Source organism: Pseudothermotoga sp., from assembly GCA_025060105.1.
Lineage (GTDB): Bacteria > Thermotogota > Thermotogae > Thermotogales > DSM-5069 > Pseudothermotoga_A.
In genome coordinates this window covers 57,672-115,342 of record JANXCS010000004.1, presented here as the reverse complement: position 1 = coordinate 115,342, position 57,671 = coordinate 57,672, and the positions used below count along the sequence as shown (strand labels likewise).

General features: G+C 47.0%; 56 protein-coding genes, 1 tRNA gene and 1 riboswitch (2 of these 58 cut by a window edge). Of the genes, 29 read left to right on the top strand and 28 right to left on the bottom strand.

From position 1 onward, the window contains the following. On the bottom strand, positions 1 to 1,197 hold the 5' portion of the coding sequence (gene dnaX, locus NZ875_05305; protein MCS7175154.1) for a DNA polymerase III subunit gamma/tau. The gene continues 243 nt to the left of window position 1, outside the view; 1,197 of the gene's 1,440 nt are visible here — the first part of the coding sequence; the start codon lies at positions 1,195 to 1,197; its stop codon lies off the left edge, out of view. Between the two features lie 30 nt (positions 1,198 to 1,227). On the opposite strand from dnaX, the gene NZ875_05300 reads away from it, so the two are divergent. The 4 genes from NZ875_05300 to NZ875_05285 are packed head-to-tail and all read left to right on the top strand — an operon-like array spanning position 1,228 to position 4,571. After that, positions 1,228 to 1,773, top strand: a complete 546-nt coding sequence (locus NZ875_05300) for a transglycosylase SLT domain-containing protein (protein MCS7175153.1) — start codon at positions 1,228 to 1,230, stop codon at positions 1,771 to 1,773. Beyond that, positions 1,763 to 2,407, top strand: a complete 645-nt coding sequence (locus NZ875_05295; GenBank protein ID MCS7175152.1) for a response regulator transcription factor — start codon at positions 1,763 to 1,765, stop codon at positions 2,405 to 2,407. The genes NZ875_05300 and NZ875_05295 overlap by 11 nt, the downstream gene beginning before the upstream one ends. Then, entirely contained in the window at positions 2,391 to 3,686 is a 1,296-nt protein-coding gene (locus tag NZ875_05290) for a HAMP domain-containing histidine kinase (protein MCS7175151.1), read from the top strand. Before NZ875_05295 ends, NZ875_05290 begins: the two co-directional genes overlap by 17 nt. A gap of 12 nt (positions 3,687 to 3,698) precedes the next feature. Next, positions 3,699 to 4,571 carry a DUF1385 domain-containing protein gene (locus NZ875_05285; protein MCS7175150.1) on the top strand — a complete coding sequence of 291 codons (873 nt, stop codon included), beginning with the start codon at positions 3,699 to 3,701 and terminating at the stop codon, positions 4,569 to 4,571. Here NZ875_05285 and NZ875_05280 read toward each other — a convergent pair whose 3' ends face one another. Beyond that, a complete protein-coding gene (locus tag NZ875_05280; protein MCS7175149.1) occupies positions 4,572 to 6,068 on the bottom strand; it encodes an HD domain-containing protein in 1,497 nt (498 codons plus the stop codon). A 34-nt stretch (positions 6,069 to 6,102) separates the two neighbouring features. Between NZ875_05280 and NZ875_05275 the strand changes: the two genes are divergently transcribed. The 9 genes from NZ875_05275 to NZ875_05235 are packed head-to-tail and all read left to right on the top strand — an operon-like array spanning position 6,103 to position 14,669. Continuing rightward, a complete protein-coding gene (locus NZ875_05275) occupies positions 6,103 to 6,771 on the top strand; it encodes a TIGR03936 family radical SAM-associated protein (GenBank protein MCS7175148.1) in 669 nt (222 codons plus the stop codon). Further along, positions 6,753 to 7,127, top strand: coding sequence for a response regulator (locus tag NZ875_05270; GenBank protein MCS7175147.1), 375 nt, complete (start codon positions 6,753 to 6,755; stop codon positions 7,125 to 7,127). Before NZ875_05275 ends, NZ875_05270 begins: the two co-directional genes overlap by 19 nt. Then, entirely contained in the window at positions 7,117 to 8,475 is a 1,359-nt protein-coding gene (locus NZ875_05265) for a SpoIIE family protein phosphatase (GenBank protein MCS7175146.1), read from the top strand. Before NZ875_05270 ends, NZ875_05265 begins: the two co-directional genes overlap by 11 nt. A 17-nt stretch (positions 8,476 to 8,492) precedes the next feature. Further along, positions 8,493 to 9,254: a YebC/PmpR family DNA-binding transcriptional regulator gene (locus NZ875_05260; protein MCS7175145.1), complete on the top strand. Its 762-nt coding sequence runs from the start codon at positions 8,493 to 8,495 to the stop codon at positions 9,252 to 9,254. Then, on the top strand, positions 9,251 to 10,018 hold the full coding sequence (locus NZ875_05255) for a hypothetical protein (GenBank protein ID MCS7175144.1): 768 nt from the start codon (positions 9,251 to 9,253) through the stop codon (positions 10,016 to 10,018). Before NZ875_05260 ends, NZ875_05255 begins: the two co-directional genes overlap by 4 nt. Next, complete coding sequence (locus tag NZ875_05250) at positions 9,987 to 10,802, top strand: protein-glutamate O-methyltransferase CheR (GenBank protein ID MCS7175143.1); 816 nt, start codon at positions 9,987 to 9,989, stop codon at positions 10,800 to 10,802. The genes NZ875_05255 and NZ875_05250 overlap by 32 nt, the downstream gene beginning before the upstream one ends. Then, positions 10,803 to 11,246: a signal peptidase II gene (gene lspA, locus NZ875_05245; GenBank protein ID MCS7175142.1), complete on the top strand. Its 444-nt coding sequence runs from the start codon at positions 10,803 to 10,805 to the stop codon at positions 11,244 to 11,246. Further along, the gene (locus NZ875_05240; GenBank protein ID MCS7175141.1) at positions 11,221 to 12,138 is read left to right on the top strand and encodes an RluA family pseudouridine synthase; all 918 of its coding nucleotides are present in this window, start codon (positions 11,221 to 11,223) and stop codon (positions 12,136 to 12,138) included. The genes lspA and NZ875_05240 overlap by 26 nt, the downstream gene beginning before the upstream one ends. After that, positions 12,135 to 14,669: a DNA polymerase III subunit alpha gene (locus tag NZ875_05235; protein MCS7175140.1), complete on the top strand. Its 2,535-nt coding sequence runs from the start codon at positions 12,135 to 12,137 to the stop codon at positions 14,667 to 14,669. The genes NZ875_05240 and NZ875_05235 overlap by 4 nt, the downstream gene beginning before the upstream one ends. On the opposite strand, the gene NZ875_05230 is transcribed toward NZ875_05235, so the two are convergent. Then, entirely contained in the window at positions 14,666 to 15,553 is an 888-nt protein-coding gene (locus NZ875_05230; GenBank protein MCS7175139.1) for an HD domain-containing protein, read from the bottom strand. The genes NZ875_05235 and NZ875_05230 overlap by 4 nt on opposite strands. Positions 15,554 to 15,865: 312 nt before the next feature. Here NZ875_05230 and NZ875_05225 point away from each other — a divergent pair. Next, a tRNA-Thr gene (locus NZ875_05225) sits at positions 15,866 to 15,942 on the top strand. A 1-nt stretch (position 15,943) separates the two neighbouring features. On the opposite strand, the gene NZ875_05220 is transcribed toward NZ875_05225, so the two are convergent. From NZ875_05220 to NZ875_05190, 7 genes are read right to left on the bottom strand one after another with little or no spacing between them, the layout of a single operon-like run. Next, on the bottom strand, positions 15,944 to 17,290 hold the full coding sequence (locus NZ875_05220) for an amidohydrolase family protein (GenBank protein ID MCS7175138.1): 1,347 nt from the start codon (positions 17,288 to 17,290) through the stop codon (positions 15,944 to 15,946). Between the two features lies 1 nt (position 17,291). Further along, a complete protein-coding gene (locus tag NZ875_05215) occupies positions 17,292 to 19,157 on the bottom strand; it encodes an ATP-binding protein (GenBank protein MCS7175137.1) in 1,866 nt (621 codons plus the stop codon). Continuing rightward, complete coding sequence (locus tag NZ875_05210; GenBank protein ID MCS7175136.1) at positions 19,154 to 19,891, bottom strand: FAD synthetase family protein; 738 nt, start codon at positions 19,889 to 19,891, stop codon at positions 19,154 to 19,156. Before NZ875_05210 ends, NZ875_05215 begins: the two co-directional genes overlap by 4 nt. Before the next feature lie 3 nt (positions 19,892 to 19,894). Continuing rightward, positions 19,895 to 20,821: a tRNA pseudouridine(55) synthase TruB gene (gene truB / locus NZ875_05205; GenBank protein MCS7175135.1), complete on the bottom strand. Its 927-nt coding sequence runs from the start codon at positions 20,819 to 20,821 to the stop codon at positions 19,895 to 19,897. Continuing rightward, positions 20,818 to 21,177, bottom strand: a complete 360-nt coding sequence (gene rbfA, locus NZ875_05200) for a 30S ribosome-binding factor RbfA (protein ID MCS7175134.1) — start codon at positions 21,175 to 21,177, stop codon at positions 20,818 to 20,820. Before rbfA ends, truB begins: the two co-directional genes overlap by 4 nt. Further along, complete coding sequence (locus tag NZ875_05195) at positions 21,174 to 22,037, bottom strand: HDOD domain-containing protein (protein ID MCS7175133.1); 864 nt, start codon at positions 22,035 to 22,037, stop codon at positions 21,174 to 21,176. Before NZ875_05195 ends, rbfA begins: the two co-directional genes overlap by 4 nt. Next, positions 22,034 to 23,506, bottom strand: a complete 1,473-nt coding sequence (locus NZ875_05190; protein ID MCS7175132.1) for an ATP-binding protein — start codon at positions 23,504 to 23,506, stop codon at positions 22,034 to 22,036. Before NZ875_05190 ends, NZ875_05195 begins: the two co-directional genes overlap by 4 nt. Positions 23,507 to 23,639: 133 nt before the next feature. Between NZ875_05190 and NZ875_05185 the strand changes: the two genes are divergently transcribed. The 9 genes from NZ875_05185 to NZ875_05145 all read left to right on the top strand — a co-directional run bounded on the left by NZ875_05185 (position 23,640) and on the right by NZ875_05145 (position 31,565). Continuing rightward, positions 23,640 to 23,903, top strand: a complete 264-nt coding sequence (locus NZ875_05185; GenBank protein MCS7175131.1) for a type II toxin-antitoxin system Phd/YefM family antitoxin — start codon at positions 23,640 to 23,642, stop codon at positions 23,901 to 23,903. A 4-nt stretch (positions 23,904 to 23,907) separates the two neighbouring features. Beyond that, positions 23,908 to 25,011, top strand: a complete 1,104-nt coding sequence (gene ugpC / locus NZ875_05180) for a sn-glycerol-3-phosphate ABC transporter ATP-binding protein UgpC (protein MCS7175130.1) — start codon at positions 23,908 to 23,910, stop codon at positions 25,009 to 25,011. Positions 25,012 to 25,124: 113 nt separating this feature from the next. Continuing rightward, on the top strand, positions 25,125 to 25,982 hold the full coding sequence (locus NZ875_05175; protein MCS7175129.1) for a decaprenyl-phosphate phosphoribosyltransferase: 858 nt from the start codon (positions 25,125 to 25,127) through the stop codon (positions 25,980 to 25,982). 4 nt (positions 25,983 to 25,986) lie between these two features. After that, positions 25,987 to 26,340, top strand: a complete 354-nt coding sequence (locus NZ875_05170) for an SMR family transporter (protein MCS7175128.1) — start codon at positions 25,987 to 25,989, stop codon at positions 26,338 to 26,340. Between the two features lie 12 nt (positions 26,341 to 26,352). After that, a complete protein-coding gene (locus NZ875_05165) occupies positions 26,353 to 27,435 on the top strand; it encodes a DUF362 domain-containing protein (protein MCS7175127.1) in 1,083 nt (360 codons plus the stop codon). Positions 27,436 to 27,454: 19 nt separating this feature from the next. Further along, a complete protein-coding gene (locus tag NZ875_05160) occupies positions 27,455 to 28,696 on the top strand; it encodes a hypothetical protein (protein ID MCS7175126.1) in 1,242 nt (413 codons plus the stop codon). Further along, a riboswitch (cobalamin riboswitch) is annotated at positions 28,694 to 28,873 on the top strand. It overlaps the preceding gene by 3 nt. Before the next feature lie 52 nt (positions 28,874 to 28,925). Beyond that, positions 28,926 to 29,819 (top strand): ABC transporter substrate-binding protein, encoded by an 894-nt coding sequence (locus tag NZ875_05155; protein ID MCS7175125.1) that lies wholly within the window; start codon positions 28,926 to 28,928, stop codon positions 29,817 to 29,819. After that, complete coding sequence (locus NZ875_05150) at positions 29,816 to 30,817, top strand: iron ABC transporter permease (protein ID MCS7175124.1); 1,002 nt, start codon at positions 29,816 to 29,818, stop codon at positions 30,815 to 30,817. The genes NZ875_05155 and NZ875_05150 overlap by 4 nt, the downstream gene beginning before the upstream one ends. Then, positions 30,795 to 31,565, top strand: coding sequence for an ABC transporter ATP-binding protein (locus tag NZ875_05145; protein ID MCS7175123.1), 771 nt, complete (start codon positions 30,795 to 30,797; stop codon positions 31,563 to 31,565). Before NZ875_05150 ends, NZ875_05145 begins: the two co-directional genes overlap by 23 nt. On the opposite strand, the gene NZ875_05140 is transcribed toward NZ875_05145, so the two are convergent. Continuing rightward, positions 31,545 to 31,877 carry a hypothetical protein gene (locus NZ875_05140; GenBank protein MCS7175122.1) on the bottom strand — a complete coding sequence of 111 codons (333 nt, stop codon included), beginning with the start codon at positions 31,875 to 31,877 and terminating at the stop codon, positions 31,545 to 31,547. The two genes, NZ875_05145 and NZ875_05140, sit on opposite strands and share 21 nt — an antisense overlap. 94 nt (positions 31,878 to 31,971) lie before the next feature. Further along, the gene (locus tag NZ875_05135) at positions 31,972 to 32,937 is read right to left on the bottom strand and encodes a hypothetical protein (protein ID MCS7175121.1); all 966 of its coding nucleotides are present in this window, start codon (positions 32,935 to 32,937) and stop codon (positions 31,972 to 31,974) included. A gap of 88 nt (positions 32,938 to 33,025) precedes the next feature. Between NZ875_05135 and NZ875_05130 the strand changes: the two genes are divergently transcribed. Genes NZ875_05130 through NZ875_05105 form a run of 6 tightly spaced genes read left to right on the top strand, consistent with a single transcriptional unit; the run spans position 33,026 to position 40,170 of the window. Continuing rightward, a complete protein-coding gene (locus NZ875_05130) occupies positions 33,026 to 34,957 on the top strand; it encodes a hypothetical protein (protein MCS7175120.1) in 1,932 nt (643 codons plus the stop codon). Continuing rightward, complete coding sequence (locus tag NZ875_05125; GenBank protein MCS7175119.1) at positions 34,954 to 36,036, top strand: BMP family ABC transporter substrate-binding protein; 1,083 nt, start codon at positions 34,954 to 34,956, stop codon at positions 36,034 to 36,036. The genes NZ875_05130 and NZ875_05125 overlap by 4 nt, the downstream gene beginning before the upstream one ends. 49 nt (positions 36,037 to 36,085) lie before the next feature. Beyond that, positions 36,086 to 37,618, top strand: coding sequence for an ABC transporter ATP-binding protein (locus NZ875_05120; protein MCS7175118.1), 1,533 nt, complete (start codon positions 36,086 to 36,088; stop codon positions 37,616 to 37,618). Next, positions 37,615 to 38,649, top strand: coding sequence for an ABC transporter permease (locus tag NZ875_05115; protein ID MCS7175117.1), 1,035 nt, complete (start codon positions 37,615 to 37,617; stop codon positions 38,647 to 38,649). Before NZ875_05120 ends, NZ875_05115 begins: the two co-directional genes overlap by 4 nt. Continuing rightward, positions 38,646 to 39,599: an ABC transporter permease gene (locus NZ875_05110; protein ID MCS7175116.1), complete on the top strand. Its 954-nt coding sequence runs from the start codon at positions 38,646 to 38,648 to the stop codon at positions 39,597 to 39,599. The genes NZ875_05115 and NZ875_05110 overlap by 4 nt, the downstream gene beginning before the upstream one ends. 13 nt (positions 39,600 to 39,612) lie before the next feature. Further along, positions 39,613 to 40,170 carry a hypothetical protein gene (locus NZ875_05105; GenBank protein MCS7175115.1) on the top strand — a complete coding sequence of 186 codons (558 nt, stop codon included), beginning with the start codon at positions 39,613 to 39,615 and terminating at the stop codon, positions 40,168 to 40,170. On the opposite strand, the gene NZ875_05100 is transcribed toward NZ875_05105, so the two are convergent. The 16 genes from NZ875_05100 to NZ875_05025 all read right to left on the bottom strand — a co-directional run. Further along, positions 40,120 to 42,213: a rod shape-determining protein gene (locus tag NZ875_05100; protein MCS7175114.1), complete on the bottom strand. Its 2,094-nt coding sequence runs from the start codon at positions 42,211 to 42,213 to the stop codon at positions 40,120 to 40,122. The genes NZ875_05105 and NZ875_05100 overlap by 51 nt on opposite strands. Continuing rightward, entirely contained in the window at positions 42,210 to 44,513 is a 2,304-nt protein-coding gene (locus tag NZ875_05095) for an endonuclease MutS2 (GenBank protein MCS7175113.1), read from the bottom strand. The genes NZ875_05100 and NZ875_05095 overlap by 4 nt, the downstream gene beginning before the upstream one ends. Before the next feature lie 25 nt (positions 44,514 to 44,538). Beyond that, positions 44,539 to 45,741, bottom strand: a complete 1,203-nt coding sequence (locus NZ875_05090) for a hypothetical protein (GenBank protein MCS7175112.1) — start codon at positions 45,739 to 45,741, stop codon at positions 44,539 to 44,541. After that, a complete protein-coding gene (locus NZ875_05085) occupies positions 45,738 to 47,435 on the bottom strand; it encodes an ATPase, T2SS/T4P/T4SS family (GenBank protein MCS7175111.1) in 1,698 nt (565 codons plus the stop codon). Before NZ875_05085 ends, NZ875_05090 begins: the two co-directional genes overlap by 4 nt. Then, entirely contained in the window at positions 47,428 to 48,492 is a 1,065-nt protein-coding gene (gene ftsZ, locus NZ875_05080) for a cell division protein FtsZ (GenBank protein ID MCS7175110.1), read from the bottom strand. Before ftsZ ends, NZ875_05085 begins: the two co-directional genes overlap by 8 nt. Positions 48,493 to 48,510: 18 nt before the next feature. Further along, positions 48,511 to 49,767: a cell division protein FtsA gene (ftsA, locus tag NZ875_05075; GenBank protein ID MCS7175109.1), complete on the bottom strand. Its 1,257-nt coding sequence runs from the start codon at positions 49,765 to 49,767 to the stop codon at positions 48,511 to 48,513. Then, positions 49,754 to 50,158 (bottom strand): DUF4894 domain-containing protein, encoded by a 405-nt coding sequence (locus NZ875_05070; protein MCS7175108.1) that lies wholly within the window; start codon positions 50,156 to 50,158, stop codon positions 49,754 to 49,756. Before NZ875_05070 ends, ftsA begins: the two co-directional genes overlap by 14 nt. Positions 50,159 to 50,249: 91 nt before the next feature. Beyond that, on the bottom strand, positions 50,250 to 52,151 hold the full coding sequence (gene gyrB / locus NZ875_05065) for a DNA topoisomerase (ATP-hydrolyzing) subunit B (GenBank protein MCS7175107.1): 1,902 nt from the start codon (positions 52,149 to 52,151) through the stop codon (positions 50,250 to 50,252). Beyond that, the gene (locus NZ875_05060; protein MCS7175106.1) at positions 52,141 to 52,434 is read right to left on the bottom strand and encodes a DUF721 domain-containing protein; all 294 of its coding nucleotides are present in this window, start codon (positions 52,432 to 52,434) and stop codon (positions 52,141 to 52,143) included. The genes gyrB and NZ875_05060 overlap by 11 nt, the downstream gene beginning before the upstream one ends. Next, positions 52,431 to 53,264 (bottom strand): aminotransferase class IV, encoded by an 834-nt coding sequence (locus NZ875_05055; GenBank protein ID MCS7175105.1) that lies wholly within the window; start codon positions 53,262 to 53,264, stop codon positions 52,431 to 52,433. Before NZ875_05055 ends, NZ875_05060 begins: the two co-directional genes overlap by 4 nt. Then, positions 53,233 to 54,534, bottom strand: a complete 1,302-nt coding sequence (gene mtaB, locus NZ875_05050; protein ID MCS7175104.1) for a tRNA (N(6)-L-threonylcarbamoyladenosine(37)-C(2))-methylthiotransferase MtaB — start codon at positions 54,532 to 54,534, stop codon at positions 53,233 to 53,235. The genes NZ875_05055 and mtaB overlap by 32 nt, the downstream gene beginning before the upstream one ends. Then, on the bottom strand, positions 54,531 to 54,977 hold the full coding sequence (locus NZ875_05045) for a CBS domain-containing protein (GenBank protein MCS7175103.1): 447 nt from the start codon (positions 54,975 to 54,977) through the stop codon (positions 54,531 to 54,533). The genes mtaB and NZ875_05045 overlap by 4 nt, the downstream gene beginning before the upstream one ends. 15 nt (positions 54,978 to 54,992) lie before the next feature. Continuing rightward, positions 54,993 to 55,955 carry a 1-phosphofructokinase family hexose kinase gene (locus NZ875_05040; protein MCS7175102.1) on the bottom strand — a complete coding sequence of 321 codons (963 nt, stop codon included), beginning with the start codon at positions 55,953 to 55,955 and terminating at the stop codon, positions 54,993 to 54,995. 3 nt (positions 55,956 to 55,958) lie between these two features. Then, entirely contained in the window at positions 55,959 to 56,642 is a 684-nt protein-coding gene (locus tag NZ875_05035) for an ABC transporter ATP-binding protein (GenBank protein MCS7175101.1), read from the bottom strand. A gap of 10 nt (positions 56,643 to 56,652) precedes the next feature. Then, positions 56,653 to 56,814: a hypothetical protein gene (locus NZ875_05030; protein MCS7175100.1), complete on the bottom strand. Its 162-nt coding sequence runs from the start codon at positions 56,812 to 56,814 to the stop codon at positions 56,653 to 56,655. 73 nt (positions 56,815 to 56,887) lie between these two features. Continuing rightward, positions 56,888 to 57,671: the 3' portion of a sigma-54-dependent Fis family transcriptional regulator gene (locus NZ875_05025; GenBank protein ID MCS7175099.1), read on the bottom strand. The gene runs 941 nt beyond the window's last position; only the last 784 of its 1,725 coding nucleotides appear in the window; its start codon lies beyond the right edge, outside the window — the gene reads right to left on this strand; it ends in the stop codon at positions 56,888 to 56,890.

Below are 57,671 nucleotides of genomic sequence, written 5' to 3'. Positions count from 1 at the left end.
CATGGCCATGTCTCCATGCTCTCTCAAGTATTCGAGTACTTTGCCTATGTCCAGCATCTCATGTTGTTTCGGTTGCTCTTCCAAAGTTGAATCTTTCTGGATTTCCTGAATACTCGTCTGTACCTTCTCTGTAGAGGATTCATCCCGTTGTGGTTTCACTGAAGTTCGGTAGGGTCTTTTAGCGGCAACTTCGATGGAAAGTAGCTTACATGCAACACGTTTATTCTCAAACAGTCTCATCTCACCAGCTATGGATATCAAGTCCTTGGCGAGTGCGATCGTTTCGTTGGCAGGATCGACGGTTATTTTTTCTTCCAGCCTCTCTAGGCTCGCTTGAATGAATTGATCTATATCGAAACCTTCTTGATAAACCTTGTCCACCAACTCGCTCACAGCTTTTGTATCCCCGTTCAACAGGGCCTCAAGGTATTGATCCACAACCTTCGCTGGTGCCAATCCCAAAGCTCGTTCAACGGTTTCCAACGTTATTCTTCCGCCTAGCGTGTAATTCGAAACTTGCTCGAGCAATGTCAAAGCATCCCTCATACCACCCGATGCACGTTTGGCGATGAGCTTCAAGGCTTCCTCATCTGCGTCGATGTTCTCGTTCAAAGTGACATGTTTGAGCTGTTGCAGAATGTCTGATTCTTTGAAGCTCTTGAATTCTATCAGTTGACATCTCGAGATTATCGTTGCAGGTACTTTCTCCAAATTTGTGGTGGCAAGTACGAACACGACGCGTTCGGGTGGTTCTTCGAGGGTTTTCAGTAGGGCGTTGAAAGCCTCTCTGGTCAACATGTGGAACTCATCGATTATGTAAATTTTGTACTGTCCCATCATCGGCTTGAAAACGACGGCGTCCCTGATCCTTCTGATCTCGTCTATACCCCTGTTCGATGCAGCATCGAGTTCCAGAACGTCTGGATGATTTCCTTTATCTATGGACAGACAGCTATCGCAACTGCAACAGGGCTCAAAATCTTTTCTGTTGGGACAGTTGAGAGCTTTGGCGAGAATCCTTGCGAGTGTCGTTTTCCCGCTCCCACGCGGACCTGAAAAGATGTACGCATGCGATACACGATCGGTTAAAATAGCATTTTGAAGAACCAACTTAGCCTGAATCTGGTCTACTACTTGGGAGAAGCTCTTGGGTCTGTACTTACGGTACAAAGCTTCCATACTGTTCACCAATTTCACATTATAACAGAAACGGAGGATACAGAAAGGATGAAAACTGTGAGATTGTTAACAATTTTGGTGGTGTTTTTTCAATCGATCCTTTTGATGGCCGTGGAGATACCAGCTTGGTTCTTCAAACTCGTCTTCGAAACACGTTCGAAGCACGGCTTGGTTACGGACAACACGTACATTGAAAATCTTTACAGAACTATACTTGAAGTCAGTGAGAAATTCGATGTGGATCACGTGCTCATAATCTCTTTGATTTCGGTGGAGAGCGAGTTCAGAAACGTTGTTGGACTTCACGGTGAACTGGGTTTAATGCAGATAAAACCTGAGACGGCGCGGTTTGTTTGTCGCATTTTTGGTTTGAAGGAGCCTGAGGACGGCTGGGCACGATTGTTGTGGGATCACAAGCTCAACGTGGAGATGGGTACGTTGTATTTGAAGTACCAGCTTGAAAGGTTTTCAGGAAACATCCTCAAAGCGTTGGAAGCTTACAATGGTGGTAACTCCAGAAGTTCTTACGCAGTGAAGGTGCTGGATCGTTATAAGGAGCTGATGAACTATTCGCTTGCTGATAGTGGAAGATGATCAGAAAATTTCACGATTGCTGCAGATCCTCTTCGAAGGTCATGGTTATGAAGTGAAGATCGCCAAAGACGGGGAAGAAGGCTGGCAACTCTTTCAATTGTTCGATCCAGCAGTGGTCGTTTTGGATTTGATGCTACCCGGTATGGATGGATTCGAAGTTTTAGAGAAGATCAGGTCCGTTGATGAAGAGGTTGGAGTAGTCGTGCTGACTGCACGGAGCGAAGTGGAGAACAGGATCCGTGGTCTCAAGAAAGGTGCGGACGATTACGTTCCAAAGCCGTTTCACTTGGATGAGCTTTTAGCGCGTGTAGAAAGTGTGGCGAGGAGAGTCAGAAAGAAGGAAACCTTCCGCATAGGTTCAGTAACGTTCGTTCCAAAGATGAGAAAGCTTTATTTTGAGGATGGGAGTGAGACCAGTCTCTCAGACAGGGAAGCTGCCATATTGGAGATGCTCTGTGAACATCGAGGTGAGGTGGTGAGCAGAGAACAAATCTTGGAGAAAGTCTGGGGTGATTCTGAAAACATAAGTCGGAACGTAGTAGACGTGTATGTGAAATACCTGAGGAATAAACTCGGTGATGTTGCGAAGTTTCTCAAGACTGTGAGAGGGATTGGGTATGTTCTCGACGCTTAAGTGGAAGCTCAGCATAATGCAAACGATCCTTTTTTCGCTGATACTCGGATTGGGTTTGCTTCTGGCCTACAACGTCACAAAACAGGTCCACATAGCACGCTCGGTTGACGCTCTCAGACAGGCAGTATCTTCCTACCTCAGTGCACCAATGAGGAATATACTCAGACATAGGTTGCCTCCGGGTTTGGTCATCATCAATTCCTCCGGTGAGGTGATCTTTGGAACTATAGACACGGAAAATGAAAATTTCAGACGGTTTTTGTCACACGTTCTTGCCACAAGAAGGCCCACTTACCTCAAACTCGGTAACAATGAGTACTTCGTTGTGAGAATCATCGCGCAAACCATTTTAGGTCAAAGTGAGTTGTTCCTACTTTCCCCCGCAGGAGGAATCGGAGATTTCCTTAGATTGCTTTCTCGCATGTTTTTGATCCTCTGGATCATCTTCACCCTCATTTCCTTTTTGCTAGGGCACTATTTTGTTAACAAATCCCTCGCTCCCATGAGGCGCATCACTGAGGAATTGAGGAGCATAAGTGCCTCGGATTTGAGCAAGCGTGTGTACGATCCTGGTAAGGAAGATGAAGTTTCTCAACTTGCAAGGACGATCAACGACATGCTCAACAGATTGCAACTTGGTTTTGAGATGCAGAACGATTTCTTGAACGACGTTTCTCACGAGTTGAGGACACCGCTCACGAGCATTCAAGGTTACGCCGAGTTGGTCGAAAAGTTCTCGACGAACAGCGGCATCGTTGTGGAGTCGGCTAGAACGATAAGAGAGACCGTTCAGCAGGTCATAAATCTGACGGAAGATTTGTTGACTTTATCTAAACCTGTAGCGAAAATCGAACTGGTGAAGTTGGATCTTAGAAGATTTCTTCAAGAAGCTAGTGAAGATTTCTCCAAGCAGTTCAGAGACTTCAACTTTCAAGTTGAAGGTGAAGGATACGGTTGTGCCGATGTGAGAGCTCTACAGCTCATTCTCAAAGCTTTGGTGGAGAACGCAGTGAAATTTTCGACTCAGGAGAAGAAGGTTATCTTACGTTGTGGAGAGGGATGGATCAGCGTCAAAGACTTCGGAGTTGGTATAGAGGAATCAGAGAAGAAGAAGATATTCCAGAAGTTCTACAAATCCGACAGATCTCGTTCCACACCGGGTTATGGTTTGGGCTTGGCTCTGGTCGACAAGCTCGTAAAGGCGATGAACGGTGATATAGAAGTTTTAAGCGAAGTTGGGAAAGGTAGCGAGTTCATCGTGAGACTTCCAAAATGCTGAGGAGGTAGCGACGTGAGGATAGGTGGTCAAGCGATCATCGAAGGTGTGTTGATGCTTGGAAGTAAAGCATCTATGGCCGTTAGAAACAAAGATGGTGAGATCGTACTTGAAGATCTTTCACAGGACACCCCGATCAAAGGGAAGCTGTTCAAAATACCGATTGTGAGAGGTTTTGCAAGTTTGTACTATTCTCTGTACTTCGGGATAAAGGCGTTGAATAGATCTGCAGAGTTGAGCAGCGGTGAGAAATTCAAAAAATCCGAATTGTTCTGGTCCACGCTGTTTGCCATCGGGTTGGCTGTGGGGCTTTTCGTTCTTTTACCGATGTTCATCACCAGTTTGTTCCAAGTGCTCAAACACAATGAGATACTCTTCGCAGTAGTCGAAGGAGCCTTCAGGCTTTTCCTCTTCGTACTCTATGTGTGGATGATATCTTTCTTTCCAGATGTCAAGAGGCTGTTCCAATACCACGGTGCTGAACACATGGCTATAAATGCTTATGAACACGGAGAGGAATTGAGTGTAGAGAATGTGAAAAAATACGGAACGATACACCCCAGGTGTGGTACGAGTTTCATCATGATATTTTTGATCCTTTCGATCGTGATTTTGTCTTTGGTCAATCCATTGGCTTCGAGAAACTTCGCTTGGAGGTTGCTCAGCAGGATTCTGTTTCTCCCAGTGACGGCTGGTTTTTCATACGAGTTACTCAGAGTTTCTGCTAAGAATGCTAAGTTGTTGAAGGTACTGTTCTATCCGGGTTTATTCTTTCAAAAGATCACGACAGCGAAACCAGACGATTCTCAGATCGAAGTCGCAATAGTTGCTTTGAAGAGAGTCCTACCACAGGCTTCGAAGGTGGAGGGTCCAGAATATTTCGGTTGATCACCACTTCGTGGTCAATTGGAGTTTCACGCTCGGCACAACGTTGTATTTCGTTAGAATGTCACGCACGTCTTCTGTCACATAGATTCTCACGATCTGCACCAGATTGCTCGCCAGCAATCGGTAAGCTGGATAGTTTTTGACGTAATCTTCAAGAGAGATGACTTCGTCAGTTTGGGGGTTGTAAAGGAACACATTGCTGTTCAGAAATTCCTGTGGATGTACCAGAGATAACTTGTATGGCGTATCGGATTTGAATATGGTTTCGAAATCATCCAGGATCTTTTTTATATGCTTTCTGTCATCGTCTGGGACGTTCTCTTGTTCAACGAGCTTCTCAAGCCTCAACCTGATCTTCTGCAGTGTGTCTGCGACGACACCGATGCTCATGATGTAGGGGTCCACACCCTCCGCTGTGAACGCGATCTCGACGATCAACTTCCAAAGGTCTCTGCTTTCCAACCTTTTCAATATCTTGTAGGCCTCTATCAAGTTGTACTCATCCTCAGTTAGATCCACGGTTTCGAGCTGGTTTTCATCACTCACACCGTATTTTTCAAAGATTTTTCTAACTTCGAGTTTTATCTCTGCGAGCAAAGCTTGATCAGTCAGATCTAAGAATTTCTCTAGATCGTTCACTCTCTCTGCGAGCTTGAGTGGTTTATAGACCAAAGAGAGTATTTCCTGTATCATGAGATCAGCTGCCCTAGACGTTTTGTGGAAATAAACGTTCTTGTACATCATGAATCTTCCAAACAGACTGGTGTATATCTGATCCAAGATCTTCACATGGTAACACAGTATGGATTTGGAACTCTTCACTTTCGTATAGGCATTCCTGATGATCCTGTCCACCGCCCCGACTCCGAAGTGAGTTGTGCCACTGTAGTACGCATCCCTGAGCAAGAAATCCATTCTATCCGCACCGAGTGGCCCTTGCACTACGTTGTACTCGACGCTACCCACCTCTTCACCTTTGAATATGTTGTTGACTTCTTCCATGAGCACCCTCAGGCTTTGGAGCGTGATTTCTTCAAAGCCCACGGTTCGTTTCATATCTTCAACGATGGCACTTTTTTTCTTGGGATCGGAAATCCTTTGGTAAGCTTTGAACATCTCACCGGGCATCAGCTCGAGCAAGATTTTTTCCCTGTGTCCATCGTGTCCATCTTGCACACCCATGCGTCGATAAACAACGTCGTCGAACTGGTGGCTGAACGGACCGTGTCCAACATCGTGCAACATGCCAGCGAGACGTATTATGCGCCTTTTGGAATGTTCTGGAAACAATCTATCAGCATAGAGCCCAGCGATGTGCATGACACCGAGTGAGTGTGCAAAGCGCGTATGGCTCGCACCGGGATAAACGAGCTCAGCTCCAACGAGTTGAGAAAGTTGTCTCAATCTCTGTACGGGTCGAGTGTCCGCTGCGAGGATTTCGAGAGGATAGAGGAATATCTCTGAATGTATTGGATCTCGTGATACTTTGTAGTACAAGCTTTCGCCTCCAAAACATAGTATAATCGAGCGAGTGAAAGTTTTCGATGCGGATGTGGTGCGAGTGCATGCGGTGGTGAAATACAAAAAGGTTGGGCTCTTGCGCTTCCTATCGGCTATAGAAACTGCGAATGCCATAGAAAGGAATTTCAGAAGAGCCGGTGCGCACATGGTGTTCAGCCAAGGTTTTCACAGAAAACCTAAGATCTCCTTCCTAGATCCGACCCCAACGGGTGTTTTCAACCTCGCTCTGTACGTGAGGGTCGAGGTGAAAGGGCATGAACCTGATCTTTTAAAGAGGTTAAAATTGACATCGGTCAGGAATTTGGAACCAGTTCGAATCTGGTGGACCGAAGAAGATCCAAACAAACTGGTCAGTGGGTATCTCTTCAGGGTGATTCTCCCTTCGAAGTGTGTGGACCTGTCACGGTTTGATCCGGAATATGAAGTGAATTTGGAGGAAAAAGGAAAAAAAGGAAAGATGAGAGAGTTTTTCAACGAAATTCATTTTGAAAAGGTTGGAAAGTTCATTGTTATAGTATATTCTCAAAATAGGAACAATGTCGTGAGGGCGAGATACCTTTACGAACCTTTGTCAGTGGAGTCGTGTGAATTTGTTTTGGTACAGAGACTTCGAGCTTTGTGCGGTCAAAACAACTTAGACGATGTGTTGGAGGCGAAAGCTTGGGCTGTAGAGTATTAGTTGTCGATGATTCAGAAGTGCTGAGGAAGATCGTCAATTTCAATTTGACCAAAGAAGGTTTCACTGTGGAAGAAGCTAAGGATGGTGTTGAGGCTCTGGAGAAAATCAAATCTAACAAACCAGACCTCATCGTACTAGACATCATGATGCCACACCTCAACGGTTTTGAGGTTCTAAAGCGTATTCGATCTGACCAAGAGACTTCTAACATACCGGTGATCATCCTGACAGCGAAGGGTGGCGAAGACGACGCGAAAACAGCGTTACAGTATGGAGCAAATGGGTTTTTGACCAAACCGTTCAGCCCGCTCAAGCTCATTGAGGAAGTGCGAAGGGTGACGAAGTGTGTTAAATGATTTCGAGGGCGTTCACGAAAAGTTGATGAACTTCGCCAAGATGTTGTCGCAAGACGGTGTTGTGAACCGAAACGAGCTGTTCAAGTTGTTGAACGAATTTCTGGACCAGATGGGCAAGCTGCGTGAAGAATACACAAAACTTTTAGAAGAGCATTTGGAGGAACTGTCCAAAACGTATCAGGAAATATCGACCCTTTTCGAGCTGAACAATCTGTTCGCCAACGTGGTGGATCCCTCGGAAGTTTTTGAACCGTTGACCCAAACGCTCAGGCAGACTATACCATTCAAATCGATCTTCATAGAGCTCAACGTGCTTGGCAAGAATCTGGTGTACGAGAAAAACCAGTTCGAGGCGGATCTGACCTCGATCGCAAAGAAGATCCTTCAAGATTTCAAAGGTGTGGTGTTGATCGAGCCAGAGCATGGGATGAAGCTGAAAAATCTTCTTTCGATACCGATAGGGAACAGTGAGACGAAGTGGGGTCGTATAACCTTGATCGAGAAAGAACATGGAATATTCACCGCAGCTGACAGAAAGATACTCGAGGCTGTAGCTTTCCAGTTGGCTGCATCGTGCGAAAGATACACCAGGCTTTGGAGAGAAATCGAAAGACAGAGAATGAGAGAACAACTTGAAATTGCAAGGCAAATTCAGTTGAGCTTACTTCCCAAGCGCCTGCCTCAATTGGATCACCTCCAAATAGCGGCGAGAACGGTTCCAGCGATACAAGTTGGGGGAGATTATTACGATCTGATCATGATGAGAGGGAACCTCCTTGTAGCCGTTGCGGACGTGTCTGGGAAAGGCATTCCTGCCGCACTGCTCATGACTTCTCTGAGGAGTACCTTGAGGACTCTAGTTAAGAGTGAACTTGATCTTTCGCATTTGGCCAAAGAGTTGAACAACGCTTTGTGTGAAGATTTGGAAGAAGATAGGTTCGTCACGATCGCGCTGATGTGTTTCCATGCGGACGGTACAGTTCGATTGATAAATGCGGGGCACAACCCCATCATCCGCGTGCACGCTGACGGTTCCGTGTTGATGGAAGCTCAAGCCCTTCCGATGGGCATCGTGAAAGAATTGGATTACGAAGAATCCCAGTTCAGGATGCACCCTGGTGAAGCTTTGGTGATCTACACCGACGGTGTTACTGAAGCGAGGAATGAACACGGCGAAGAGTTTGGTTTACAAAGGTTTGTGGAAGTTCTTCAAAGTTGTGCGAATGAAAGTGCTCAAACTATGGTCAAAAATGCCGAAGAAGAGCTGAAGCGTTTCTGCGGTGAAGCTGCTCAGCATGACGATTCTACGTTGGTAGTGGTAAAATATTTGGGAAAAACTGAAAGTTGAGGACGGGAGGTTGGATCATGTCTGGTCACAACAAATGGGCGAATATAAAGCACAGAAAAATGGCCCAAGATGCGAAGAGGTCGCAGTTGTTCACGAAATTGATCCGCGAGTTGATCGTTGCAGCGCGTGAAGGGGGCGGAAACCCCGACACGAACCCACGTCTCAGGGCAGCCATCGAAAGAGCGAAAGAGGCGAGCATGCCAAAGGAAAACATCGAGAGAGCCATCAAACGTGGCACGGGAGAAATCGAGGGCGCCGAATTTCAAGAGATCATCTACGAGGCTTACGCACCAGGTGGAGTAGCTCTGTACATACGAGCACTCACAGACAACAAAAACAGGACTGCTCAAGAGTTGAGACACGTTTTGAGTAGGCACGGAGGTAGCCTCGCCGAACCGGGATCGGTAAGTTGGGTGTTTGAAAGGAAAGGCATCGTGCAAATGCCAAAAGAACAAGTTGCCAACATTGAGGAAGTCATGATGATCGCCATCGATGCTGGTGCGGAGGACATAAAGGAGCAAGAAGATCCCATCAGGATCATCGCGAGCCCTGAGGACGTGATGAAGATCAAAGATGCTCTCGAAGCCAATGGTTACAAAGTTGAAGCTAGCATTGGATATGTGCCGAAGAGCACAGTCCGTGTTACTGGAAAAGATGCCGAGAGACTGCTGACCCTTTTGAACGCGTTGGAAGACATGGACGATGTTCAAGAAGTCTTCTCGAACTTCGAGATGGACGATGCCGAGATGGAGGCTATCTTGGCACAACTCGGGCAATGAAGCTGGAGCACATAATCACAGCACTGCTTTTGATTTCAATCGTTTGTTTCTCAGCGACTGTGAATCTAGATTATGCCGTTGGTGATGGCGCCAATTTTGGTTTGAGGGTGATACCGCGCATCGAATTTTGGCGCGTTCAAGCCGTCTTGGACTTTCCTTTCGTATTCAATCTCGATGGAAACTGGTTGACACCGGCGTTATCTCCCTTGGAGAGTTTGAAACGCCTCGATCTTGATCTAGGCAGTGGAGGGGTCAAGTTCAACGCACCCCAAAAAGTTCAGGTGAGTTTTTCAAACATCGACTTTCATGCGCATTCACTCGTCGCATGGAGTTTTGATGGATCCATCGGAGCAACGTTGGGTCCGGAGAGTGCTCTCTTTTTCAAAACTTCTTTCTTCAACGTTTGCATCGATGTAGATGGACAGTACCATGTGGGTTTAACACTCCCCACCGAATGGTTCGAAGTGGGAGGTTTCATTTCGAGTCGCGGTTACGGTTTCAGTACGGTCGTAGGCCCGTTCGTGTTCTTGATTTTACCGGAGAACGGATTCCGTTTCGCGATGGTGGAAAGGAACATATATCTGTCTGCACAGTTTCTCGACGGGAACACGTCGATCGCTTTGGGCTGGTTGAAAGGTGAAGAGTGGTTCTTTCTCGGTACGAACGGTCTTGAAATGAGAATGAAGCTGAGAGATATCGCTATTACGCTGAAATTGCAGAAGGAGCGGTGGTATGCAGGACTTTCTTTCCCAATTCTCTGGTGACTTGCCCATGGAAGATTTCCAATGGTTCGTCAAAGAAGTGCACAGACATTTCGGCTTGGATTTGAGCGGTTACAAACCACACCGCATGAAACGCAGGATAGAAATATTGATAAGGAAATACAAGCTTTCCTCTTATCAAGAGTACTTGCGTCTCTTGCTGAGTAACAGTGCCGTTAGGGATGAATTTCTCGACAAGCTAACGATAAATGTGACCGAATTTTTCAGAAATCCAGAAAAATGGTGGGAGTTGAGAGACAAATACTTACCAGAGTTGTTGTCGCTTTCTAGGTCTCGGTTCAAAGCTTGGAGTGCGGGTTGCGCGAGTGGAGAGGAACCTTATTCTCTCGCCATCTTGTTGGAAGAACTGAAAGCTCCTGTGGGTGCTGGTGTTCTCGCAACGGACATAGATGAAAAAGCGATAGAAGAAGCTAAGCGCGGAATTTACGAGTCGCGATCGATGATCAGTACACCTAAAAGTTACATAGATCGTTACTTTGAGATCGTGGATGGTATGTACAAGATCAAAGATTCTGTGAAAAAGCGCGTGACGTTCCAAAAGCACAACATGCTCCAAGATCCGTTTCCACAAGGCCTCGATTTGATTGTGTGTCGCAACGTTGTCATCTATTTCGAAGAACACGCAAAGACGCAGTTGTATCAAAATTTTGCTAAGGCTCTCAGAATCGGTGGTGTACTGTTCGTTGGTAGCACGGAAAGAATCTTCGATCATACCAGTTTGGGTTTGAAACTACTCAGTCCATTCTTCTACCAGAGGGTGAATTGAATGTTTTGGGTGACCTTCGTCTTGCTGATGGATCAGCTCACCAAAATGCTCATCGAACGGTTCTTGGTGGTTCCCACTTCCATCGTACCAGGTTTCGTCTGGTTGACCTACACGAAAAACACGGGCATCGCTTTCGGTATGTTTGCGAGGTCCCCGTGGATACTGTGGGTGACTTTCTTTGCCACATTCCTGCTCGCGCTAGTGCCGGCTTTCGTGGGTTGCTCGAAATTGACGAAAGCTGGCCTCGGAATGATCGTGGGTGGTGCCATGGGCAACGTGGTCGATAGATTCAGGTTGGGTTATGTGGTGGACTTCATAAATGTCAAATACTTCCCTGCCGTTTTCAACATCGCGGATCTTTTCATCACGATCGGTGGAGTGCTCATCCTTGTCAGCTTGTTGAGAGGTGAAAAGCCTCTTGACGATAAAGGTGGGCAAGAATGAGGCTGGACAGAGGCTCGACTTGTACGTCCTTTCAAAATTGCCCAAGATTGTCTCTCGCTCTTTTTTGCAGAAACTCATAAAGGAAGGACAAATAAAAGTCAACAACAGAGTGGAGAAAGCCAGCTACAGGGTCAAGCCAAACGATGAGATTTCACTACCAGACCGTCCAACACCTCAACAAGTAGAAATCGTTGCGGAACCCATAGAACTTCAAATTCTGTACGAAGATCCTGACCTCATAGTCGTCAACAAACCTGCCGGCATGATAGTCCATCCCATCCCGTCACACACGAGTGGTACGTTGGTGAACGCACTCTTGTATCACTGTAAAGATCTACAAGGTATAGGTGGAGAGCTCAGACCTGGTATTGTACATCGGTTGGACAAGGAAACCTCTGGTGTGATCGTGGTTGCGAAGAACGATTTTTCTCACAGATCGCTCTCGGCGCAATTCAAAAACAGAGAGGTCTTCAAAATGTACTTCGCCGTGATACACGGATGTCCCGATGAACTTGAAGGTGAAATACAGATCAACCTCGCGAGGCATCCGACAGTTCGAGTCAAGATGACTGTGGCGAGGGAAGGAAGATCGGCCGTCACTCTGTACAAGATCTTGAAAAGGTTCGGCAATTTGGCATCTTTGGCTGCAGTGTATCCGAAAACTGGTCGAACGCACCAGATAAGGGTACACATGAAGTACATCGGTCATCCGATCTTGGGTGATAGACTCTACGGAAAAGCTGATCCTGTCCACGTCGAAAGGCAGTTATTGCATGCAGCCGTTTTGGAATTCAAACATCCAAGGAGCAACGAAAAGATGAGATTCGTGGCACCGCTTCCAGAAGATTTCAAATCGATCATCAGGCGCTTGCATGAGGAGTCAACGAAATGATCGCTTGCATCGTTTCGCCCTATTCCTTCGAAGGATCCATCGTCAGATTCGAAGATCTTGCAATTTTTGTGAAAGAAAATAAGCTCAGATCACTCCTGCTCGCGGACGTGAACCTCCACGGTGCGGTTCATTTTCACACGTTCTGTAGAAAACTTGGTCTTGTTCCAGTGCTCGGTTTGAGGAAAGGGAACAGTATTTACTACGCGCGAAATAGGGAAGAATACGAAGAGTTGGTACGTTCTTACAACGAACGGAGAGAACCGAAGTTGAACCGCTTGAGTTTAAACGATGTCGAACTCATCTACTATCTTCAAAAAGATGATCTAGAAGCGCACAGAGTGATGTGTCAATTGCTTAGAATTGAACCGCAGGTGAACGATGGACCGTCTGGAAAGTTTGATGATGTGGCGAGCCTTTTGAAGGTTCATGACTATGATCTCAGAGTTGTTCATCGATTGCCGGATCCTCCGGAAAACTGGCTCGACGATATCGTTCGAAGATCTCCTCTAGAGTACAAAAAAAGATTGATGAATGAGATAGACATCGTGAGAAAGCTTGGATTCGAACCGTATTTCTACACGGTGAAGTGCATCGTCGACGTGGCAAGACAGAATGGGATCATCATTGGTCCGGGGCGTGGAAGTGCCGTTGGTAGCCTTTTAGCCCACCTTCTCGGCATCACGTCTGTTGATCCTGTTCGATATGGGTTGATGTTCGAACGATTTTTACACGAGCAACGGCGAGAACCTCCAGACATAGATATAGATGTCGCTGACGAACAACGCTCGAAGTTGTTGTATTTGCTCAGAAATGTCTTCCCCTACTTTGCGCAGATTTCGACGTTTTCAACGTTGACAGAAAAAGCTTTGATGAACGAAGTCAAGAGGCTCAACATCGATTTGAAGGGTGACGTGGTGAAACGGATCGTTGGGTTACCCTACCGAAGGAGTGTTCACGCAGCTGGGATCGTCGTGTCTCAAGAACCGTTGAACCTTCCTTTGGTACCTTTCGAGGATCAGAAGATCATAGAATACGACATGGATTCGATCGAGCAGATCGGCGTTGTGAAAATAGACTTACTCGGCCTTAGGACGTTGACCGCACTGGACGAAATTCGAAGAAAGGTCGGAATCGAAAGTGTAGATTTGAACGACGTGCGCACTTACAAACTCATCTCGAATGGAAAAACATCTGGCATTTTTCAGTTGGAAGCTCAGGGTGCAAGGAGGTTGTGTAGAACTGTCAGGCCTTCAAATTTGGAAGAACTGTCCACACTCTTAGCTTTGAACAGGCCAGGACCACTCAGGGCGAAGATGGACAAACTCTACGCGGAACGAAAACGCGGTTGTATCGATATCGAGCAAACTTTGTTTCCAGAAACTTTTGGAGTGATAGTTTATCAAGAACAAGTGATGAAACTGGCGATGGATTTGGCTGGTTTTTCACCTGCCGAAGCAGATCTCTTCAGAAAAGCCATTTCAGAGAAAGATGAAAGCATCATCGAACGAACCTTGGTCGATTTCAAAAGTAAGCTCATTGAGAAAGGTTACAAACCACGATTTGTTCAGGATGTGTGTGGTGTTTTGAAAAAATTCGCTCTGTATGCTTTCAATAAATCTCACAGTGTTGCGTATTCTCTTTTGAGCTTTGAACTGGCATACTTGAAAGCACACTGGCCAAAGCAGTTCTTCGAACTGTACATGAGAGAGAACGCCTCTGATCAAAATAAAATTTTTCATGCTGTGCAGGAACTCCGTTCCATGGGATTTCGTGTCCTACCTCCATCCGTTAACCACACCTTAGACGAGGAAAAGACGTTCCGACTACCGTTGGAAGTGGTGAGCGGTGTTGGAAAAACAGTGACACAGTTGTGCCAAAAGTTGGGCCCATTTTCGAATCTCAAAGAATTCTACGAAAGGACGAAGCTTCCATTGTCAATCCTTCAAAAGCTGGTTTGGGCTGGGGTGTTCGATGAGCTTCACTCTGGTCGCGTGGAAGCATTGGAGGCTTTTGAAACACTTCAGAAAGGCTTCGATGAAACGTTGAGTCAGTTGGCAGCGAAAGTTTTTGGCAAGCAGAGCGAGTCGAGAAAAAAGCTTGACTACAACGAAGCCGACCTCGCAAGCTTGGAAGAGAAAGCTTACGGTTTTCCACTCACACCCTTTAAATTTGATTTTTCAAACAGATTCGCTCCGCTGTCTGAGATCTTCGCCACGGGACGGACGCTCCCAGTTGTTGTTAAAGTTTCGAAAAACTTTGCGAGCGATGGTTCAACCATAGTACGGTTGAAGGAACGCGTTGCAGATGGATATTTTGTGCTCGCTTTGACGCCAGACGGTCGCGTTTTGAGGCAGGAGAAGGCAGAGAAAGTCAAGCGTGTTGTTTATGAACTCTACGGTTGCTTTGATGAAAACGATTTGGAAGAAGCGTCCGAACATGAATTTGTGGAAACAAGTTTGTGTGGAAAAAAGGTTGAAATGGCCCAGTTGAGACCACTCGTTGATTGGTACGAAATTTCGTGGGAAGTTTAACAACGAAAGTATTCACTGTTCGCTAGAAAAATCTGAAGAATCTCCGGATCGAAATGATCTTCGTCGTTTTTCACGATTCGAAGAGCTTCTTCAAAGGTGTATGCCGTTCGATAAGGTCTGTCAGACATCAGCGCTTCGAACACATCCATTATCGCAACGATCCTCGCTTCCAACGGTATTTGCTTTTCTTTGAGGCCTTCAGGGTAACCTCCCCCATCGTATCTCTCGTGGTGATACTTCACCACGTTGAACAAGATGGTTAGAAATTTTTCTTCGCGAAAAGTCCTGATGAGCTTTTCCAGCATCTTGGCGCCGAAAGTCGTGTGCATTTTAACGACAGAGAATTCATCCTCGCTCAGACTGGAAGGTTTGTTCAGTATCGAATCTGGTATGACCAGTTTTCCTAGATCGTGAAAGAAACTGGCGAGAGTGATGTTCGTCGCAAAAACTGAATCTATCAAACCAGCTTCGACGCAGAGCATAGTGAAAAGGCGAGTGAAGGTTTTCACGCGGATCGAATGTTCGAATAAGTATGAATCTTTGAATTTGAACAAATCACTCATGAAACCGGTGAAACTGGTGAGATATCCAACATTGCCAAAATCGAAAATTAAAGGTTCAATCAATCTTTCCTCATTGATGAATTCATCCACACCCGCTTTGATCAAGTCCACGTCGAAGGGGGCGTAAGACAGAAAAATTCTTGGAAACAACGGTGAAACGTTCTCTCGAACCGAGCGGACGAACGTGAGAATGTCTTTGTGATCAAAACCATGACAGTCAACGAGCACCATTTCATAGAGCGTTGGGTTTCTCTCTATCAATCTCCATGCGCTGTGAAAATCGTGCGCCACGTCTAGAGAGTCTCCCAAAAGTGTTACCACAATTCCGAAAAGATTTGATCCAATCCGTTGTGATAGAACAAGTTTTTTAACGCTCATATGTTTTTTAGAAATATAACTTAGAAGAGCCAGATAGTAAGAATTTTCTAGGCAAAATTAAATCGAATTTCTCTTTCGAATTTGTGTAATATTAGTTAAAAATCTATACAAGTTCTGAAGGTAAAGATTTACCATCATATTCAATTTTATTTTAGAAAACTAAAATGCTGTCGCGTTCAAACAGTTCTCAAATCCAAACGGGTTGAAGTGAAGCACTTGAAAGCAAGATTTTTTTCTGGTATACTCCAAAAGGAGGCAGGCGTAGCTTCAAGCGGTGGAGCGCCGCCTTGGTAAGGCGGAGGGTGTGGGTTCGAGTCCCACCGCCTGCTCCAGTTATTTTGTGTAGACGAGTTCCCCGGCTACGTAGACCGCAACTGGATCTTCATCGAATTTCAATGGCTCTCTTTCATAAATGCAGAAATCTGCCAAGTAGCCTGCCTCGATCTTTCCTAAATTGTTCAAGCCTGCCAATTTTGCCCCCGCGATCGTGTAAAGCTCAATTGCTTGTTGCTTCGTAAAGCCTATTTTCAGAGCTTTCTCTATCACGTACTTTGGATCTTCTGGAGAAACGGGAGCATCACTCGAAAAAGCGATCTTGAAACCGAGGTTGAACAGGAACGAAAATGGATACTTCAACGCCTTGAGCTCTTTAGGCAACGCGGATTCCATCAGCCGTTCATCCTCTATCGCGAAGTGTGGTTGTACGGAAAACAGTGTATTTCTTAAAAGTGGTAAGTCTTCTTCTCGAACCAGTTGGGCGTGTATGATACGATGCCCAGGATGTTTGCTCAAAACTTTGGCAACCGTGTGAACAGCTTCATCACCGATGGCATGAACACAAAGTTGAACGTTCTTCTCATCGCACAAGCTTGCGAATTTTTCGATGTCTTCCTCGCTGAGCAGCTTCATTCCAAAGTTGTTCGGGTCGTCCGCGTAGGGTACACTGAGCCACGCAGTTCTTCCACCCACTGAGCCGTCCGCAAAGATCTTCACAGCCTTCGCGAAGACACGATCGGAGATGTGGCCAAAATCATCGAATCGTTCCAGTTTAGACGGTGATTCGAAGTGAATTTTCTCGAACAACCTGATCTTTGAACCCCTCAATATACCTTTCAATTTGTCCCATTCCATACCGTGAAGATCGTCCGAATGAACGAAGGTGACTCCGTGCATCAAAAAACGTTCTTCGCCGATTCTATAGAACCTTTCTCCTTCCAGAGGTATCTTCTTTTTCACATCTTCAAGTTCTTTCTCTCTGAAAAATCCGTCTTCTTTCCAAATTCCAACCGATCTCATGAGCGCAGAGTTGGCCACTCCAACGTGACCACAACGTCTCACGAGCAAGACGGGTTTTTGTATACGATCTAGTAACTGTCTGGTGGGCCTTCCACCGAGTTTTTCTTCATTCCAGCCCCTGCCAATCAAAAGGTTTTGCGGTTGATGTTCAAGGAGCTCTAACAGTTGATCCAAGGAAGTCACGTTCTCCAAATTCAAAAGGCCATACTTGTGTCCAGTTCCTATCACGTGCGCGTGAGAATCTACAAAACCGGGCATGACATAGTATCCTTTCAAATCCACGATCGGTCCTGTGGGATCGTTCGTGAAAATGCCGTTCTCGATGAACAAGTCCATCTCAACGAATTTGCCATCACAGTACACCAAGCAATCTTTGAGCGTCAATTCAATCGCCCCCGTACAGCCTTTTTTCCACCATCTTCCTTTCCTCTGGCCCCATGGTGTAAACACCATCCTCACGGGTGCACCAGACAGGAAGGGGGAACCTAACAGTGATGGGAATTCTCATGAAAGGTTGGTCGATGATCACTTCACCTTGTTGAAGCAACGCTGCCCTTGCCTTTTGTTCATCGGTCAGATGGGCATACTCAGGTTTCATCAGTTCTGCACCTTTTTGACGACCAACTACGGTTGTGGAAGATTGTGTGATGATTCTGTAGTCCACTTCGGAAGCCGTTTGTTCGGCACCGATCAGTATCACTCTGAAAGATCTCCCACGCTCGGCGATGTCTCTGAATATGTTCGATAGAGGTCCTCCACCGTGACGTGGCGCATATTTGTTCAACTCATCCAAGAAGATGAACACTGGGTCTTGATTGGTCTTTTCCTCTCTCGATTTCATCACTTCGATCAGAACGGCACCGACGACGAACGATTGTGGTCGAGCTCTCAGTTTCGAAATATCCACGACCGTCACCTGTCCAGGTCTGTCCCAATCGATCCTTCTACTCGTTGTGGTATCGAACTGTAAGAAGTTGGTTTTGACCCATATCAGATCGAAACCGGTTGCTTTTGCAGCTTTGAGTCTCCTCACTAAGGCCGCTATCGTTGCCTTTCCTTGAATTTCCTGCATGATCTTTGTTTTGAATTCTTCGTCCTCTTCGAACATTTCGATCAGCTCGTCCAAACCGTCTGGTAGACCTGCTTGGGCCCTCACATCGAAACCATTCGCAATGGCCGTTCTGATGATTATTTCTGGCTCGTTCGACACTTTTATTTGATTCCTCAGACAGAACTCTCTAGCTTTTCTTATAGCCTCTTCGAATCTTTCTTGAAGGGCTTCTTGTACGACCATGACGGCTAACTGTAAATTCTGATTCTTTTCGAGTTCTTCCTGATCGAACATTAACTCAAACAAACCTAGCTTCATTATGTCCACTATGTCCCAGCCGTAGGATTGAACACCTTCGAATCTCTTGTTGACCCACGGTTCATCCCGATTGGGCTTTCTCGTTGCGAAGAATTTCACCTTCGAAAACGGCTCGGCGCGCACTTTCAAAGTATCGTACATCTCTTGCCACAGTTTTGCCGAATCTGTTTTCTCCTTTTCTTTCCAGTCCTTTGACCATTTGTCCAGAAAGAGGAGACCTTCCCCTTTCACGTTGAAGATGATGAAGCGCGATCTTGAAAGAGCAGCCATGAGTTCGTTTTTGTCCTTCAACCTGTTCCCAGTGTCGAGGAAGGATTTCACCAGAAAAGTCGCGTAGGAAGTTTTTGCCGCAACTCCAGATTGACCAGAGATGTTTATGTGGGCACCGTTTTCACCCAGGATGTATCTGATGTCCACATAGGCTGGCTTGTTGTTTTTGAACACACCCACTGGTATCGCGTAGTCTTTCTGCAGCAGTTCATCGAAACCCATCGCCGCATTGATTTCTTCTTCGCTGGCCAAGCTGACTTCTGCGCCTGGCGGTGGGGGTACCTGTGGGGCGTCTGGAAGGATCTTTTCCCCTTCCATCTTCAGCATCCTTGTGGTCATCACGGTGGCCAGGAAAATGGGGTTGGCAGGTGAAAGCCCCTTCAGAGCGAGTTCTTCCTCGTAGCCCGATATCGGTCCGAAGTCCCATTTCGCCTTGATCTCCACCACGATGCCGTAATAAACGAGGGCTCCTTGAGGTTCATAATTGAACCTCACCTTGACCACATCGTCTATCTGGAGCATGTGATGTGGTTTACCATCTTTCTGCTCGAGCCTTACGTAGAAAATGTAAGGGTTTGAGCTGTTTATGCCTGTAACGACACCGATCCTCATGCAACACCCCCCACCAGTTTCAAATGTACACAACTTCCAATCGCCAATTTCAACTCTTCACTGAACAGTTTCACTTCGCGTTCGAACGCCACCGTTCCTCTCAGCCCAAAGCGTTTTTCCTCCACTTGAAATCTTCCATACGCAGGTACGACGAGGTCCTTGAATGGTTCAAGTACAGCAACGTCCTGAGAGTCGAAGTTTTCAACGCTCGAGACTACAGCTTCGAGCAGATAGTCATGACCGAGCAGCTCCTCAGCTTCTTTTATCTTTCCCTCCCTGATCAATTTTCTTATCCGTGAACTGCTTATGCGCAAGTTTTGGCCATCTAGGATGTCTGGAAGGGCTATCAGTTCTATGTTTTTCCTCGAGCATAGATTCTCAAGGAGTCGTAGATCTCCTTCGGCGTTCTTTCCGAATCTGAAGTCCTTTCCGACGACGAGTATAGCCGTATCTTTGGCTATGAATCGCTCGAAGAAATCTTCTGCTGACATGTCCTTGATGCCTTTGAGATCCAACATGATCACTTCGTCGGCGTAGTTCGACAAAAGCAAAATTCTTCGCTCATGACTCGTTATCAATCCTTCGAAATCGCCACTCAAATGCTCGAAAGGATGTGAAACAACGATCACTCTCGAACGGTATTTTCTGCCCTCGGCCAGCTCTTCGACCCTTCTGAGTAGCTCCTTATGGCCAAGGTGAACTCCATCGAAGACGCCGATCGTCACCACATACATAGCTCAGTTCTCCTTGAAGACTTTGAGTGGTTTCAGAACGATTTCGTTTCTTTGTTGCCTAAGGAGCGTTTCTATGAAATTCGAACGTCTTTCGGCACGTGCCAGGCAGACCAACTCTTCTCCACTGAAGACTTGTACCACATCTTCCTTCTCGAAATGTTCATAGTTCAACAAGTCATCCACTTGGAGTTTCACACCATTGAGCACCTTTTCACGAGCTTCGTTCTTTATCCACACTTTTGGAAAATCGAGAACTTTCGACATGGGAATCAGACGTTTTGACAACTCTTCGGCGCTGGCGGTGTAAACATCCACGGCGTGCTCAACTTGGAACGGTCCAACACGAAGCCTTCTGAGTTCCAAAGCCGTGGCACCACAACCTAGTTTGTAGCCGATGTCCATGCACAGCGATCTCACGTAAGTGCCGGGACTGGTTTCAACGATGAAAGACACCGTGAGATCTTCCACAACTATATCTTCTATCTTGTAGATCGTCACCTGTCTCGGTGGTAACCTGATGATCTTTCCTTGTCTCGCCAGCTCGTACAATCTCTCTCCTTTGTATTTTTTGGCGGAATAGGCCGGTGGTATTTGAACGTAAGTTCCAACGAAGCTGTTGACTGCTTGTATTATTTCTTCCTTCGTTGCGATGCATGGTCTTTCTTCTTCAACTCTCCCAGTTATGTCGAAAGTATCGGTGATGAGACCGAGCTTCATCTTGACTCTGTAAACTTTGCGGTGCTGCATGAGGTATTCCAAAATTCTCGTAGCATTACCGATCCCGATCACGAGCAATCCAGTCGCAAAAGGATCGAGTGTGCCAGCGTGTCCCACACGTCTCAGATTCATTTTCTTCCTAACCACTTCGACGACATCGTGGGATGTGGGACCTTTGGGTTTATCGACGAGCAGTATGCCGGAAAGACTCACTGCTTTTTCTCCTCCTTGAGCTTGTTGAGCAATTCTTGGACCCTTACACTCGCTTCTATACCGGGATCTTCTTTGAAACGAACTTGAGGCACTGCGAACAGATCGAGATTGTTCGCCAAGTAAGTCCTGAAATAACCTTTGATCTTGTTCAAATGTTCCACGAGATCTTTTCTTTCCTTTTCGTCTCCCATCGAGCTGATGTAGACATCAACAAACCTCTTGTCGGCTGAAAGTTCTGCCCTCGAGACTGTGATTATGCGGTCTTTCAGCTTCGGATCTTTCGCTTCTCTCAAAGCTTCTGAAACTAACTTGACGATTTCAGATTCCAACATCGCTTTCCTGTAATCGGGTTTCATACTACCGCCTCCTGCTCTATTTTGAGGAACTCTTCAGCGGTTGCAAGTTTTTCTTTCAATTTTCCCAGATAATTGGTCAGCATCTTCGGCTTCAATCCCAGAAGGTTCAATGCGTAAGGTGAAAGTTCCAAACCTCCATAAGAATATGACTCACCGTAACCAATGGCGTTCACGAAAAAATCGCTCACGTGAACCATGCAAATCACATCGGAGTACAGGCTTTCGGAGAAAGTGTTCGGCGTGTGATGACCCCCGCAGGATTGAGATACGAGTTCTGGCAGTCCCCATCTTTCTATGGTTTTCATACTTATCAACGCGTGGTTGGGAAGGTCCAACTTTTTCTCTGCTTCGAAGAAAGAGATCTTCAACGTTTTTGTAAGTTTAGCCACAGCCATGAACATCTCAGGGGAGACGAATTCCAGCGTCACCTTTCCCACGTCGTGCAAAAGTCCTGCTACGAAGAGTTCTTCTTTGTTGGGATACCCCACCAACTGTGCGATCAGCTCGGAAGCAACGGCAACACCGACGAAATGCTTCCACAGTCCCACATGATCGATCGACGATTTTTTCCTCCTCACCACGGAGCTGTAAGTGAAAACGCTCAATGCTATGTTTCTGACGGTTTTGAACCCAAGAATCATGACCGCTTCACTCAGTTCAGCTATTTTTCTTGGTAAACCATAGTAGGCAGAATTCACAAGCCTCAGTACGCGCACCGTCAAGCTTGGATCGAGCCTTATCACGTTTGCAAGATCTTTCGCCGATGCGTTGGGATCAGACGCAACCGCTATGATTTTTTGAACAACTGGGTCTGGTGTTGGTAATTCCTCTATCCTGCTGATTATTTCTTCAAGCTTCATTTTTCGACCTCCAGAGGAAGTTCAACGAAAACGGTCGTTCCAACGTTCGGTTCACTCTCTAACCATATGCGTCCTCCATGCAATTCGACTATCTGTTTTGCGATGGTCAAACCGAGACCAGTACCTTCTACTCTGTGGTCCATGATCGTTCCCACTCTGAAGAATCTTTCGAACACCTTTTGATGATATTCCTTCGGTATACCTATGCCGTTGTCTGACACTTCCAGTAAAACTTTTTCATGCAGTTTGCTCACTTTAACTTTCACGTACTTGTCGATCGCGCTTTCTTTTGCGTACTTCACACCGTTGTTCAATAAATTCGTAATGACTTGTTTCAAACGTCTCTGATCAGCCCTCACCAGTATGGGTTCTTTGGTGAGCAACTCTATCCGAACACCTTTCGATCTGGCCAGTTCATCCATCGATCTGATCGATTCTCTGATCAAACCGGTCAGATCGAACGTACTCTTCTCAAGTGTGAAACTTCTTTGCTCGAGTCTGGAGAAATCGAGTAATTCCTCGAGTATCGACTCCAAATGCTCGCTCTCTTTGTGGATGATCTGCACGAATTCAACCAACGTCGATTGATCCAAAGCATCTAGGCTGGTCAAGATGGTTTCCGCGTAAGCTTTGATCGCTGCGAGTGGCGTTTTCAATTCGTGAGAAATGTTCGCAACGAACTCCGTTTTCAGTTGATCTATGGCTTTGAGTTTTTCCACCTCTTTCGTGTTCGTCACGTCCGTTATAGTCAATAGAACTTGTGGTTGTCCTTCGTATTCTATCGGTTCTGCCACGAGAGAATAGAAACTGCCGGTATCTTCAACTTCGAGCGTCTGGCGCGATTCTTTGAGAAAAGTTCTTTGAACCAATTCCGTGATTTGGTTCAATAGTTTGTTGTTGAGCGAAAACTGAATATAGCCAGAGTTTGCGAACACGATATTCGTTCCTTGATCGAAGACGGCGATGTATTGAGGAAAGGAGTCCAAAATCCTGTGCATGTAATTCTTGGTTTCTTCGACCATCCTGTGCTGAAGTTGCAATGATGAATAGAGCTCGAGGTTCTCTAGAACCACGGCGGAGAGGAAAGCGAAAGTACGGAGCAGTTCAGCTGTCTCCACGACGATTTCATCCTTGCTCCATGCGAGTAAAACTCCGAGCACGTTGTTTGATTTCACCAGTGGAAAAATGTGAACGACCCGATCGTTCGAAGGTAGCGAAATGGGAGAGTGGTTGTTCAGAGACCACTCTATCATTGACTTCAAATCTTTGTTCAGTTCTAAGCCTTGGAGATTTCCTTTTTTACTCTCAAGATTTTTATCTAGAACAACGATGCGATCGCAATCGACAAATCTTTGAAATATTCTCATCAAGGCATCCAGTAAAAGTTCAGGTTCCTTAGCGTTCGTTATTTCTCTTATAAAGCTTGAAAGTAGTGAATAAAGCTTGTGTGAAGCAACTTGACCTGGCATTTCGCGCACTTCTCCTTCGAAAGGCGTTTTTTCCTTAGTATTATAACCCGATGGGATCGCCCCTGGATCAGCGTTGCGAAAGGCTTGAAATTTTCTGTTAACTTGACTATAATTTTGGTCAAGGAGGAATGATGTGCGAGGACAACTCGAGTTCTTCAGTCTTGCTGGTGCCAAGGCGAAGTTCTCGGAAGTTTTAAAGAAGGCGCGAAAAACGGATGTCGTGATAACCAAAAATGGTGTCCCACACGCCGTCCTCATCGACTACGAACGTTACAGAAAGATCATGAACTTTCTCGATCAGGTTTACGATCTGTACCTGCTCGAAGTGGGTGATCCATCGCTCCATGGTGAAGTGAGCCAGAAAGAACTTTTGCAAGAAGATATTGAGGAGGTGTGAATCGATGGCGAAGGTGGAGCTAGAGAATGTTACGAAGATCTTCGACAACAAAGTTGTGGCGGTGAAGGATGTGACTTTGACGGTTGAGGACAAGGAATTCACCGTGCTCTTGGGACCGTCAGGTTGTGGAAAGACGACCACACTGAGGATGATCGCCGGTTTGGAAGAGATCACGAAAGGCGTCATCAAGATCGATGGTAAAGTGGTGAACGATGTTGAACCGAAGGATAGGGACATCGCCATGGTTTTTCAGAACTACGCGCTCTATCCACATATGTCTGTCTATGAGAACATGGCGTTCGGATTGAAACTGAGGAAATTTCCGAAGGATGAGATCGATAGAAGAGTGAGAGAAGCTGCGAGAATTCTGGGGATTGAAGATCTTTTGGATAGAAAACCTAGGCAACTCTCTGGAGGTCAGAGACAGCGTGTCGCCGTTGGTAGAGCCATCGTGAGGAATCCGAAGGTCTTTTTGTTCGACGAGCCACTGTCGAACTTGGACGCTAAACTGAGGGTGCAGATGAGGAGCGAGTTGAAAAAGCTGCACCACAGGTTGGGTGCGACGATCATATACGTCACGCACGACCAAGTCGAAGCGATGACGATGGCTGATAAGATCGTCGTCATGAAGGATGGCATGGTCCAGCAGATAGGTTCTCCCTACGAGGTTTACAACAAACCAGCGAACATGTTCGTTGCTGGATTCATCGGAAGCCCAGCGATGAATTTCTTGAACGCCTTGATAATCGCTGAACGCGGTGGTATATGGATCAAAACGAGCGGTTTCAAAGTGAAAGTTGTCAAAGAGCATGAGCCCATTTTGGAGAAATGGATCGATAAAGAGGTCGTGTTCGGGATAAGGCCGGAGAACATCTTTGATAAACTCTTCGCCATCGCTCCACAACCAGAAAACACGATAACGGGCATGGTGGACGTCGTCGAACCGCTCGGTAGCGAAACGCTTCTACACGTCACCTGCGGTGAAGACACGCTCGTTGCGAGGGTGGATCCAAGGACGAAAGCTAAGGAAGGTGAAAGGATAGATTTGGTCTTCGATATGAACATGATACACGTGTTCGACAAAGAAACACAAAAAGCGATACTGTGAGCTAAATAGAAACATCCTTTCCATCGAATTGGGGGCGAAAGGCCCCCAACATTTTTGGTATAATCACAGAAACACGAGACAGAAGCATCTTGGGGTGATAAAAACTGGATCTTTTGATACTGTTGAGGCCAAAGCAGTGGGTCAAGAATTTGTTCGTGATAGTTCCTCTGTTGTTTTCAAGAAAGCTTTTCTTCTTACGAGATTTTTCACGTTCTTTCGCCGTCTTCGTACTTTTTTGTTGTGTGTCCAGCGCGGTGTACATACTGAACGACATAGAAGATGCGCCGTTGGACAAACTGCATCCGACCAAGAAAAAACGTCCAATAGCGAGTGGTCAGGTGAGTGTTCGGTTGAGCTATTTTCTCTTTTTCACTTTGTTGATAGTCTCTTTCGTTGGTTCTTTGCTTTTATCGTGGTACGTTTTCATTTGCTTTCTGATCTACGTTCTTTTGAACGTTTTCTACACGTTCAGGGGTAAGAAAATGATCCTTGTGGATGTCTTTTGCATAGCTGCTGGTTTTGCGATGAGAGTCATGGCTGGAAGTTATGTTTTGAACCTTTCACCCTCTGCGTGGTTGATCATCAGCACGTTTTTCCTTTCCTTATTCCTAGGATTCAGCAAGAGGAAAGCTGAATTGACGGTCTCTGGCGAGAACAACCACGGTCAAAGACCTCTGCTCCGGCTTTACGATGCCAACCTCCTCACCAGCGTGATAGTTTCCACAGGAACTGCGTCGATCGTTTTCTATGCACTCTACACTTTGGATAACAGAACGGTTCAACAATTCGGCACCGACAAGCTTTATCTGACTGTACCGTTTGTCTGTTACGGTGTGTTCAGATACATGCTCCTCTCGATGCTCAGTGGTCAGGAAGATCCCACGGACATTTTGGTGAAAGACAAAGGCCTTTGGATAGCGATCGGGCTTTGGTTTTTAACCGTTATGCTCGTTCTCTACACTGGGAGGTAGTAACGTGAAACAATTGTTCATGCTGATCGTTGCACTCTTCATGAATGCGCTCGCCAACGTTTTTGTAAAATTGTCTGTCGCCAAGTCGCTGCGTGATGAAGGACTCGTACAGTTCATACTCAACGCGGTGAAGAACGTATACGTTTGGGTGGGACTTGTCTGTTTCGGCATCGCGTTCGTGTTGTACACGTTCAGCTTGACCAAGTTCAAGTTGAGCATCGCTTATCCCATCATGACCAGTGCTGGTTTTGTCATAGTATCACTCTTTTCTCATTTCTTGTTCAAAGAAAATCTCACATTGTTGAAGATCATCGGTGTGATGGTGATAGCTGTCGGTATATGGCTGGTTTCGCTCTGAGGGAGGTTTGCGATGCAAAAATCGAAAGTGTTTGTGGTGAAGACGAGTGTAGAAAGTGTGCTCAGAGACATCGTACACGTGTTCGAAATGGCTGAGGTGAGAAAAGTTTTGGACCTTTCACGTCCGGTCATCTTGAAAGATAACATATCTTGGCATCTTCCGATGCCTTCGTCCAACACCACCCCTTGGCAACTCGAAGCTACCATACTCGGTTTGAAGCAACAGGGTTTCGAACAGATAGTGGCTGTCGAGAACAAAACCGTTGTGACGAAACCCCAAAAAGGTGCAAAGCTGAACAAGTTGCTCTCCGTTTATGAAAAATACAGCGTACCGATACTCTACAACTTTGAACATGAACATATGCGCTGGATCAATTATGAACCTAAGGTCAAGCTCAACGTGCTCGACAAGATCTTTCCAGAAGGCATAAGAATCCCGGAATTCTTCATGGGAAAGAATATCGTTCATCTACCAACGATGAAGTGCCACATCTACACGACGACCACCGGAGCCATGAAAAACGCCTTCGGTGGGTTGTTGAACACGAAACGCCATTATGCACACAGTTGGATACACGAAACCCTTGTGGATCTGCTGAAGATACAGAAAGAGATCCACAGCGGAATCTTTGCGGTCATGGATGGAACCACGGCGGGGAACGGCCCTGGACCGAGAACGTTGAAGCCGGTTCGAACCGATCTGATACTGGCCAGCGCGGATCAAGTGGCGATCGATGCGGTGGCGGCGAAGATAATGGGCTTTGACCCATTGGAGATAGGTTACATAAGATTGGCGGATGAGCAAGGCCTTGGCAACGGAAAACTCGAGAACATTGAGATCGTTGGGTATGACATATCGCATTTGGATTATCACTTCGATGTGGGTGATAACCTTGCAAGTAAAGTTGGTGATTTTCTTTGGTATGGACCATTCAAGAGGTTTCAAAAATTGTTTTTCAGAACCCCACTGGTGTATCTGTTCGTGCTGGCTTCGGAATTCTATCACGATGTCTTTTGGTGGGGTTTGAAAGGACGAAGGATCTTTCGGAACTGGAGGAAGACTAGCCCTTGGGGGCAGCTGTGGGAAAAATACTGAACAGTGAGAAGGGAGAACCGTGCGAAAAAAGACGCTCTTTTTACTTTTAACAGTTTTTGTGATAGCTTACGTGGTCACCGCTGTGAACTTCTGGTTGGTTGAAAACATGTACGCGATCGCAGGTAGATTCATGGTTTACTACAATCATTTGAAATTCATTAGAGGCGAAGGACCAGCCCCAAATCAGTACAGGGTGGCACCGTATTTCCTCGTCGAATATGTCTTTAAATACTCTCCTGTGCGTTGGTACTGTAACACCTACAGACATTTGAAAAGATGGTGTGGTTATGATGAAAGTCCCCTTGCAAATCTCGACAACGAGCTCAACCTTGAATCGCATTTTCCCACTCGAGAAAGAGAGAAATTCGTGAAGAGTTTGGAATCTTTCATCAGAGAGAGAATGACAGAGTTGACCAAAAATCCTATCGTCACCGGTCTTGTTATGAATTTCGCGAATCAAATCGGTTGGAAAGAATGGTTCTACGATCCCTTCACTTTTGCGCACAGTCTCGTGGAGAGTTTGCCTTACGAGGTCAGGCAGGTTTTCTACAGCGACAGCGAACTAACGAAACTGATCAACGGTTATGCGACGATGAAGTTCGTCTTCGCTTTTCTGTTGTTCTTCGTGTTGTACCTCTGGTTGAGATCTTTTGAGAACGAAATGCTGGCATATTTTGGGCTCTTCTGCTTCGCGGTGTTTCTCATTTTTTCCTATGCGGATTTCACTCAGCAAGAGTTCATGATCTCCGTTTTTTTGTTCGTCTTTTCCATGTGGTTGATACGTCGAAACAAACCTTGGTGGAGCATCTTTTTAACGATCGTTGCGATGTGTTTTGTCAGGACAGACCATGCGCTCTTCGTCGCTCTACTCTACGGACTGGCACGTTTTGAGAAAAGATTATCCAGTCTGATAAGGATACTCCTTCATTCCGCACCACCAATTTTGATGACGTATCTTTGGAGTAAAGTCATTTTCCCAAGCAGTGAGTATTACACAGCTTTTTTCAGGATCGACAACTTTACAGATCCTTGGTCTTTGGTGTACCCAGCGATCTTCTTTGCCTTGATCTTAGTTTTTATCAATCACATGAAGTCAGATGAATTTTTCCGCAGGACTTGGCCTTGGTTGATACCTTTCTTCATCTTGAACGCCACCGTTGGAGTCTTGAGAGAAATTCGTTTGTTTTTGCCTGCTTTTGCTTATCTTCTTCCTGTTTTCTTGAAAGGTGTGAGGTCGTTGTATAATACAACGGAAAAGTGAATGGAGGCGTCGGAGGGTACCGAGGAGGTTCAAAAGGGAAGCCGGTGAAAATCCGGCGCGGGGGCGCCACCGTAACCGGGGACGAAACCCACACGTGCCACTGGCGGAAAGCTGGGAAGGCGTGGGGAGTAGGGCGATCCGGAAGCCGGGAGACCTGCCCTTCGACGAGAGCACCACTCTCTCCGGAACCGAGAGGGTGGTGAAAAATTTTGCCGAGGAGGTGTTTTTCGTGAAGAGGTTTTTGACTGTTCTTTTCGTTCTACTGGTAACTCTGCTCTTGGCCTATCCGATAACCATCATCGACGATGCGGGCAGATTGGTCACGATCTCGAAACGGCCAGAGAGGGTCATCTGCGCAGCACCATCCACCACGAAGTTTCTCCAATATTTAGGTCTAGAGAACAGAATAATCGCAGTCACGAACTGGGACGATTTCAAAGCCGAAAAGATAGGAGATCTGTTTCCATTGAACGTGGAAAAGATCGTCAGCCTCAACCCGGACTTGGTCTTGATTTTCGGTGGTTTTCAACTTCCCGAGGTTGCGAAACTTGAAGAGCAGAAGCTCACAGTGGTTGTTCTGAATGCCAACACGGTTCAACAGATTTTGAACGATCTGATCTTGGTCGGAACCATCATGGGTGTACCAGACAAAGCTAAAAAATTGGCTAAGGAGCTTGAAGAATACTACCTGAAGGTCGCGAAAGAGGCCTACAACATACCACTCGATAAGAGAGTCAAAGTTCTATGCATGCTGGACGTTCCTGGATCAGACGTGAGAGAAATCTGGACTTGTGGACAGGGTTCTTATCTCAACGAACTCATCACACTGGCTGGTGGTGCGAACGTGGCGGCGATGTTCACAGGCCCGAACGGTTTTCTGCCACTATCGATGGAGTACATCGTCTCGCAGAATCCGGATGTGATAATAGTGACTCACTATGCACCCGCTACGGAGGAGCAGATAAAAGAAAAGATCTTGAACCATCCAACTTTGAAGGCTGTGAAGGCTGTGAAAAATAAACGCGTGTACGTGTACGATGGCTATCTGTTGACTCTCCCAGTTCCCCAAGTGGTGAAGTTCGTTGAAAAATTCTACAGCGATTTCTACGGTGGCGGGAAATGAAACTTTTCAGTTGGCTCGCTCTGATCATCGTTTTCACACTGATCGTTTTGGTGTGTCTATCGGTCGGAACTGTCAAGACGAAATTTTTGGAGGTCATCTTGGCCATTTTCGATCGCAATTCTCGATACAGAAACATCGTTTGGAACTTGAGACTTCCGCGTGTACTGATGGCTCTGGTGGCCGGTGCGAGTTTGGCGACCGTCGGTGCATCGTTTCAAGGATTGCTGCGAAACCCTTTGGTCGATCCTTACCTCCTTGGCGTCTCCTCCGGCGCCTCTTTTGGCGCGGTTTTGTCTATATACCTTGCCACGGTGAGCAGTTTTCAGTATCTGTACAGATTGCCTCTACTGAGTTTCGCATTCGCCATGTTCGCTTCACTTTCAGCCATGTTCCTCGCCAGAAGGAATGGTACGATACCCATCGTGGAGTTGGTGCTCAGTGGGGTCATGGTGAGTGTGCTGTTCAGTTCGGCAACGATCACACTGCTCATGCTGTTCAGAAGGAACATAACCCACGCTTACGTTTGGTTGTTTGGAAGTCTCTCTGGTGTGGGATGGGAAGATCTAATCAGTCCTTCCGTCAGTTTTGCGATCTTTTTCTTCGTTGCGATGGGTTTGTCGAACCAGCTGAACGCCATGGCCATCGGTGAAATCGAAGCGAAGATGAGCGGTGTGAACACCGAACTCGTGAAGGTCATCGTCTACGTTCTCGGTAGCTTTGCGACCGCTTCCGTGGTGTCGAACACGGGAGTCATAGGTTTCGTTGGCTTGATCACACCGCACATGGCCCGTAGGGTCTTTGGGAATGACCACAGGGTTCTGTTCGTCTCGAGTGCTATCATCGGTTCCATTTTTTTGTGCGTGTGTGATGCGATCGCACGGACCATTGTGAGTCCCACCGAAATGCCCATTGGAGTGATCACAGCCTTCGTTGGGGTACCAGTGATGCTGGTGCTACTCAAGAAGGGTGAACAGAATGATCGAAATATCACTGAGTAAAGTGGATTTTGGTTACACAGATCAATTGATTCTAAAATCGATAGATCTACACGTAAAGAAAGGAGAATTCGTTTCCCTCATAGGTCCCAACGGTTCTGGAAAAACGACCCTCCTGAGGCTCGTTGCGGGATTGTTGAGACCGATTTTTGGTACTGTGACCGTGGCTGGCATCGATCCAACACGGGTGAGTCGAAAAAAGCTCGCAAGGATCGTTGGTTTCGTCACGGAAGATTTGAATCCAGTCTATCCCTTCCTCGTCAGCCAGATTGTACTCACCGGTAGGCTCCCTCACAAAAGGGGTTTCTTTACCTCTTGGGATGAATTCGATCTACGGAAGGTGAGGGAAGCGCTTCAGAAAGTGGATGCACTTCAATATTTGAACAGGAATTTCAACAGTTTGAGCGCGGGGGAAAAACGGAGAGTTTCGATCGCCAGGATCTTGGCACAAGACACCCCTATAATTCTCTTCGATGAACCCACCGCGCACCTCGATCCAGGACACGCCGTGGAGGTCGTTGAGATCCTTAAGCGTTTACATGAGGAAGGAAGAACCATACTCGCAGCGTTTCACGAAATAAACTTCGCTGTGCGGATCTCAGACAGGCTCGTGGTGATGAAAGAAGGTAGGATCGTAGCCGACGGTAAACCAGAAGAAGTTCTTACAGAAAAGCTTTTAGAGCAAGTTTACAACACTCGTTTCAAATTGGTGGTGGACTCAGAGACGGGTTCACTCTACGTCTTGTACTGATTCTCCACTCATCATACCTTTTTGAATCTTCAGAGCTCTTTCAAGTTCGTTCTGGCTCACAAGTCTCAATTTTGTGAGTAACTTTCCAAGCGACAATCGATTCGTCAGTTTTCTTTGAATTTTCAAAACGCGAACGAGATCTTTGCGTGTTATGAACCCCAGTTCTATGAGAATTTCCCCCAGCTTCATTGGTGGTTGGATTCGGAGTAATTTACCTCCACACTTTTTACACCTCGGCAACTTTCTTCCCCTCAACATGGCGGTGGAATAACTGACGGTACCACAATCGATACATTTGAACTTGTAAGCCACGAAATTTACCTCGCTTTCACAAAAAAGCGTAAACGTGGCACTCAAAAAATGCTGATTTCAAACTGAAAAATTGCTTAGAATAAAACAGAAACCTTCAGCGTGCCAGCCTGAGGGAAGTTTTCGCTTCGAGGGAATGTTCTTTTAGAATTTGCTCGAGCCTTTTCTGTATCGATTCTGCCGTGTTTCCATCGACATCTTTTACGAAGACACCGACGTTCTCGGTCGAAAAGATTTTTATCTCGTCTTTCTCTCTAACAAGATTCTTGATCGCTTCTACAGCTTCGTTGATTTTCTTTACTTTGATAGTGATGATCCAGACGGGCCGTTTATGAAGTAGAGCAAGTTCGTCATGAAAGCTCTTCAATTCCTGACTTGGGAGTATACCGAGTTCTTTTTCCATTCTGTTGGAGAAGCGCTCATAAAATTGTAATGCTTCAATTTCGTGGCCGAGCTCAGATGTGGCTTTCATGTAACTCAAGCATGCCGTTTCGTTGAAGGGATCTTCGCTCAAGACTTTTTTCGAAAGGTTTCGAACTTCAACTCGATCTCCTTTTCTTTCGTACAACTCTATCAATTCAATTAGAGCATCGATGAACAAGTCTTTGTAATGTTCCCTCGCCTGTGCGATCCAATCTTGATAGACACAATCTGGCATCACGTCGTTCGTGTACTTTTGAACAGCTTCTTTGAGCGATACGAACCTTTTTTCATCGTTTTTGCTGGATTTCGCTCTCAAAATTGAATTCTCAAACTGTTCAGCATCGATGGTCACACTACCTTCTTCATCGAAGCAGTAAGTTCCATCTTGATAGCTCAGTAGATCTTCCTTGAGAAAACGTCTGATCGAGCTCACGGCCGTTTGCAAGCTTCTTCGGGCGTACTTTTCTTCCATGCCAGGCCAGAAAATTTCACACAAAAGCTCTGCAGGAATTTTTCTTCGGTGAAACACGACAAAGTAGCGTAGTAGATCGCGTGCCTTTCTCGATTTCAAAACTTTAAGATCGTGTACCTCACCCTCGTTGTCCGTGATTTTAAATTGTCCAAATATGGATATCTGCATTCGTTACCCCCTGGTTTGCATCTTATTATATCACCTTTCTGGGAAGCCATTCGATTATGGTAATATTGAAACGTACGGAGGATGAGCGGTGCAAAGAGCGATCATTCTGATTGTGGTTGTTCTTCTCTTTTTAACAACATGTCTTGCTTTGGAAACAGAGAACGCTCTGAAGTTGTATTTGAATTTGGTTCAAGAGTACGAATCTGGATCAATTCAACATCCATTTTTGCTTCAAACAGTTGAATCACTCGAACATTTCTCGCTCTATCGCTTTTACAGGTTCCTCATTGCTGGTAGCGTGGATAAAAGGGAAGCTACACCCGATCTCGGACATTACCTCAATTTCATTTATTCATCCTACAATTTCGAGAAAGAAGAAGAACAGCTCGCAGCGGCATTATTTCTGTCTTATCTCTCCAGCAAGCTCACAAGAACACATCTCACCGCGGACGAGGTGATGAAAAACAGTTCTTTCATAGATTTCTTCACACGTTATAGGGACATCGTCACTAAAGAGGCCAGAGCTTTTTTCGCTTGGGTCATTTCTTATCAGCTTGGCCTTGTTGCTGAAAAACCTCCTGTAGACGTTGAACAGAGGTTTCAATTGGAAATAGCCGACTACGTTTTCAATCCCCCGACCAGTTTGCAGCACCTCCACGATCTGGCGTTGTTTTATTCAGACCCTGCCATTCAAGAGGTTTTGTCTCAAGCTGTACAGAGAGCGTTTGAAAATGCTAAAAAAGATCCTACAAGAATCTTGGCGCACATAAACAGAGAAGCCGCCTTCGTCGCTAGGGACATAGTCAAGCCCATCACGAATTTGCAGTCGAAGGTGGCGCAGTTGGTGCAGAGTTCGACACCAGTTCGTAGAAACTACTGGTGGATGAGGTTCGTTCTGTACGGTGTGGTTTTGCTCGTGTCCTTCAAATCACTCAAAGCGCGACTCTTCGCGCTGAACTGCGTGTTCGTGTTCGAGACGATCTATCTGTTCTTTCTCTTCGATCCCACTTCGAAGTACGAGTCGCTGTTTTACGGACTCGTGTTGGTGCTGGGTTTTACTTTCTCGATCTTCAGGTTGCTGAGAAAATCTCTGCGTTCAGTTTGGCTCGATGTTTTGTCTGTCACCGCGATAGTTTTCACAGCTTTTCTGCCGTTTGTATACAATTGTGCGGAATTGGCCATGGACAGGCACGAACGGTTCTTGGAGTCGAAATATTATGACTTACTCAAGCAGGAACTCTATATGGACGAACTGTCCAAGTTGTCCTTTCATGTGAGGAGATTGTCTTCAAATATGTACACTTCTTCAGAAGATACGAAAGCGATCTTGAACGATTTGGTTGAAACGCTGTCTGGTTTGCGGACACAAGGTATCATAACCGATGTGATCATTTCAAGAAATTACGGTGCTTTCTTCGACGATCGATCCAACTTTTTCAGCTATACTGGTTCAAAAGCGAGGATTGAAACGTTTCAGTCGCTTTCCAACAGCTTGAGATTCTACCTTCTGGACGAAAGATCGAGGAAAAAGGCGTTCGAGAGGGATCTAACATCATTGACGAAATACAGCACGAAGCTGGTGAGTTATGCGGCCTTCAAATTGAAAGAAGAGTTCAAAAATCATCTAGAAGATCTCTTCAGCGTCAAATATCCTATACTTTCAGATCTGCAAACTTCGTTTTTGGACCGAGTTTTCAACAACTCGAAGGAAGTGAAAGCACCGCACGTCTCTGTTGTGAGGAATAAACGTTCGCTCTCGATCCTGCTGATCTCCATGTTCGTATTTTTGACAAGTTTCTTTTTGGGTCCTAAAATATCAATTGGACCAGCCGTCGTACTTTTAGCTGTGTCGATCTTTGGTTGGTCGAACAGTCGCGATTTGATTTTGATAGTCGAGCAAACAGCTCCTTTGATCGAATTCCAAACGAACTCTTTTGTCAATCCGTTGGTCTTCCTGAGTGGGATTTTCATCGCCGTGGTTAACTTCTTGAAACTCTTCAGAAAGGGGGAGTTGCGGTGAGAAAGTTGACGGTATTGTTGCTGGTCGTCGTGCTCGCTGTCTTCGCAATGGCATTCAAAGTCATCATGGTCACAGACATCGGAGGTCTCGGCGACAAATCTTTCAACGACGGGACTTGGGAGGGTATCGTGAGAGCTGCCAAAGAGATCGGCGCAGAAAGTAAAGTCATTCAGTCGTACGAGCAAGCCGATTACATCCCCAACCTCACCCGTGCGGCACAGGAAGCTGACGTGGTCTTTGCGGTTGGGTTCATGATGACCGATGCGCTGTTCAAAGTCGCCAAGCAGTTCCCCAAGGTATACTTCGTCGGTATCGACATCGTGCCACCTCAGGGTCAGAGTTTGCCGAACGTGTTGTGCTACGTGTTCAAAGAGGAACACGCTGGCTTCTACGCTGGTTACATCGCCGCAGCCATGACGTTCACCGGCAAGATAGGTTTCGTTGGAGGTATCCCGATACCACCGGTCGAGAGGTTCCGGTATGGATATGAAGCCGGTGCGAAAATCTATTCCACACTCCACAAGAAGAGAGTCGAGATTTTGAGAGGTTACACCAACGATTTTGAGGATCCAAAGAAAGGTAAGGACTTGACCATGGCGCAGTACGCACAGGGAGCAGACATAGTTTTCTTGGCTGCCGGAGCTTGTGGCAACGGAGGTATAGAGGCTGCGAGGGAGAAGATGGTGGCACTCGTAGGTTCAGACAAGCTGGTCGACATCATCGACTACGTCACGAAGAACGGTAAAGGTTTCTTTGCCATAGGTGTTGACGTGGACCAAGACTACATGGCTCCTGGAGTTGTACTGTGCAGTGCGATGAAGGGTATCTCGATGGCCAGTTATTACGGTGTCAAGAGCGCTTGGGAAGGTACTTTCGAAGGTGGTTTGAAGATTTTGGGTGTGAAGGAGAACGGCGCCGGCGTCAGCCCGATGAAGTACACCAAAGGTATGATTCCAAACAGAGTCATAGCCGAGCTGGAATATCTGACGAAACTCATCAAAGATGGTAAGCTCGTCATACCCGACACGGAAGATGCATTGAAAGCTTTCCAAGTTCCTTCCATAAGCTTTCCGTTCTGAAGTTTGAGGGGCGCGCTCTGCGCCCCTCTTTGAAAAGGGGTCTTTCGGCGTGGAGAAAGCGGTAGAAATGATTCAAATTGTGAAAAAGTTTCCCCAAGTGGTTGCGAACGATCATGTCGATTTAACTGTGTTCAAAGGCGAGATACACGCCATCGTGGGTGAAAATGGGGCAGGAAAGACCACGCTCATGAACCAACTTTACGGTCTTTTGAAACCTGACTCCGGTGAAATACGCATCTTCAACAAGAAGGTGGATTTCAAAGGGCCACGCGACGCCATCGCGGCAGGCATCGGCATGGTTCATCAACATTTCATGCTCGTCAACAACCTCACGGTCGCTGAGAACGTGGTCCTCGGTTCGGAGATCGGCATCGGTCCCATGTTCGATCTGAAACTTGCTCGAAAGAAAGTGAAAGACCTTTCCGAAAGGTATGGACTCTATGTGGATCCCAACGCGAAGATAGAAGATCTTCCTGTGGGAATGCAACAGAGGGTAGAAATACTCAAGGTGCTCTACAGGGGTGCGGAAATCCTCATCTTGGATGAACCCACCGCTGTGCTCACACCTCAGGAAACGGAAGAGCTGTTCGAAACTATGTTCAGGTTGAAAGAGAATGGGAAGACGATAATTTTCATTTCGCATAAATTGAATGAAGTCATGCGCGTCAGTGACAGAATAACGGTCATGCGTCAAGGGAAGGTCACAGGCGTTTTGAACAAGGACCAGACCAATCCCAGAGAGATCGCTCGTCTCATGGTGGGTAGGGACGTCGTCTTCACGGTGGAGAAGAAACCAGCCAAACCTGGTGATGTGATCTTGAAAGTCGAGAACCTCCATGTGAAAGATTACAGAAATTTAGAGGCAGTGAAAGGTGTCTCTTTCGAAGTTAGGGCTGGTGAGATATACGCTATTGCCGGTGTTGCCGGTAATGGTCAAACAGAGTTGGTCGAAGCGCTGACGGGTTTGAGGAAACCAACCTTTGGAAGGATATTCTTGCTGGGTAAGGATGTTACACACCTCGGCCCACGAGAGCTCAGAGAAATGGGTGTGGGACACATCCCAGAAGACAGGCATAAGTATGGTTTGGTGCTTCAGTTTCCCGCTTACTACAACGTCATTTTGGGGAGACACTACAGACATCCCTTCACCAACGGCGAGTTTCTGAACCACGCTGCGATAAACAACTTCGCCGAGGAGCTGTTCAAGAGGTTCGACATACGCCCAAACAATACGAAGATGCTCGGAGCCAACTTTTCTGGGGGCAATCAACAAAAAATGGTCGTAGCAAGAGAGATAGGTTTACAACCTAAAATCATGGTGGTTTCTCAGCCGACCAGAGGATTGGATGTTGGAGCAACCGAGTTCGTCCATAGAACTTTGATTGAACTTCGCGATTCTGGTGTCGCCATATTGTTGGTTTCGATGGAACTCGATGAGGTTCTGTCCTTGGCTGACCGCATCGCGGTCATGTACAACGGACAGATCATGGGAGAAGTTCTTCCAAACTCAGTGACGATCGAGGAAATAGGGCTCATGATGGCTGGGCACAGACTCGAAGAGATCAGGGGGCACGTGGCTTGAACCAGAGGCTTTGGTCGTTCCTTGTTCCGGTTCTATCCGTGATGTTGGCTTTGCTCATCGCCTCGGTGATAATAATGCTCATAGGTAAAAGTCCTGTGGAGGCGTACATCGCCTTGTTGAAAGGGGCGTTCGGCTCGAGGTTGGCCATCGCCTCAACGATCGTTAAGACCACACCACTCATACTCACAGGGCTCGCGGTAGGCTTTGGTTTCAGGGCAGGACTTTTCAATATAGGTGCAGAAGGACAGATGATCATCGGCGCGATGGCCGCGACAGCCTTCGCGATCAACGTGGCATGGATGCCTGCCGTGCTTGCGATTCCACTGACGATGCTTGTGGGCATGCTCGCAGGGGCTGGGTATGCGGCTATAGCCGGTGTTTTGAAGGCCAAAACGGGTGCACACGAAGTTGTCACGACGATCATGCTGAACTGGATCGCAGACTATCTGTCGAGCTATGTGGTGACAGTACCGATGGGGGTTGGATTCGGAACACCTAAAAGCCCTGAGATAGCTTCGAGCGCGAAACTACCCCCTTTGATGGTGGTTCAGGCGACCGAGTTGACCAGCGGTATCATCATCGCAGTGATCGCTGCCATCTTGATCAAAATCCTGCTCGATGAAACTAGCAAAGGTTATGAGCTTAAGGCGGCAGGCTTCAACCCCTACGCCGCCGAATACGGTGGCATAAAATTGGCGCAGAACGTGGTACTCGCCATGGCAATCAGCGGAGCCCTCGCTGGATTGGCCGGCACCCTCGAGGTTATGGGAGTTCATCACAGATTTTTAGGAACACTTTCTGGTGGCAAGGGTTTTGACGGTATTTCCATCGCTCTGATCGGTCAGAACAATCCGATAGGGATCATCTTCGCTGCGTTCTTGATGGGTGCACTGCGCAATGGTTCGAACGAGATGCAATTCGTGGGTGTTCCGAAACACATCATAATGATCGTTCAAGCGATAATCATATTCCTCGTGGCGGCCGACCGGATCGTTAGGACCATCTTTCTGCGAAAGAGGGTGCTGAGATGAGAGTACTGCTCGCACTGTTGGACATCTTCACCAACGCTTCGTTTTACAAACTCACTTTGACGGCCGCAACACCTTTCATCTTCGCCTCGATCGGCGGAGTGTTCAGCGAAGTGACTGGGGTCGTCAACATAGCCTTGGAAGGCATCATGCTGATGGGTGCATTCGTTTCTGTGGTGTTCACTTGGTTGACGGGGAACGCGTGGTTGGGGGTTCTCTTCGCGGTTCTCACAGGACTGGGTATGGCTTGGCTGCACGCGTGGGCCAGCATAACGTGGCGAGGCAACCAGATCGTTTCCGGCACAGCTTTGATACTCCTCGCTCAAGGTGTGACGGGGTTCCTCATGGAACCCATATTCGGTAGACCTGGGCAAACGGACATCGTCGGTAGAATACCTGAAGTGCGCATACCTTTCTTGATGAAGAACAAATTCCTCGCTCAATCTATAGGCGAGCTGAGCCCGATGATATACATGGCTTTCGCGTCGGTTTTCATCGCATGGTTCATCATATACAAAACTAAGCTCGGTTTGAGGATGAGGGCCGTTGGGGAGAATCCAAAAGCTGCGGACACACTCGGTGTCAACGTTTATGCAGTCAGATACTTTGGGGTGCTCATGAGTGGCGTCATGGCCTCTCTGGGTGGAGCGTTCCTCAGCGTGGGAGAAGTGGGTAATTTCAGAGAACTGATGACCGGCGGACGAGGTTTCATAGCGCTCGCCGCCATGATCCTTGGTAATTGGAATCCCGTTGGAGCCATGTGGGCGAGTTTGCTTTTTGGTTTTTCCGAAGCCTTCGCAAACCAGTTGCAGAGTAGTCCCCTGTTGAAGGTCGCTTCGACGACGAAGCCTCTCTTCAACATGTTTCCATTCATCGTGACTCTGATCGTCATCGCTGGTTTCATCGGCAAGACGCGTCCTCCTGCAGCCGATGGTGTACCTTACGAAAAGTGAGGTGTGTTGAACTATGAGGAAGATCTTGCTCATTTCATTGCTGTCTTTGGGCTTGATGAGTGTTTTTTCATCGAATTTTTCGTTCTCTGGTGGGGTATCGATCGGAAAGATTCAAGGGTGGAACCTTTCGATGGGTGTACTGGACGAAAGATTCTCAGTTGAAGCTGGCTTGAGCTTCGATGTGGGGGGAGTATTCAGCGCGTCTCAGTTCGACTTCTACAATCTAGAATTTTTAACGAAGTTCAGCCTCTACAGCTCGGACAGTTTCAACCTCGGACCCATGTTGGGCATCATGTTCGGCAATTTTGGAACTGAAGAAGCCACGCCGACGTGGAATTCGAAGATCTTTGCTGGTATCTACACCAATTACGTTCTGGGCAACATTGAACTTTCCGCAGGGTTAACGTATCCACTGTCGAACCAGCTCGATTTCGTGGAGATGGTTCACGTGTCGGCGAAGTTCTTCCCCACGCCACCTCGGGGGAAGACTTTTTCAGATAGGTTCTTCTTTGGGCTGGACCTACTCGGAGGAAGATTGAGATGCTCCTTCGGTTTCATCGAGAGCTTTTGAACGCGGAATGAAGTTCACTTCATCGTTTTCTTTGATTGGATCTATGAAACTTGCTGGTTTTCCGTTCAGCAATATCGTGTAGTCCTTCAAATTCTTTGTGTCTATTTCCACACTCGCCAATACGTCAACCACGATGGGTTCGAATTTTGGCAGAAAGATCTCCATACCATCTTGAAGCGATGCATCTGAACTGATGTATTCACCGTTCACGAGCACGGTGTGGTTCTTCTGAAAGATCCTGATCTCCCTTCCGTTGAACTTCACGTTCACATGTTGTGGCTCGGGGAGGATATCTTTTATCTTAGGCTCGGTACCTTCGAAAAGATAGCGTATTTCGTGTTCGTTCTTCTCAACGGTCTTGAGGTTCAACTTGAATTTCGAAATTCTTTTCATTTCACCGTTCATAGAGTAGTTGATGAAACCCAACTTTTCTTTCAAAGACTGCAAGATCTCCTCTTCCGTCGGCCAGCGGATGGTTATCTCATCTCCGTCGTTGATGGTTCTGTCCAACTCTTGAATCTCTTCGTTGTTGAGTATCACGGTGGGAAGCAGGCTGAAGATCTCTGAATTGTTCAGGAACACTCGAATCGGTTTAACGAGATCTTTGAGTTTCAAGGTGTTGACGTTTTCATCTCCAAGTGGTTCTACCTCAACCTCATCTCCGTTCCTCAGTGTTTGATGGAGGGTACACTCTTTACCGTTCAGTTTTACTCTGTATCTTTTCACGACGAAACCTGAAACGGTCCTCAATTCACCGTTGAGTCTGTAGCTGATCGAAGGTTGTACCTTTCCTATCAAGTCCCTAACACTGTAACCACACTGGGTGAGCAACTGAAGTACCGTCGGAGACCGATCCAACTTGAGCAAGCGTACTTCCTCTCCATTCAGCTTGACCACATCGTAGACCGATCCAATCTCCTTCGCCTTCATGTACGCGATGCCGGCCAGTGTGACGTACTCACTTCCGACGAAACCTTCCTTGACGGATTTGATCCTATCGCATTCTTCGACCGATTTGAGTGCGACACGTTCTTTCGGCAAATGCAAAGCTTCGGCTATTTTTTGCCTCAAAAGAGAGAGCTTGGCACCGCCACCCACCAGCAGAACCGCGCTCGTTTTACCCAAGTTCAAAGATTCTATGCGTTGAGCTATGTTTTCCGCGATCTGACTGACGATGGGTTCCACAACTCTTTCGAGATCGGATCGCTCAACGACGATCGTTTCTCCCGTGAGGTTTCTCACTTCCATTCTTTGTCGTGTCTCGATGGATCTCTTCAGCATCTCCGCCGTCTTGAAGTCGAGTAGATAATACTGAGCTATGGCTTCCGTTATTTCATCGCCAGCCATCGCCACCATGTCGTAACCGATGACGTTCCCAGCTTTGGCGATCGCGATGTCGCTGGTGCCCGCACCGATGTCCACCAAAGCTATGTTCAAAAACCTCAGCTCGTCTGGCACCGCGACCTCTAAGGCCGCCATGGGTTCGAGTGTCAAGAAGGAGCACCTCAAACCGGCCAAATGTAAGGCGCTCATCATCGCATCTATCACTTGATTCGGCAACATGGCCACGATCAATTTTGCATACAATTCTTCTCCCCTATGACCGATAGGATTCTTCACCCACAATCCATCCAGCTTGTATTCCAGAGCGGAATATCCCGCGCAGTAGAGTCTCGTGCCAGATTCGTCCAGAAAAGAAATTTTGGATAAGGCCTGTGCTTCGAGCTCTCTAACGATCCTTTCATCGATCGCTCTACTTGGGATTTTCAAGCTGGCTTCAACGATCTGTGTTTTCAAATAGCGTCCTGCAACTGCCACGGCGACGTCGTCAAGTGATACGTCGTTCCTACTCTCAAGGTTTCTCTTGACTTTCTCCACGATCCTCGCAACGCTCTTGATGTCGTGTATCTGTCCATCCAGCATGCTACGTACAGGATGTTCTATGGTCTCGAAATCCATCACCGTCAACGTTTCTTCATCGAAAATGGCCAGTAGGCCAGCCACTTTCCTTGTTCCCACATCGAGCGCGAAGAGAGTTTTCATACTTCTACCACCGTAACACCCGTTCCTCCTTCGTTGGGTGTCCCAAATCTGTACCGCTTCACCCTCGAATCTCTCCTCAGGATTTCCCAGATACCGACGGCGAGTCTACCGGTTCCCTTACCGTGGATGATGTAACCTTGTTTGAAATCTGACATGAGCAGATCGTCTATGAATCTCTCGATCAAAGGTTCGGCTTCTTCAACCGTTAAGCCACGTACGTCTATCTCGGGTCTTTCTAAAGCAAACTTGGGCACGTGAGCGATCTCTCGTTCTTGTTCCTTCATTTGTTCTACTTTCACAAGATTTTTGGCGCGTGCCTCGAGCCTCAAACCGTTGAAATCGACGATGTACCTATCGCCCCTCTTTTCAACCACCTTACCAACCGCATCGCCGTTGCGCAATCTCACGGTATCGCCCACTGCCACTTCTGATTCCACACTGCTTGCTCTCTGATCCAATTGAATCTGTCTGACCTTGGTCGCATGACTTTCGAAATGCTTGGAGGCATCCTTCAGGCTCGCTAGATCCTGCTGAGTCTTGATCGATCTTATCGTCTCATCCACTTCCCTTTTCGCCTGTTTTATGTAATCGTAGAGCTGTTTCAGTTCCCTGTCGATGTCCTCTATCTTTTTCTGTTTCAATTCTTGATACTTCCTCTCGTACTCCAATTTCGTTTTTTCGAGTTGGAACCTTTCGTTCTCGAGCTCCTCGATCCTCTTCCTCATGAGCGTCAACTGTTTTTGGTATTCTTCTATGACCTTCTGTACCTCTGCATAGTCTTTCCCAAGATAGTTTCTGGCCAAATGGAGGATGGACTCATCGAGCCCAAGTTTCTGGGCTATCTCGAGTGCGTGCGAACCTCCCGGGACGTTCATCAATATACGATAGGTTGGTTTGAGAGTTTCAGGATCGAATTCCATCGACGCGCTCACGAGTTTTTCATCGTTCACCGCGTACAGTTTTATGGGTGTGAGGTGCGTGGTGACCATGAACTTACATTCGATCTTTTTCAACCTTTCTATGATGGCGAGACCGAGTGCGGCACCCTCGACGGGATCTGTCCCAGCACCCAGTTCGTCGAGCAACACGAGGCTGTCATCGTTGGCCGAATTGAGAGCTAGGATTATGTTCTTCAAATGTGATGAGAAAGTGCTGAGATTCTGTTCTATGCTTTGTTCATCACCGACATCAACGAATACACTGTTGAAACCGAACAGTTCTGTGCCTTGTGCACAAGGTAGAGGTATGGCCGACATCATCATGCAGCAGAAAAGGCCAACAGTTTTCAACGAGACAGTCTTGCCACCCGTGTTTGGCCCCGTCATGATCAAACCACACTTGTTTTCGGGTATGACCAAATCGATGGGTACGACCGTAGACTGATCGAGTAAAGGATGTCTCGCTTGAACCAATTTCACGATTTTTTTCGAAGACGGGTAAACGACTATGGCTCTGTATTCGATCGCAAAGAGAGCTTTTGCTTGAATCACATCGACAACAGAGACGAAATCTAGTCCATCTTCGACGCGCTTCAAATTCTGTCTGACGAGTGCTGTCAATTCCCTCAAAATTCTGCCGATCTCTTTCTCTTCTTCCTCTTTGAGTTCGTAGAGCTTGTTGTTCAATGGTACGAGCTCATCTGGTTCAACGAAGCAGGTCGCCGAGGATGATGAGATCGAATGCACTATACCCCTCACCTGACTTCTATAACTGGCTCTGACGGGGAAAACATGTCTCCCATCTCTGAGGACACATATGGGCTCTTGAAGGAAGGTTCTGTTCGACTTTATGAACGAATCACTCTTTCTCTTTATCTCTTCGAGCGTTGACCTCATCTCTTGTCTGACCTGCTTCAATCTTTCGGATGCTTCGTCCTTCACCCATCCGTTCGGATCGATACATCTGTGAATCTCTTCCACCAAGCTCATGGCTGGTTCTATTGGCCTAGCAAGCTCTTTCAGCGTGAAGGTGTCAGCGAGTCGCTCGAGCCTTTCCTTCGTCATCCTCGTCGCTACGATCGCGTCTGCCACGCTCAACAGTTGAACTGGTTCCAAGACGAAACCGGCGACGAGTTTTTCTAGAATACCTTCTATATCTATCCTGTTGGAACCAGAAGGCAACAGAGACTCAGAAGATTTTACGAGTTCAATGGCTTCTTCGACGAACTTCAGTTCTCTAGCGGGATCTTTCTTGGGTTTGAGCGAGCGCACTCGCTTTTTACCGAGTTGAGTTGTTGCATATCTCTCCAGCAGGGAAAGAAACCTGTCGTAATCGAGTCTCTCAAGAGTATGAACTTCTATGGAAGAGCACCTCCAATTGAATATTCTACTCGTTCACCTGAAGGATCGATTCAAAATCGAGTCGATCGTTCTTCGTTGTGACTTTCACCAACAACTTGTAGCTACCAGGTTGTGTTATGGCTGAAATGCTGTATGGATAAAACTTGAATATTTCGTACTTAGAGTACGGCGTGAGCCACATGCGTACAGGTCCTTTTTTGAAATTCAGTGAAGAGGGGATGAGAGAAACCATGATTTCCTCAACTTCTATGAAGATTTGGTCTTTTGAATCGTTCAAGATGTAAACGGAGAACTGGAGCGGGCTTCTCAAACTGTGAATTTTGGGAGCATCTGTGTAGATTTTCATTTTCTTTAAACTTTTTTCAGCATTCTTGATGCAGGCGACCGGCATCACCAACGAGCTGGTCGAACCATTAACCACACAATCGATTTGGAGTGTGTATATTCCTTCCTCGTTGAACGGTACCGAGATCTTTTCGACTAAGTCGATGATTTCTCCGACTTTGACTCCCTGCCAGATCGGCTTGGTCTTCACTGCGTTCTGCCAAATGGTTCTGTCGTCGTGTTTCAAAGAGACGGTGAAAGAATCCACCCTCAGATCTTGAGTTCGAGCGGTTTGATTGATCAGGCTCACCTTCAGCTGTGCCTGTTCACCCACAAAATAAAAATCGTTGAGGTTCTCGACGATCAGTTGATAGCGTTCTACGCTTCTGAACTTCTTTTGTGCTGAGGTTCTCTCGCCGTTTATGTTCAATTCCACATGGATCGTGTATTCACCGGATGGAAGCTGTGTTATTTCCCTTTCTCTCTTCAAATCGAAAAGCAAACGGCTGGTGAACGGTTCGAAGGTCGCTTTCACAGGCTGGGATTGTTTGAAATTGTAGAACTGTTGATTTTCATTGTTGAAGATCTGAAAAGTGAATTCGGACACCGTAACTTCACGCTTCTTGTCGGAATTGTTGTATAGTCTGATCTGAACATCGAGTGGAGTACCGGAAGCATGGACGTCCTCACACACGATCAGGATCTGGTTCGTTGGGGATTTCTCTATAGACAACTGTGCGTAATAATTTCTGATACCAAAAAAGAAGAGGAAAACCACAACGAGGTTCAGAATTAAAAAATAAAACCCACGCTTGCGATGCTTCTGGGTTCTCTCCTGTTCTCTTTTGAGAATCTCACTTTCCTTCTTTCTCCATTCATCGGGATCTTTGGAGAGATATTTCATACCGAGGTGGTCACCCTGAGAACTTCTTCGAAGGATGTCGTTCCTTTCAATACCTTCTCAAAGCCATCTATGAACATGGGACGCATGCCTTTGCGCAAGGCCAAATCGTATATCTCCCTCTCTCCAGCACCAGCGACGATCAAATCTTTGAGTTCGCGATCCAACACCAGTACCTCGCCTATGGCGACCCTTCCTTTGTAACCTACTCCGTTACACTCGATGCAACCTGATCCCACCGTGTACTCGACTGGTTCCAACTCTGGAAAAACTTCCTTCCACATCTGTAAATATTCCGATCTCAAATTGACTTTGACTCTACAGCTCTCGCAGAGCTTTCGTACCAGCCTTTGGCTTATCACACCGATCAGGGCCGTGGAGAGCAGATGCCTGTCCACGCCGAGGTTGACCAACCTGTCAACGGCAGCGGCGGCACTGTTCGTGTGCAAGGTACTGAGGACTAAATGTCCCGTCAGCGCCGCCTCAATGGCTAAGTTCGCGGTTTCTTTGTCTCTCATCTCACCGATCATTATGATATCTGGATCTTGCCTGAGGAAAGATCTGAGGAACCTTGCAAAGGTTAGCCCAATTTCGGGACTCACTTGGCACTGTGTGACGCCGTCTATCGTGTACTCGACTGGGTCTTCAGCTGTCACGATGTTCACAGTGATGTCTTTGAGTTTGTTTATCATGGCGACCAGTGTCGTTGACTTTCCACTACCGGTCGGTCCAGTTACGAGGATGATGCCGTTTGGCCTCTTCAAAAGCGCGGAGATGAGTTTATAATTGTACTCACTGAAACCCAGTTCTTCGAGTTGCTTGTAAGCTGCAGAGACCTTTAAAATCCTCATGACGACTTTTTCGCCGTGGACTGACGGCATGGTTGAAACACGGAAGTCGTACTGTTCTCCGTGTACGTTCATGTAGAACTTTCCATCTTGAGGGAGACGCTTTTCAGAAATGTCCAAACCAGACATGATCTTTATTCTCGTCACAACGGCTCCATGTTGAGCCTTGGGATAGTCGATCACCTTACGAAGGAGTCCGTCTATTCTGTATCGAACCCTCACGTAGTTTCTGAACGGTTCGATGTGTATATCGCTCGCTTCCATCTGAACTGCTCTGTGAATGAGTGCGTTCACCATCTTGATTATGGGTGCTTCGGCTTCTTCAACTTCCTCGACCTCTTCGAGCGTCAGAACCTCCGGTTCTCGTTCTTCCGCAGTTGGGACCTCCTGTGCCAGTTCTGCTATGCCTCCTTGAATGTGTTGCTTGTGGAGCAGAGCGAAGAGGGAAGGTGTCACTAGGTAAACCGCAGGTTCTTGACCGGTTATGAATCTGACTTCTCCTTTGATCCTGCTCACGTTGTGAATCGTGTCTGTCACCAATATCAGCCGACCGTCACGTTTGTCTATCGGAACGATCCTCAATTCTTCCAATAGAGCCCTCGGCAAACTGTTCAAAACTTCCGCCGCTATGATCCTTGGGGGATCTTTCAGCATCGGTATGTTGTACTGTTCAGCCAACGCTTCCGTCAGTTCCTCCCAAGTCACGTAACCTAGCTCCACCAACACCTCACCCAGAGCTTTTTTTGTCAGTCTCTGGTTTTCTAAAGCTCTGTTTAGTTGTTCTTTCGTGATCAATCCCTTTTCCAGCAGTATCTCACCGATCCTTCTGTACCTGATCTTATCAGGCATTCGGTATGTCCTCCAAACCCAGCCTGTATATGGCTGGGATATCGCTCTCTGGGAAGAGTATCCGTTCTTCTTGATCGAAACCGGTGGCTATGACTGTCACCTTCATTTCGTCTTCCTTCAACTCGTCATCGATGATCAGACCGAACTTGACGTCCGCATCTTCACTGCAACTCTGTCTCACGATCGAGGCCGCCAAGTGCAGTTCTCTGAGTTGGACCGTTTTTGGTGCAGAAACGTTCAATATGATCGCCTTTGCGTTCTCTACAGGTTGTTCCATCAATTTGCTCGTCATCGCTCTCTTCGCAGCGTCGGCTGCTCTGTTTGTACCTTTTCCGATGCCTATACCGAGCATCGCAACGCCGGCGTTCCTCATCACCGACTCGACATCGGCGAAATCGAGGTTGATGTAACCTCTCTTGGTTATCAGTTCCGATATACCCCTCACACCTTGATGCAACGTTTCGTCGGCCGTCGCGAACGCTTCAACAGCTGTCACATCCGAAGGCAGTTCCTCAAGGAGCTTGTTGTTCGACACTTTGATGAGTGTGTCCACACTCGGCTTGAGCCTCTTTAAACCTTCCATTGCCGTTTGCCATCGCTCTTTACCCTCGAAGTAGAACGGGGTCGTAACGACCGCGACCGTCAACACACCCATCTTCCTCGCAACTTCAGCTATGATCGGTGTGGCACCGGTGCCTGTACCACCACCGAAGCCGGCCGTCAAAAAGAGCATGTCGGTATCCTTCAAAACTTGCTCTATTTTATCTAAACTCTCGATCGCCGCTTCCTCGCCGACCTTTGGATTACCACCAGCGCCCAATCCGCGCGTTCTGCGCTCCCCTATCTGGATCTTCAGATCCGCATCCGTTTCCTCCAGGACCTGAACGTCCGTGTTCACAGCTATGAGCACGACGTTTTTCAGACCCATTTTCGCCATACGGTTCACTGCGTTGTTGCCGGCTCCCCCAACACCCACAACTTTTATGATGGGAATTCTCTTTCTGGTAGGTTTTTCTGTTTCTTGACTTCTGCTCTGCTTGCTCAACTCGAAGGGCATAGAATCGCCTCCTCAGGTTCACCAAAGACTTTTGAACATTTCGATCAATTTTCTGAAGAAACTCTGTTTCGAAGAGCTCTGCTTCGCTGGAGCCACAGGTTGAGTATGCTTGAGAAGCTGGGCTACACCACCCAGCACCGCACAGAATGCTGGATCTTCTGAGATTTCTTCATCGTTCAGTATGGAAAGATTTGCAACGTTGAAGGTCCCGACGCGTGCTGGTCCTTCAAAAACATCCAAAGCTAGATCTATGAGTCTCGGAATCTTGGCGCCACCACCCACGAACACGACGCCTCCCGGAAGCTTCCCAACCATGTTCACTGGGGCTTGTATCGTGAACTCCCTGACAGTCCTTCTAGCTTTCGTGAGTATTTCTCTCAATCGAGCGTGTATTATGCGCGCGAGTTCTTCCTTGGTCGTCGTCTTCAAGGTTCTACCATCTAAGCCTCTGTACTCCACAGCGCGTTGAGCGTAAGAAGAATCACCGTACACCGCGCTGCCTTCTGATCTGAGCAGTCTCTCCGCTTCTTCTGTGGATGTACCTAGGACTATCGAGATGTCCCTCAAAACGTGCTTGACTCCGAGTGGGATCACGTGTAGTTTTGCCGGCACAGAGGAGAAATATATCACGACGAAGGTGTGACTGTGGCCGAGATCTATGATGCAAACGCCGTTTTCTTTTTCCACATCGCTCAACACGCACTCCGATGCGAAGAGGGTCGAATGACCATACAAAAGTGGTTCTGGTAAAGTTTCAGCCAGAAAGTCGAAAACTGAGCTGGAGTTCCTCTCCATGACGATCGCTGTCGCTTCGAACTTGACCTTGTTGGCGGTCATACCGACGGGATTGATGACGAGTTTCGTTCCATCGACTAAGTATCTCTTTGGATAGAAATGGAGCACCCTGTAGCTGGTGGACAGTTCTTCTTCGACGGACGTTCTGAGTGATTCGACGATCGACTCATCGATGATCTTCTTCTCATTCTCCGAAACGACCAACTCGGCTCGATGTTCAACCAGCTGGACGTTGCTGTGACTGCTCGAAACTATGAAATCAGCCCTTCTGACCCTCGATTCTTTCTCGAGCTCGTCGATCAGAGCTTCGATCACTTCGTTGACCGCGGTCACGTCCTTCACTTCACCGCTTTCTATTCCCCTCGACTTGATGGCAGCTTTCGCCAACACCTCCAGACCTTGTGGTGTGTAAACGAGAATCGCACCTTTGACCGTATGACTACCAATATCGATCAGACAATAAGTTTCACCTCTCCTCATTGTCCCCACCTCTTAACTTGTAAAAGAGCCCTTGGGAAGATAAAAAATACTCCCCTTTGGGCTCCATCTTCTTGATCGCTTCAGGTAAGAGCTGTAAATTTTTCAGAAGATCGTTCCAATCGTTGAATTTCACAGTCACACCCTTGAGCAATACAACCTTTCTTTCCTCGAGGATCACTTCAACTACGTGCGGATCTTCAAAGATCGATTCCAGCTTCCATATGAGCTTGAGCGTATTTTCATCTATTTTCGCGTTCTCTATCTTTAGGCCACTCACGTAAGCCCTCGATAGAACGTCTTCGCTCCTCGCGACCCCCACCAACCTTCCACTCTCCCCTACCCACCAGAATCTTCCTTTGTGAGCCACCAAGAAGCGACCTTTTTCTTGCACCGGTGTCCTTCCGATCCTCACTGACCCCACCACGAACGCGAGAACAAAAAATAAACAAAATATTACGATCGACAGCGTCGCTTTTTTACAATTATACATCCAAGTAAGTCACCTTCAACGCGTGCCTCTCGATGAAGTTCTTTCGCTCGATGGTGTCCTCCCCCATCAGTATCTCGAACAAAGCGTCAGCTTCTTCCGCATTTTCTATCGTAACACGAATTAAACGTCTCGTATTTGGATTCATGGTTGTTTCCCAAAGTTGTTCAGGATTCATCTCACCTAGACCTTTGTACCTTTGCACTTCGACTTTATCTGAACTGCCAAGCTGCTTCATCAAAGTATGGTACTCATCATCACTGTAAAGATACAGTGTTTTGTTGGGAGTTTGGACTCTATAGAGCGGAGCGACCGCTATGTATATCCTTCCGTCCTCTATCAACGGTCTCATGTATCTGAAGAAGAAAGTCAACAGTAGTACTCTTATGTGTGCCCCATCGATGTCTGCATCGGTCATGATTATGATCTTGCCGTACCGCAATTTCGTCCGATCGAATTTTTCGCCGATACCAGTTCCAACAGCAACGATTATGTCTTTTATTTGTTCGTTACTCAACAGCTTCTGTATCGACGACTTTTCCACGTTGAGGATCTTTCCCCTCAAAGGCAATATCGCTTGAAATTCTCTGTCTCTAGCTTGTTTTGCTGATCCACCGGCGGAATCACCTTCAACGATGAAAAGTTCGGATTTTTCGACATCGTTTGTGACACAGTCGGCGAGTTTTCCAGGCAACGCAGCTCCTTCGAAGGCACTTTTGCGTTTCACGAGTTCTCTGACCTTCCTCGCCGCTTCTCTTGCTCTCTTCGCCTCTTGGACCCTCTCCAATATCGCTTTCAAAAGGTTCTTGTTGACCTCAAAGATTTCCACAAGACGGTCCCTCATGACTTTGGAAACTGCGGTTCCCGCACTTTCACTTCCGAGTCGTCCTTTAGTTTGACCTTCAAATTCTGGATTGGGCATCAGAACACTCACAACAGCCACTAGACCTTCTCTCACATCTTCCCCTTGGAAGACATCGTCTTTACGCAAAAATCCCAAATTTCTACCGTAATCGTTCAACAACCTCGTTAAAACGTTTCTGAAAGCCGTCACGTGTGTTCCGTGATCTATCGTGCGGATGTTGTTCACGAACGAATAGAGGATCTCTTCGTCTTGAGAAGCGGTGTAAACGAACGCTATTTCCACTTTGATGTCTTCGTGAACGTCCGAAATGTAAACGATGTCGTGAATCGGCTTTGAGTTCAGATTCTTAATCACATAAGATACGTACTCCTTGATTCCACCAGAATACCTCATCTTGGTCTTGTAATCGTTGATCCTATCTTCGAACTCTATCGTCAGTCCGGGATTCAGAAACGCCAGCTCTCTGAGTCGGCTCTCGATTATGTCCGGGTCGAACTCCGTGGTGGAGAAAATCTCAGGATCAGGTTTGAACCTCACCGTCGTTCCGCGCTCGTTAGTTTCACCGATTTCCTTCACTTCGCACAGTGGTCGACCCTTAGAATAGCTTTGATAATATATCTTCCCGTTCCTCTTCACCCACACCTCCATCAGCTCGGAGAGGGCATTCACGACGGAGGCTCCCACTCCGTGGAGCCCTCCACTGACTTTGTAAGCGGAGTTTGAAAATTTTCCACCCGCATGCAAAGTGGTCATCACCGTTTCCAACGTGCTCTTGTTCGTGTCTGGATGGATTTCCACAGGGATACCCCGACCGTTGTCCTCGACTTCTGCTGAACCATCGCTGTGGAGGATGACCTTCATTCTGTCGCAAGCTCCCGCCATCACCTCGTCTATACTGTTATCGATGATTTCATACAGCAAATGGTGTAATCCACTCTTGCCAGTGGATCCTATGTACATTCCAGGTCTGAGACGCACCGCCTCTAATCCCTTGAGAACTTTGATGTCTTCCGGTCTGTAGTCAGTGACCACGTCGACCCCTCCTGAAGACCACGTTCGTGACGAGACGCTCACCGAGTTTTTCGTTCAACTTCTCTGCGATTTTTTTAGACATGAAACGCGCTTCCGTCAACCACAGATCGTTGTCACACTCGAAGAAGACCACACCGTTAGTGAACCCTGCAAAACGGCAGTGGTGTGCCAAAGACTCACCGAGAACGCTCGGAAGATCGGAGAGCACCAATCTCAATTTCAATTGTTTGAAGAGCGGATCTGACTTGCTGAGGTTTTCGAACACATCACTCAATCTCTTCATAACCAATTTTCCTCGACAGTCTTTATGAAATCTTCGAACTTACTTGCCAGAAATTTACCCAGCTCGGTGTTGAAACGACGCCAGCCATCGAGTTCGTTCACAGGCACGATGCCTCTACTTGTGTGTGTCAAGAACATCTCGTCTGCCCCGTAAAGTTCCGATGGTTCAACCCATCTTTCTTCAACGTCTATAGCTAGATTTTCACAAAGTTTTATGGCATTGAGCCTCGTTATGCCAGGCAATATACCGCTGTCGAGACTTGGGGTGATGACCTTGCCTTTCTTAACGATGAAGACGTTGCTGAAAGTTCCTTCGCACACCTGACCGTGACTCCCCAGCATCACAACATCGTACGCATCGCCTTTGCTTCTTTTGGCTAAAAGTATGTCTGTCCTACCAACGACCTTCAGATCGGAAGGGGTGGAGGATGGATCTATCTTCCTCACGTTGCTGACTTTCACTTTGACAAAATTCAAAGGTTGTAATCTTAATTCCTGCAAATAGACGATCAGTTCGCAACCGGTTGGTTCATATTCGAAGGCACTGAACCGTCCCCTCGGTACAACGATCACTCTGATCGAAGACTCTTTTTTCAATTTTTCGACGCCTTCTCGCAGTATCTCTCTGAATGTTGAATAATCCATGGAAAGTTCAAGACCAAGATGAGAAAGAGTCGTGAGCAATCTTTCATAGTGGTAACGCGCGGCGAAGAGCCTCAAATCGTAGGTTCGCAGAGTTTCGTACGCAATCCCACCGTACAGAAATCCTGGATCGTCTATGTTCAATTGAACTTCATCCTTACTGAGCCATGTTCCTTTCCAGATCAACAACTTGTGACACCACCCCTACACCGTTTGGCTTTCTGATCACGACTTTCGTCAAACTTCCAGGTTTCATGGAGACGAGCTCGTGACGAACATAATATTCATCGTAACCGTGGCTGACCCCGTTCTTGCTCATCTCTACGAGCACGGTTCTGATCTTTCCAACCGACGCGGCCCTGTACTCCATGGCCGTTTTATCTGCCAATTCTTTGAGCAATTTCATGCGTCTATCCTTCTCTTCGGACGGTACCTTCTGTGGCATTTTAGAAGCGGGGGTACCGGGTCTCTCGGAGTATTTGAAAGCGTGTACCCTAGCGAATTTGACTTCGCTGATCAGTGCGAGGGTTCTCTCAAAATCACCGATGGTTTCTCCCGGAAAGCCCACTATGATGTCGGTCGTTATAGAGAAGTCTGGATCGACACTGCGCAAGCGCTCGAACAAAGAAACAGCCTGCTCGACGGTGTACTTTCTATTCATGGACTTCAATATTCGGTTGGAACCGCTCTGAACAGGTATGTGCAGATGGGGGCACAGTTTATCTCGATACTTGAACAAGTTCACCAGATCGTTCGAAACGTCCTGAACGTTGATCGAACTCAACCTGATGCGAAAAACATCGTTCACGTTGTTCAGGATGTACTCGATGAGTTCTGCAAGGTTCGTACCTGTGTCTTGACCATACTTTCCAAGGTTGACCCCGGTGATTACGATCTCTTTATAACCCGATGCGACCAAATTCCTCACTTCTTGAAGCACGGATTCTTTGTCTTTGCTTCTGATCTTTCTCCCCCTCGCGATGGGTACCACACAGTATGTACAAAATTCATAGCAACCATCTTCAACTTTCACATAAGCCCTGACGCGTTCAGCTAAGAAATTTTTCACCGGTTGATCGATCTGGTAATCTGGTTCCGATACGAAGGTAATTGGCTTTCTCGTTTCGAACCAGTTGTTTATGTACTCTGTCAGTTTCGTTTTCTCTGCGTTCCCAAGCACAATATCGGCTCCGCAATCTGCGAGTGATTTTGGATTCAAATGTGCATAACATCCAACGGCAATGACAACGGCTTTTGGATTCAACCTTTTGAGTTTTCTCAGAACTTGACGGGATTGGCGCTCAGCCTCAGTTGTTACCATGCATGTGTTCACAACGCACACATCGACGTTGATGGGTTGTGGTGAAACAACGATCCCCGCGCGTTCTAGTTGTTCTATTATGAGTTCCGTCTCGTACTGGTTCACCTTGCAACCTAAAAAAGCTACGTAAGCTTTCATAGATACCCTTCCATAGCCGCCCTGATGACGTTGGATCTCGTTATCATGCCGAGGAGCCGACCGTGTTCATCCACCACGGGGAGGATCTTCACGTTGTGCCTGATCATGAGATCAGCAACGTGCACCAAGGATGCGTTTTCATTGACGACCAGTGGTGGATGAGCCATGAACTCACGGATGGGTTTGTCCTTTATTCTGGATATCGTTCTGAAAAATTGACTCATGTCAGGAATGAACGTCGTTGATTGAAGAAGGGAAAAGTATCCAGGAACAGCTGCACGGATTATATCACTCTCACTGACGAAACCTATGACTCTCATGTCCTCTGCAACGATCGGTAGCCCGCTCAAAGATTGTGTTGCCAGAATCTTGATCACATTCTCAACTGTTTCATCCTGTGTGACTGCCGTGACGTCCCTAGTCATGACATCGTAAACCCTCATTCCACCACCTCTGTCTCATCTGAGGCGCTCCACTTTGCACAACTTCATCGCTTCGTTTATTTCCTCATAGTCTGGCATCTCCTTGGGTAGTTTCTTCGTTTTCGCGAGAGCAGCGGCGTAACCGAACTTCGCTACTTCCGCCATGTCGGCTTTCTTATCGGTCAACTTTTTATACACCATCGAAGCAACGTAAGCATCACCGGCACCCAGCACGTTCTCTGGTTCAACTTCCTCGTCCGTGGTGATCAACCAAACCCCGTTTTGGGTAGCAACCACATCGCTTTTGAGTTGGAAAGAAATGACGGCCAATTTACATCCCTTTTTCACAAGATTCGAGGCGGCTTCCACATAATCTTCGAGGTCGTTCAAGCGTGTCCCAAGAACGATCGGATTACCCCTAACATCGGGTTTGATGACGTCTGGAACGCTCACCTGCAGAGCCGAGATCAGATATTCATCTATCATGTCGACGAAGACCATTTTTCCCCTTTCCTTAGCCATCTTCGTCATCTTTCCGTAGATGTCTCCTTCAAGGTTGGGTGGCAAACTACCGGAGAGCACAACGATTTCCGCACGCGAGAGGAAAATCTCGTAACGTTTCAGGAGCAATTCGACTGCGCTTTTGTCCACAGTCGGTCCCGGAGAGTTGATAGCCGTCATCGTGTGGTTCACAGGATCTACGATCACGATGTTTTCTCTCGTTTCGTCATCTATGTGGACAAAACTCGTACTGATGAGTGGGCTGATCTTGTTCAGTTCTGTGAGTAGCACACGTCCCGTGTGTCCTCCCAGTATTCCGATGGCGACGGAGGCCACCCCGAGTCTCGACAACGCGATGGAAACGTTTATACCTTTACCCCCGGGGCTCATGATCATGTGACTTTTATCCTTTATCCTGTGGTAATCGTTGATGGTGAAACCTTCGATTATGAACTCTCTGTCCAGTGCGGGGTTCAACGTTACGGTTACAACCTTCACGTTTCACCTCTCCAGTACGAACGCTTTCGCTGATCCTCTGTATTCGATTCTACCATCCTTCATGGTCACAAACTGATCTGCGAACGGAAGGAACCTCGTTTTCTGTCTGGTGCTGAGGATCACGATTCTGTCCTCTTTTATGTTCAAAAGTTCCTTCAAGACAGGTGACAGAGTGTCGTCGTCCAGATGGTCCAGTATGCAATCTAACACCACGATGATAGACTTTCTGACGATCGCCGTGAAGAGTAGGAGCATGATTTTTTCCATGGTGTAGAACTGTCTTATGGGGGTCTTGAGTTCACGCTTGAGGAACTTCAGAACACCGAGTCTATCGAGTTCCGAGGCAAAGTCCTCCAGGGAAGCCTTCGATTCGGACAGTGTTATTTTGATGAATTCTGCGAATGTGAGTTCATCCATCGCCTCCACGAAAGAAGGCTCCACGTAGGAGACCATCTGTCTGAGCAATTTTTTGTCATAAACTTGTACAGGCTTTTCGTTTATCAACAGCTCTCCAACCCACTCGACGTTCTCATAGATCTCCTTGTTCAGTCTAGACAGGGATCTGAGCAGAGCGGATTTACCTGCACCTCTTGGACCATATATGACCGTCAGTTGTCCTGCCTCGAAGGAAAGGTTTATGTCTCTAAGCACAGGGACGTTGTCTATGGTCATGGAGAAGTTCTTCAACTCAACGCAACTACGACTTCTTGTTGCTTTCTGGCTTTCTTCCATTTTCATCACCGTTTTCCAAAGACATCCTCCTGAAGACTTCCTCTTTGGCTCCCTCTTGTCCGTCCTTCAAGAGTTTCAACAGCTCGTATTGAGACAAAGTCTTCAGATTCTTTTTTGACTTCTGCATGGTATCACCTCGCAATTTGATGACTCACATGAAGATATTAAAACTCGTCAATTACCTCACCTTTTAGCTAAGTTTAAAACTGACGTTTCCTGTTCGTTGGCCTGCTGATCTGCAAAAGTTTCATCCTGTAATAAAGAGTCCTGACACTCAAGCCGAGTTCTTTGGCTGTTTTTTGGACATCCCAGTCGTTCTGCTCTAAAGATTTTGTTATTAAACTTTTCTCGTACTGTCTCAGTGTGCGCTTCAGATCTTTCACTTCACCTGCGATCTCGTGAGTTTGGTAACTGACCTTCAACGGTGGAAGATGGTGAGCCCTGATGAACCTCTCACTGGGTTCCATGGTTATCATGGCCCTGCCGATTATGTTCTCCAGTTCTCTCACATTCCCCGGCCAATCGTAGGATATCAACTTGTGCAACGCTTCTGGAGATATTCCCTCCACTATCCTTCCATATTCCTGATTCAGCTTCTTTATGATGTACTGCACGAGTGCAGGTATGTCCTCTTTCCGTTCTCTGAGAGGTGGTATGTGTATTGGGAACACGTTGAGCCTGAAGTACAGGTCCGGCAGAAACGAGCCGTCTTCCACCATCTTTTCCAAGTTCATGTTCGTTGCGGCTATGATCCTCACATCTATCTTGATCGGTTTTGTTCCACCGACCGGTGATATCTCCTTCGTTTCCAAGAACCTCAGAAGTTTGGGCTGTAATGAGAGAGGCATCTTACCGACTTCGTCGAGAAACACGGTGCCTTTGTGTGCTTCTTCGAGTAAGCCTTTCTTACCTTCCCTGCGTGCGCCGGTGAAAGCACCGGGTGCATAACCGAACAGTTCTGACTCCAGCACGGTTTCTGGTATC

Excerpts from the sequence above, each read along its gene's own strand:
- NZ875_05030 (MCS7175100.1), bottom strand. The coding sequence starts at position 56,814 with ATGCAGAAGTCAAAAAAGAATCTGAAGACTTTGTCTCAATACGAGCTG.
- NZ875_05255 (MCS7175144.1), top strand. The coding sequence starts at position 9,251 with ATGAAGCTGGAGCACATAATCACAGCACTGCTTTTGATTTCAATCGTT.
- NZ875_05210 (MCS7175136.1), bottom strand. The coding sequence starts at position 19,891 with ATGTATGTGGTGACGATCGGCGTCTTCGATGGAGTTCACCTTGGCCAT.
- NZ875_05165 (MCS7175127.1), top strand. The coding sequence starts at position 26,353 with ATGCAAAAATCGAAAGTGTTTGTGGTGAAGACGAGTGTAGAAAGTGTG.
- NZ875_05260 (MCS7175145.1), top strand. The coding sequence starts at position 8,493 with ATGTCTGGTCACAACAAATGGGCGAATATAAAGCACAGAAAAATGGCC.
- ftsA (MCS7175109.1), bottom strand. The coding sequence starts at position 49,767 with ATGAGGAGAGGTGAAACTTATTGTCTGATCGATATTGGTAGTCATACG.
- NZ875_05105 (MCS7175115.1), top strand. The coding sequence starts at position 39,613 with ATGAGGAAGATCTTGCTCATTTCATTGCTGTCTTTGGGCTTGATGAGT.
- NZ875_05250 (MCS7175143.1), top strand. The coding sequence starts at position 9,987 with ATGCAGGACTTTCTTTCCCAATTCTCTGGTGACTTGCCCATGGAAGAT.
- NZ875_05100 (MCS7175114.1), bottom strand. The coding sequence starts at position 42,213 with ATGAAAACTCTCTTCGCGCTCGATGTGGGAACAAGGAAAGTGGCTGGC.
- NZ875_05190 (MCS7175132.1), bottom strand. The coding sequence starts at position 23,506 with ATGCCAGGTCAAGTTGCTTCACACAAGCTTTATTCACTACTTTCAAGC.
- mtaB (MCS7175104.1), bottom strand. The coding sequence starts at position 54,534 with ATGAAAGCTTACGTAGCTTTTTTAGGTTGCAAGGTGAACCAGTACGAG.
- NZ875_05300 (MCS7175153.1), top strand. The coding sequence starts at position 1,228 with ATGAAAACTGTGAGATTGTTAACAATTTTGGTGGTGTTTTTTCAATCG.
- NZ875_05150 (MCS7175124.1), top strand. The coding sequence starts at position 29,816 with ATGAAACTTTTCAGTTGGCTCGCTCTGATCATCGTTTTCACACTGATC.
- NZ875_05085 (MCS7175111.1), bottom strand. The coding sequence starts at position 47,435 with ATGCCTGATAAGATCAGGTACAGAAGGATCGGTGAGATACTGCTGGAA.
- NZ875_05060 (MCS7175106.1), bottom strand. The coding sequence starts at position 52,434 with ATGAAGAGATTGAGTGATGTGTTCGAAAACCTCAGCAAGTCAGATCCG.
- NZ875_05145 (MCS7175123.1), top strand. The coding sequence starts at position 30,795 with ATGATCGAAATATCACTGAGTAAAGTGGATTTTGGTTACACAGATCAA.
- NZ875_05215 (MCS7175137.1), bottom strand. The coding sequence starts at position 19,157 with ATGAGGATCGGTGTCGTTACAGGCATAAACAGCTCAAACCCTTACATT.
- NZ875_05135 (MCS7175121.1), bottom strand. The coding sequence starts at position 32,937 with ATGCAGATATCCATATTTGGACAATTTAAAATCACGGACAACGAGGGT.
- ugpC (MCS7175130.1), top strand. The coding sequence starts at position 23,908 with ATGGCGAAGGTGGAGCTAGAGAATGTTACGAAGATCTTCGACAACAAA.
- NZ875_05235 (MCS7175140.1), top strand. The coding sequence starts at position 12,135 with ATGATCGCTTGCATCGTTTCGCCCTATTCCTTCGAAGGATCCATCGTC.
- rbfA (MCS7175134.1), bottom strand. The coding sequence starts at position 21,177 with ATGAAACCCGATTACAGGAAAGCGATGTTGGAATCTGAAATCGTCAAG.
- NZ875_05110 (MCS7175116.1), top strand. The coding sequence starts at position 38,646 with ATGAGAGTACTGCTCGCACTGTTGGACATCTTCACCAACGCTTCGTTT.
- NZ875_05290 (MCS7175151.1), top strand. The coding sequence starts at position 2,391 with ATGTTCTCGACGCTTAAGTGGAAGCTCAGCATAATGCAAACGATCCTT.
- NZ875_05090 (MCS7175112.1), bottom strand. The coding sequence starts at position 45,741 with ATGAAATATCTCTCCAAAGATCCCGATGAATGGAGAAAGAAGGAAAGT.
- lspA (MCS7175142.1), top strand. The coding sequence starts at position 10,803 with ATGTTTTGGGTGACCTTCGTCTTGCTGATGGATCAGCTCACCAAAATG.
- NZ875_05045 (MCS7175103.1), bottom strand. The coding sequence starts at position 54,977 with ATGAGGGTTTACGATGTCATGACTAGGGACGTCACGGCAGTCACACAG.
- ftsZ (MCS7175110.1), bottom strand. The coding sequence starts at position 48,492 with ATGCCCTTCGAGTTGAGCAAGCAGAGCAGAAGTCAAGAAACAGAAAAA.
- NZ875_05195 (MCS7175133.1), bottom strand. The coding sequence starts at position 22,037 with ATGAAGCTTGAAGAAATAATCAGCAGGATAGAGGAATTACCAACACCA.